General features: G+C 50.9%; 45 protein-coding genes and 2 pseudogenes (1 of these 47 cut by a window edge). 19 read left to right on the top strand and 28 right to left on the bottom strand.

What is annotated here, in order from left to right:
- The 3 genes from BS639_RS06205 to BS639_RS06195 form a co-directional block, all read right to left on the bottom strand.
- The coding region (locus tag BS639_RS06205) for a Slp family lipoprotein (RefSeq protein WP_084982553.1) at positions 1-557 on the bottom strand (557 nt) is incomplete at its 3' end.
- 62 nt (positions 558-619) lie between these two features.
- Positions 620-1336 (bottom strand): tRNA (adenosine(37)-N6)-threonylcarbamoyltransferase complex dimerization subunit type 1 TsaB, encoded by a 717-nt coding sequence (gene tsaB / locus BS639_RS06200; protein ID WP_055771185.1) that lies wholly within the window; start codon positions 1334-1336, stop codon positions 620-622.
- An 84-nt stretch (positions 1337-1420) separates the two neighbouring features.
- Complete coding sequence (locus BS639_RS06195) at positions 1421-3322, bottom strand: ATP-dependent DNA helicase (RefSeq protein WP_055771182.1); 1902 nt, start codon at positions 3320-3322, stop codon at positions 1421-1423.
- Positions 3323-3465: 143 nt separating this feature from the next.
- Here BS639_RS06195 and BS639_RS06190 point away from each other — a divergent pair, with 143 nt between their 5' ends.
- A complete protein-coding gene (locus BS639_RS06190; protein WP_055771180.1) occupies positions 3466-3810 on the top strand; it encodes a RidA family protein in 345 nt (114 codons plus the stop codon).
- A 107-nt stretch (positions 3811-3917) separates the two neighbouring features.
- Here the strand turns inward: BS639_RS06190 and BS639_RS06185 are convergent, their stop codons facing one another.
- The 3 genes from BS639_RS06185 to zwf are packed head-to-tail and all read right to left on the bottom strand — an operon-like array spanning position 3918 to position 6794.
- Entirely contained in the window at positions 3918-4559 is a 642-nt protein-coding gene (locus BS639_RS06185) for a bifunctional 4-hydroxy-2-oxoglutarate aldolase/2-dehydro-3-deoxy-phosphogluconate aldolase (RefSeq protein WP_084982551.1), read from the bottom strand.
- Between the two features lie 21 nt (positions 4560-4580).
- A complete protein-coding gene (gene pgl / locus BS639_RS06180) occupies positions 4581-5276 on the bottom strand; it encodes a 6-phosphogluconolactonase (protein ID WP_084982550.1) in 696 nt (231 codons plus the stop codon).
- A 42-nt stretch (positions 5277-5318) separates the two neighbouring features.
- Positions 5319-6794 carry a glucose-6-phosphate dehydrogenase gene (gene zwf / locus BS639_RS06175; RefSeq protein ID WP_084982548.1) on the bottom strand — a complete coding sequence of 492 codons (1476 nt, stop codon included), beginning with the start codon at positions 6792-6794 and terminating at the stop codon, positions 5319-5321.
- 427 nt (positions 6795-7221) lie between these two features.
- On the opposite strand from zwf, the gene BS639_RS06165 reads away from it, so the two are divergent.
- A complete protein-coding gene (locus BS639_RS06165) occupies positions 7222-8091 on the top strand; it encodes a MurR/RpiR family transcriptional regulator (protein ID WP_055771166.1) in 870 nt (289 codons plus the stop codon).
- 279 nt (positions 8092-8370) lie between these two features.
- The gene (gene pyk / locus BS639_RS06160) at positions 8371-9813 is read left to right on the top strand and encodes a pyruvate kinase (RefSeq protein ID WP_055771164.1); all 1443 of its coding nucleotides are present in this window, start codon (positions 8371-8373) and stop codon (positions 9811-9813) included.
- A gap of 83 nt (positions 9814-9896) precedes the next feature.
- On the opposite strand, the gene lpxM is transcribed toward pyk, so the two are convergent.
- From lpxM to znuA, 3 genes are all read right to left on the bottom strand, one after another.
- A complete protein-coding gene (gene lpxM, locus BS639_RS06155; RefSeq protein WP_084982547.1) occupies positions 9897-10871 on the bottom strand; it encodes a lauroyl-Kdo(2)-lipid IV(A) myristoyltransferase in 975 nt (324 codons plus the stop codon).
- A gap of 129 nt (positions 10872-11000) precedes the next feature.
- The gene (gene mepM / locus BS639_RS06150) at positions 11001-12335 is read right to left on the bottom strand and encodes a murein DD-endopeptidase MepM (RefSeq protein ID WP_055771156.1); all 1335 of its coding nucleotides are present in this window, start codon (positions 12333-12335) and stop codon (positions 11001-11003) included.
- Positions 12336-12355: 20 nt separating this feature from the next.
- Entirely contained in the window at positions 12356-13312 is a 957-nt protein-coding gene (gene znuA, locus BS639_RS06145) for a zinc ABC transporter substrate-binding protein ZnuA (protein ID WP_084982559.1), read from the bottom strand.
- 255 nt (positions 13313-13567) lie between these two features.
- Here znuA and znuC point away from each other — a divergent pair, with 255 nt between their 5' ends.
- Both znuC and znuB read left to right on the top strand, forming a co-directional pair.
- On the top strand, positions 13568-14326 hold the full coding sequence (znuC, locus tag BS639_RS06140) for a zinc ABC transporter ATP-binding protein ZnuC (protein ID WP_084982545.1): 759 nt from the start codon (positions 13568-13570) through the stop codon (positions 14324-14326).
- Positions 14323-15108: a zinc ABC transporter permease subunit ZnuB gene (znuB, locus tag BS639_RS06135; RefSeq protein ID WP_084982544.1), complete on the top strand. Its 786-nt coding sequence runs from the start codon at positions 14323-14325 to the stop codon at positions 15106-15108. The genes znuC and znuB overlap by 4 nt, the downstream gene beginning before the upstream one ends.
- Before the next feature lie 74 nt (positions 15109-15182).
- Here the strand turns inward: znuB and ruvB are convergent, their stop codons facing one another.
- From ruvB to aspS, 6 genes are all read right to left on the bottom strand, one after another.
- Positions 15183-16187 (bottom strand): Holliday junction branch migration DNA helicase RuvB, encoded by a 1005-nt coding sequence (gene ruvB, locus BS639_RS06130; RefSeq protein ID WP_055771148.1) that lies wholly within the window; start codon positions 16185-16187, stop codon positions 15183-15185.
- A gap of 8 nt (positions 16188-16195) precedes the next feature.
- Positions 16196-16810 (bottom strand): Holliday junction branch migration protein RuvA, encoded by a 615-nt coding sequence (gene ruvA, locus BS639_RS06125; protein WP_055771145.1) that lies wholly within the window; start codon positions 16808-16810, stop codon positions 16196-16198.
- A gap of 104 nt (positions 16811-16914) precedes the next feature.
- Positions 16915-17436, bottom strand: coding sequence for a crossover junction endodeoxyribonuclease RuvC (gene ruvC, locus BS639_RS06120; protein ID WP_084982542.1), 522 nt, complete (start codon positions 17434-17436; stop codon positions 16915-16917).
- A gap of 197 nt (positions 17437-17633) precedes the next feature.
- Positions 17634-18377 (bottom strand): YebC/PmpR family DNA-binding transcriptional regulator, encoded by a 744-nt coding sequence (locus BS639_RS06115; protein WP_055771139.1) that lies wholly within the window; start codon positions 18375-18377, stop codon positions 17634-17636.
- An 89-nt stretch (positions 18378-18466) separates the two neighbouring features.
- Positions 18467-18904: a dihydroneopterin triphosphate diphosphatase gene (gene nudB / locus BS639_RS06110; RefSeq protein ID WP_055771136.1), complete on the bottom strand. Its 438-nt coding sequence runs from the start codon at positions 18902-18904 to the stop codon at positions 18467-18469.
- Entirely contained in the window at positions 18904-20697 is a 1794-nt protein-coding gene (gene aspS / locus BS639_RS06105; RefSeq protein ID WP_084982541.1) for an aspartate--tRNA ligase, read from the bottom strand. The genes nudB and aspS overlap by 1 nt, the downstream gene beginning before the upstream one ends.
- Positions 20698-20987: 290 nt before the next feature.
- Here aspS and BS639_RS06100 point away from each other — a divergent pair, with 290 nt between their 5' ends.
- From BS639_RS06100 to BS639_RS06070, 7 genes are all read left to right on the top strand, one after another.
- Complete coding sequence (locus BS639_RS06100; protein ID WP_173882070.1) at positions 20988-21563, top strand: hydrolase; 576 nt, start codon at positions 20988-20990, stop codon at positions 21561-21563.
- A gap of 94 nt (positions 21564-21657) precedes the next feature.
- A complete protein-coding gene (locus tag BS639_RS06095) occupies positions 21658-22476 on the top strand; it encodes a DUF72 domain-containing protein (protein WP_084982539.1) in 819 nt (272 codons plus the stop codon).
- A gap of 137 nt (positions 22477-22613) precedes the next feature.
- Positions 22614-23357 carry a carboxy-S-adenosyl-L-methionine synthase CmoA gene (cmoA, locus tag BS639_RS06090; RefSeq protein WP_084982538.1) on the top strand — a complete coding sequence of 248 codons (744 nt, stop codon included), beginning with the start codon at positions 22614-22616 and terminating at the stop codon, positions 23355-23357.
- Complete coding sequence (cmoB, locus tag BS639_RS06085) at positions 23354-24325, top strand: tRNA 5-methoxyuridine(34)/uridine 5-oxyacetic acid(34) synthase CmoB (RefSeq protein WP_055771122.1); 972 nt, start codon at positions 23354-23356, stop codon at positions 24323-24325. The genes cmoA and cmoB overlap by 4 nt, the downstream gene beginning before the upstream one ends.
- A gap of 122 nt (positions 24326-24447) precedes the next feature.
- On the top strand, positions 24448-25872 hold the full coding sequence (locus tag BS639_RS06080) for a PhoPQ-activated protein PqaA family protein (protein WP_084982536.1): 1425 nt from the start codon (positions 24448-24450) through the stop codon (positions 25870-25872).
- Positions 25873-25998: 126 nt separating this feature from the next.
- On the top strand, positions 25999-26247 hold the full coding sequence (locus BS639_RS06075) for a CsbD family protein (RefSeq protein ID WP_055771116.1): 249 nt from the start codon (positions 25999-26001) through the stop codon (positions 26245-26247).
- 298 nt (positions 26248-26545) lie between these two features.
- Positions 26546-27070: a hypothetical protein gene (locus BS639_RS06070; protein WP_084982535.1), complete on the top strand. Its 525-nt coding sequence runs from the start codon at positions 26546-26548 to the stop codon at positions 27068-27070.
- Positions 27071-27154: 84 nt separating this feature from the next.
- Here BS639_RS06070 and BS639_RS06065 read toward each other — a convergent pair whose 3' ends face one another.
- The 4 genes from BS639_RS06065 to BS639_RS06050 form a co-directional block, all read right to left on the bottom strand.
- Positions 27155-28552: an alpha,alpha-trehalose-phosphate synthase (UDP-forming) gene (locus tag BS639_RS06065; RefSeq protein WP_084982556.1), complete on the bottom strand. Its 1398-nt coding sequence runs from the start codon at positions 28550-28552 to the stop codon at positions 27155-27157.
- A gap of 25 nt (positions 28553-28577) precedes the next feature.
- Positions 28578-29042, bottom strand: a complete 465-nt coding sequence (locus BS639_RS06060; RefSeq protein ID WP_158086921.1) for a GNAT family N-acetyltransferase — start codon at positions 29040-29042, stop codon at positions 28578-28580.
- Positions 29043-29185: 143 nt separating this feature from the next.
- Positions 29186-29755 carry a YceI family protein gene (locus tag BS639_RS06055; protein WP_084982531.1) on the bottom strand — a complete coding sequence of 190 codons (570 nt, stop codon included), beginning with the start codon at positions 29753-29755 and terminating at the stop codon, positions 29186-29188.
- 64 nt (positions 29756-29819) lie between these two features.
- Positions 29820-30350, bottom strand: coding sequence for a hypothetical protein (locus BS639_RS06050; protein ID WP_055771106.1), 531 nt, complete (start codon positions 30348-30350; stop codon positions 29820-29822).
- A 190-nt stretch (positions 30351-30540) separates the two neighbouring features.
- Here BS639_RS06050 and BS639_RS06045 point away from each other — a divergent pair, with 190 nt between their 5' ends.
- Positions 30541-31155 (top strand): TetR family transcriptional regulator C-terminal domain-containing protein, encoded by a 615-nt coding sequence (locus BS639_RS06045; protein WP_055771104.1) that lies wholly within the window; start codon positions 30541-30543, stop codon positions 31153-31155.
- An 80-nt stretch (positions 31156-31235) separates the two neighbouring features.
- Here BS639_RS06045 and BS639_RS06040 read toward each other — a convergent pair whose 3' ends face one another.
- On the bottom strand, positions 31236-32207 hold the full coding sequence (locus BS639_RS06040) for an oxidoreductase (protein WP_084982530.1): 972 nt from the start codon (positions 32205-32207) through the stop codon (positions 31236-31238).
- Between the two features lie 242 nt (positions 32208-32449).
- On the opposite strand from BS639_RS06040, the gene BS639_RS06035 reads away from it, so the two are divergent.
- Both BS639_RS06035 and BS639_RS06030 read left to right on the top strand, forming a co-directional pair.
- Positions 32450-33376, top strand: a complete 927-nt coding sequence (locus BS639_RS06035) for an AraC family transcriptional regulator (protein WP_084982528.1) — start codon at positions 32450-32452, stop codon at positions 33374-33376.
- Positions 33377-33398: 22 nt separating this feature from the next.
- A complete protein-coding gene (locus tag BS639_RS06030; RefSeq protein WP_084982527.1) occupies positions 33399-34283 on the top strand; it encodes an MBL fold metallo-hydrolase in 885 nt (294 codons plus the stop codon).
- 155 nt (positions 34284-34438) lie between these two features.
- Here the strand turns inward: BS639_RS06030 and BS639_RS06025 are convergent, their stop codons facing one another.
- The gene (locus tag BS639_RS06025; RefSeq protein WP_084982525.1) at positions 34439-35188 is read right to left on the bottom strand and encodes a DeoR/GlpR family DNA-binding transcription regulator; all 750 of its coding nucleotides are present in this window, start codon (positions 35186-35188) and stop codon (positions 34439-34441) included.
- Between the two features lie 83 nt (positions 35189-35271).
- Between BS639_RS06025 and BS639_RS06020 the strand changes: the two genes are divergently transcribed.
- Positions 35272-35868 carry an NUDIX domain-containing protein gene (locus BS639_RS06020; protein WP_084982523.1) on the top strand — a complete coding sequence of 199 codons (597 nt, stop codon included), beginning with the start codon at positions 35272-35274 and terminating at the stop codon, positions 35866-35868.
- Positions 35865-36234: pseudogene (locus tag BS639_RS06015) on the top strand (NUDIX hydrolase). The gene BS639_RS06020 and the pseudogene BS639_RS06015 overlap by 4 nt, the downstream one beginning before the upstream one ends.
- 330 nt (positions 36235-36564) lie before the next feature.
- On the opposite strand, the gene BS639_RS06010 reads toward BS639_RS06015, so the two are convergent.
- The 3 genes and pseudogenes from BS639_RS06010 to cutC form a co-directional block, all read right to left on the bottom strand.
- Positions 36565-36858 carry an MFS transporter gene (locus BS639_RS06010; RefSeq protein ID WP_084982522.1) on the bottom strand — a complete coding sequence of 98 codons (294 nt, stop codon included), beginning with the start codon at positions 36856-36858 and terminating at the stop codon, positions 36565-36567.
- Positions 36859-36946: 88 nt separating this feature from the next.
- Positions 36947-37855: pseudogene (locus tag BS639_RS06005) on the bottom strand (integrase core domain-containing protein).
- A gap of 187 nt (positions 37856-38042) precedes the next feature.
- On the bottom strand, positions 38043-38801 hold the full coding sequence (gene cutC, locus BS639_RS06000) for a copper homeostasis protein CutC (protein WP_055771079.1): 759 nt from the start codon (positions 38799-38801) through the stop codon (positions 38043-38045).
- Positions 38802-38912: 111 nt separating this feature from the next.
- Between cutC and BS639_RS05995 the strand changes: the two genes are divergently transcribed.
- Positions 38913-40061, top strand: a complete 1149-nt coding sequence (locus tag BS639_RS05995) for a MalY/PatB family protein (RefSeq protein WP_084982520.1) — start codon at positions 38913-38915, stop codon at positions 40059-40061.
- On the opposite strand, the gene BS639_RS05990 is transcribed toward BS639_RS05995, so the two are convergent.
- A complete protein-coding gene (locus tag BS639_RS05990; RefSeq protein WP_055771074.1) occupies positions 40058-40621 on the bottom strand; it encodes a VOC family protein in 564 nt (187 codons plus the stop codon). The genes BS639_RS05995 and BS639_RS05990 overlap by 4 nt on opposite strands.
- 274 nt (positions 40622-40895) lie before the next feature.
- Between BS639_RS05990 and argS the strand changes: the two genes are divergently transcribed.
- Positions 40896-42626, top strand: a complete 1731-nt coding sequence (argS, locus tag BS639_RS05985; RefSeq protein ID WP_084982518.1) for an arginine--tRNA ligase — start codon at positions 40896-40898, stop codon at positions 42624-42626.
- Positions 42627-42696: 70 nt separating this feature from the next.
- Here argS and murJ read toward each other — a convergent pair whose 3' ends face one another.
- From murJ to BS639_RS05970, 3 genes are all read right to left on the bottom strand, one after another.
- Positions 42697-44226 (bottom strand): murein biosynthesis integral membrane protein MurJ, encoded by a 1530-nt coding sequence (gene murJ, locus BS639_RS05980; RefSeq protein WP_084982517.1) that lies wholly within the window; start codon positions 44224-44226, stop codon positions 42697-42699.
- Between the two features lie 129 nt (positions 44227-44355).
- Positions 44356-45291 (bottom strand): Gfo/Idh/MocA family protein, encoded by a 936-nt coding sequence (locus BS639_RS05975; protein ID WP_055771064.1) that lies wholly within the window; start codon positions 45289-45291, stop codon positions 44356-44358.
- Positions 45292-45300: 9 nt separating this feature from the next.
- Positions 45301-45483, bottom strand: partial view of a DUF480 domain-containing protein gene (locus BS639_RS05970; RefSeq protein ID WP_055771061.1) — the 3' end only. The gene runs 480 nt beyond the window's last position; 183 of the gene's 663 nt are visible here — the last part of the coding sequence; its start codon lies beyond the right edge, outside the window; it ends in the stop codon at positions 45301-45303.

Here is a 45483-nt window from a genome sequence, read left to right as displayed (position 1 = left end):
CCCCACGCCGGGCCAAACCCTCGCCCCCACCGTGGATCATAAGGGCCTCCGTATCCCCAACCCCAAGGTCCCATCGGCTGAGGTGGCATCACTACTTCTTTCACTTCTCTCCAGCGTTTATAACCGTTTACGTTGAGCGTGACAAACCGATAAGGGGCATTGCCAATGGTGCCATTTTCAGCACCCGTAATCGGCCCCACTACCGTTACCAATTGATTGCGGAAATCGACTGGGTCGAGGAAACCGTTGTAGTAAGCCACAATACGTCCAATTGAAGGCTCACCCAACACAGGCGCTGCACTTGAATCCAGTGGTACCGCGGCGATTTCGAGTCGCGTACGATTTTTATCATTAGCCACTGAGACAACACGGCCACCAAAACGCGCTTCCTGGCCAACATAAATTTGCGGTGCGCCCTGCACGGCCACCAGGTTCATCTGCGGCGTTTCAGTGGTGCCGCGAATTGAATCCGGCACCGTAACACAGCCGGAAAGCAGCAAAACGCTGAGGCCAACCGCCAAGGCGAGACTTTTTTTGCTTGCGAACATCTTACGCATGGTAAATACCCCTGGGTACATTATCTATTTTGACCACGATTTCATGCACAAGTTGCCGATACTTATCGACCAGGAAGCTTTTTCCACGTCACCTCATTACGCAGGTAAGTCGGCTCAGCCTCTGCGGCATTGACCCTCACTCCCCTTTCCCACGCAGCCAGCGCGAGAGGTAACATATCTTCCGCCTGTGGCAGCAACATATTACCGTTAACAAGTTCAACGGCTGTTGAACCTATTAGCTGAGGATAGGTTTGCCATCCAGTACCTGCTGTCGCCCAGCGGCCCTGTAGCAAGGCCTCGTGCTCAAGCAACTGTTCCGGTTTTAATACCGCTTCAGTGGTTTCACCCTCCCAAACACCGGATGATTGACGGGTATATTTGCCCCAGTAAACCTCACCCATGCGTGCATCAATAGCCGTCAACACTTGCTCTGCACCGGTTTGGCGGTATGCGCCCTGCGCCATTGTTTGAAGGGTGGAGATGGGCAGCAGAGGCAATTCGGCGCCAAACGCCAGCCCCTGAGCGATGCCAATGCCGATGCGCACGCCGGTGAAGCTGCCCGGACCGCGTCCGAAGGCCAGCGCATCCAGCTGATTAAGCGTCAGCCCAGCCTCTGCCAGAATCTGTTGAACCATGGGAAGAATACGTTGAGTATGCTCTCGGGCGCAGAGTTCAAAATAAGCCAGCGTTTCGCCATTTTCGGCTGACGTTGCCGTGTTGTACAACGCAACAGAACAGGCTTCGGTTGCCGTATCAATTGCTAAAATTCGCGTGGACATGCCAAACCTCAGGCGGGAAATAAAAAAATAACATTGAGATACCCAAAGATTTCAACGCAGTGAGTATCGCGCAATCATAGCATATCAGCTCTTCTGCAAAAAACTGATTGCCTGCTCAAGAGAGCGGGTTCGCGGCGTCGGCGGCAGGCTATTAAGGAAAACTTCGCCATAGGGGCGCATCACTAACCGGTTGTCACAAATGACCATTACGCCGCGGTCATCGGTGTCGCGTATTAAACGCCCTACGCCCTGTTTGAGCGTAATGACCGCGTCGGGAAGCTGCACCTCGTTGAAAGGATCGCCGCCGCGTAACCGGCAGTCCTCAATGCGCGCTTTAAGCAAAGGATCATCGGGTGAGGTGAAGGGTAATTTATCGATAATCACCAGCGACAGTGTTTCTCCACGCACGTCGACGCCCTCCCAGAAACTGCTGGTTGCCACCAAGAGTGCGTTTCCAGCCTCGACAAACTGCGCTAAAAGCTGCCCTTTGCTGGTTTCTCCCTGAACCAGCACCGGCAGCGTCATACTGGCGCGAAACTCTTCGGCCAACTCACGCATCATGAGATGTGAGGTGCAGAGGAAGAAACAACGGCCTTCATTGGCCTCGATCAAGGGGCGCAGCATTCTCGCCAGCTGGCGTGATCCCCCCCGCTCGTTGGGCGAAGGCAGATAACGCGGCACGCACAGCAACGCCTGATTGGCAAAGTCGAACGGGCTGGCCAGCAGCAATGTCTCTGCGCCTTCTAGGCCCAGCCGCTGGGTGAAATGCTCAAGCTTTTCATTCACCGACAGCGTTGCCGAGGTAAACACCCAAGCTCCGGGCTTGTCGTCCATCAGCTCGCGAAATTTGTCGGTAACCGAAAGTGGCGTCAGAGCGAGGGTAAAATGACGCGAGTTGCACTCGTACCAATAGCTGTAGCCAGGCACGTTGACATCTTTAAGGCGTTTTAGACGATTGCGGTAGAGCGTGGCGCGCTCGAAGGCGGCATCGAGTAGCGCAGAGCGGCCAAGTGAAAGTTTCATCACGTCATAGCAAAGTTCGAGGGCATCGTCGAGCAGCAGCAGCGCGCGCTGAATACCTTGGTCGGCCAACACGTCTCGCAGGTTGCCGCGAAAACCAGGTTCGCCTAGCGCCAATCGGAAATCTTGAGCACTTTGTGCCAACCTATCGGCACTTTTCTGCAACTGCGCAGAGTCGCGCACTTCAGTTCGGTAGGCAATAGTGATGTCTTTGGACAGGTCGAGCAGTTGACGGCTTGAAAGCTGCTGTCCGAAATATTGGCTAGCAATGTCAGGTATTTGGTGTGCTTCGTCGAAGATCATCACATCTGCGGTGGGAATGAGTTCGCCAAAGCCGCTCTCTTTAACCACCATGTCGGCCATAAAGAGGTGATGATTGACCACCACCACGTCGGCGTCCATTGCCTTGCGCCGTGCCTTTACCACGAAACACTCTTTGTACATCGGGCAGTCGCTGCCGAGGCAGTTGTCGTTGGTGCTGGTAACCAGCGGCCAGACGTAGCTGTCTTCAGCCACCACGTTACAGGTGCTGATATCACCCTCTTCCGTCTTCGCCGACCAGCTGCGCAAATGTGCCAAATCGCTGAGTGACTGACTGGCCAATTCCCCTCCGGTCATTGACTGTTGGTCGAGGCGTTCAAGACAGAGATAGTTAGAGCGGCCTTTTAGCAGCGCCAACTTACCTTTAAATTTCAGCGCGCTGGCCACTTTGGGCAGGTCGCGGGAATAGAGCTGATCCTGTAACGCTTTCGAGCCAGTCGAGATAATGACCTTTTTACCCGAACGCAGTGCAGGTGCCAAATAGGCGTAAGTTTTGCCGGTCCCAGTGCCTGCTTCGACCACCAGTCCCTGCTTGTTTTTTATCGCCAGAGCAACGGCATTCGCCATCAGACGCTGTGGTTCACGGGGTTTAAAGCCCTCAATTTTCTGCGCCAGGGCGCCGTCTGTTGCGAAATCGTCTATCACGCTAAACCCACAGTAGTAGAATCAGCGCTGATTATGCCAATCCTTGCCCTCGCGTACCACCACCATCTGTCAGTCCATTGTCGGCCATTGATGTGATACCCTGTTGCCCATCATTAAAACAGCGACTTTCAGGAGCACTCTTTATGTCAATTCAACGCATTAGACCCGAGCCACGTATGTCAGACATCGTTGTCCACAATGGCACGGTTTATTACACTAGCGTGCCGGAAAATCTGGATGCCAACGCCAAAGATCAAACTGCGGAAACGCTGGCAATCATCGACGCCGCGCTGGTAGAAGTGGGGTCTCACAAGAGCAAAATTCTCGACGCGACTATTTTTCTGGTCGACGGCGCTGATTTCGCGGCGATGAACGAAGCCTGGGACGCATGGGTTTCACCGGGCAATGCACCTGTGCGCTGCACCGTGCAGGCCAATCTGATGAATCCGAAGTACAAAGTTGAAATCAAAGTGATTGCCGCGCTTTAATAAATCGGCTAACGATTCACTGCCTACGGGTTAAAAAAAGCCTCCACAACGTCGTTGGGAGGCTTTTTCAATTATTGTCACGAATGATGTGCGAGCATTAAAACACGTTAGGCTTTTGCACCCGCAACGGCTTCACGCGCCAGTTCAGTAATACGCGCGTAGTCGCCACTTTCCAGCGCATCAGCAGGCACTAACCACGAACCACCGATACACAGCACGCTTTTAAGCGCCAGATAGTCGCGATAGTTGCCCGGCGTAATGCCGCCGGTTGGGCAGAAACGAACCTGTGGGAATGGACCGGCGATAGCTTGCAGCGCCTTAACGCCACCGTTGGCCTCAGCCGGGAAGAATTTAAACTCACGCAGGCCAGCATCTAGGCCTAACATCAGCTCCGAAACAGTGCTTATTCCAGGAATAAGCGGGATCGGACCGGCGTTGGCCGCTTTCAATAAAGGCTCGGTCAAGCCCGGGCTGATGGCAAATTGCGCACCCGCTGCTGTCACTTCGGCCAGTTGCTCAGGATTAAGTACGGTTCCCGCACCAATAATGGCCTCAGGAACCTCTTTGGCAATCGCCCTAATCGCATCAATGGCGCAGGCCGTGCGCAACGTCACCTCAAGCACGCGAACGCCTCCGGCCACCAGTGCTTTTGCCAGCGGTACCGCATGCTCCAGCTTGTTGATAACGATGACCGGAACAACCGGACCTGAGGTCAGGATCTGTTCTGCGCTTGTTTTCCAACTCTTCATCTTTGTCTCCATTCGTGCCCGCTATGCGGTCCAGTAAACCTCGACCGGCGTCTGTTGTTGATTTAATACTGCCCTCACAGGCATCTCATTCTGATCGGTGCCTTTTGCCGCACGTTCGTAAACGTCACGTTTGGCCTCACCGGCCAACAATACATAGATTCGCCGACTGTCGAGCAATACTGGCAACGTCAGCGTCATGCGCTCGAGCGGTGCCGTAAGCGGCGTGATAGCCACGCAGCGTCGGGTAGAATGCAGGTCCAGCGCCTGAACAAGATTGGCGCTGCCTGGAAAAAGAGAAGCGGTATGGCCGTCATCGCCCATACCCAAAAGCGTAATATCCGCAGGCAATACCAAAGCGGCTAGCGCTTTTTCAGCCTGAATCTCACCTTCTGCTGCCGTAACGGCGTCATTTTTAAGCGCAATAAAGGTGGCCTTCGCCACCTCGCCCTGCAGCAAACTGTTGCGTACCAGCTTTTCGTTGCTCGACCCATTGTCGGTAGCGACCCAGCGCTCATCGGCAAGCGTTATCACCACCCGACTCCAGTCCAGCTCCTGCCTTGCAAGCTGCCTGAACAGCTCGAGCGGCGTTCTGCCGCCCGAGATAATCAGACTTGCCTGACCGCGGTCCGCAATGCCCTGGCGCAATGCATCTGCAATTTTGCCGGATAAGTTTTGGTTTAGCGCCGCCGCACCGGAAAACTCGACGAAATTGGCCATGTGTTGCCCCTTAATACAGACGTACCGTTAAAAGACGGTGGATTAGCCGAACTCGTTCCATGAACGGCCATCACGGGTAATCATTGCCACCGAGGCAACGGGTCCCCACGTTCCCGCCTGATAAGGCTTAGGCGCTTCGTTTTCTGCAGACCAGGCATCCATGATGCCATCAACCCATTTCCAGGCTTCTTCGACTTCGTCACGACGTACGAACAGCGCCTGGATACCACGCATGGTTTCCAGCAGCAGACGCTCGTAAGCATCGGCAATGTGTTGCTCGTTGAAGGTTTCAGAGAAGCTCAGGTCAAGCTTGGTCGTTTGCAGACGGTGTTTGTGCTCGAGACCCGGCACTTTGTTCAGTACTTCAATCTCGATACCTTCGTCCGGTTGCAGGCGAATGGTCAATTTGTTTTGCGGCAGCTGCTGGTAAGAGTCGCTAAACAGGTTCAGAGCCGGGCTCTTGAAGTAAACCACGACTTCTGAACACTTAGTCGGCAAACGCTTACCCGTGCGCAGGTAGAATGGCACGCCCGCCCACTGCCAGTTGTCGATGTCTACGCGAATAGAGACGAAACTTTCCGTGTTGCTGTTTTTATTTGCGCCCTCTTCTTCGAGGTAGCCTGGCACTTTTTTGCCCTGAACAAAACCTGCGGTATATTGACCACGCACGGTCGTTTCGCGCACGTTGGACTGGTCAATACGACGCAGCGAACGCAGCACTTTAACTTTTTCATCGCGAATACGATCGGTAGACAAATCAGCCGGCGGCGACATGGCAATCATGGTCAGAATCTGCAACAGGTGGTTCTGGATCATGTCGCGCATCTGGCCCGCTTTGTCGAAATAGCCCCAACGGCCTTCGATGCCCACTTCTTCGGCCACGGTAATCTGCACGTGGTCAATGGTGCGGTTGTCCCAGTTAGTGGCAAACAGGTTGTTGGCAAAACGCAGCGCCAACAGGTTCAACACCGTCTCTTTACCTAAGTAGTGGTCGATACGGTAAACCTGAGTTTCGTTGAAATACTCTGCCACGCCGTCGTTAATTTCCTGAGATGATTTCAGGTCAGTACCGAGCGGTTTTTCCATCACAACGCGCGCAGGCTCTTTGTTTAGCCCAGCCTCACCCAAACCTTTACAGATCGCGGAAAAAGTACTCGGCGGCATCGCAAAGTAGTTAATGGTGGTGCGCTTACTGGTGTCGAGCATTTTGCCCAGACGGGTGAAATGCTTGAGATCGTTAACATCGAGATTACAAAATTCCAGGCGAGCACTGAGTTTTTCCCACAGTTCCGGGTCCAGCTTCTCTTTCATAAAGGTGGTCAATGCTTCTTTTACCACTTCGGTATAAGCAGCTTTGTCCCACTCGGCGCGGCCAACGCCAATGATTTTTGTGTCGTCGTGAATGTGTCCAGCTTTTTCGAGCTGATACAGGGAAGGCAACAGCTTACGGCGTGCAAGGTCGCCTTTAGCACCGAAAATTACCAGGTCACACGCCTGGGCTGGTTGGTTTACCGCCATGTTCTTCTCCTTAGAGCAGGATAACCTTATCTTTCAAAATGCAGCATCAACGCTGCCTGCATCCCGAATGCGATGGGTTAGATTGTAATTTTATTTCAACAGATATCGCGTTTCAGCAACAATGTACTCTGATCGGGCAAGGGCAGTAAACCAAGATCTAAGGCATTAATAAATGATTAAAAAACCACATAATTTGTCATGTTTGTTAAATCGGCTAACCTGTAAGCAGGAGTCGCTGTAATTTTATGACAAATTTGAACATTAATTACCATATTGAAACTTAGACCTGGCTCATATTCTGGATAAAAAAGCTTGGTTTTCACCAGATTGTCTCTGCCACCTCGTTCAGCGTCGTAGTATATTTTCATCAAACTGACATGATTTCTCCTTTTCGTTGAAATCGATGAAACCTATTGAGTGGTCACCCATGAATACGCTGGAAAAAATCCTCAGCTTTTTGGATATCCTCAGCAAATCAGAAAGAAAAGTTGCTGAAGTCATCCTTGCTTCGCCCCAGACTGCCATCCATTCCAGTATCGCAACGCTGGCAAAAATGGCTGATGTGAGTGAACCCACGGTCAATCGCTTTTGTCGTCGCCTTGAAACCAAGGGCTTTCCAGACTTCAAACTGCAGCTTGCCCAAAGTCTGGCTAACGGAACACCTTACGTAAACCGCAACGTTGAAGAAACCGACAGCGTTGAGGCCTATAGCACGAAAATTTTTGAATCCACGATGGCCAGCCTGGAGCAGGTTAAAAATACGCTTGATATCACCGCAGTGAATCGCGCGGTCGATTTGCTCACCCAGGCAAAAAAAATCTCGTTCTTCGGCCTTGGAGCCTCTGCGGCCGTCGCCCACGACGCGATGAACAAGTTTTTTCGCTTTAACATCCCGGTCATCTATTTCGATGATATCGTAATGCAGCGAATGAGCTGTATGAATTCGGGCGAAGGTGACGTTGTTGTGCTGATTTCTCACACCGGCCGCACGAAAAACTTAGTCGAACTGGCTCATCTTGCCCGCGATAACGACGCAACGGTCATTGCCATTACCTCAAAAGACACACCGCTGGCACAGGAGGCAACGCTTTCTATTCTGTTGGACGTGCCTGAAGACACAGACGTTTATATGCCGATGATCTCTCGTTTGGCACAGTTAACGCTGATTGACGTGCTTGCCACCGGATTTACACTGCGTCGCGGTGCGAAATTTAGAGATAACCTGAAGCGCGTCAAAGAATCATTGAGAGATTCACGGTTTGATAAAGGGGTTTATGCACCTCCGAGATTTGAATAAATCCCTGCGGTAACGGATTTTTTTATCTCGCCATATTTGTTACGATGTTGTTAATTTTAGGGATCTGGCCGCCGTAGGATCGCGTTTTATTACCCCCCAGCGCGCAGCCAGATAAAATTGCCGGGATAACAGTCGGTCGGCCCCAAGGCTGCCGTGATAACGACAGGTCGTGTCACCAACGGGTGAAACAATTTTGTATTAAAATTACAATCATCACCCTTTATCGTGTTGTCCAGGTTTTTAGCAGCAACAATGCTTCACAAGTCAACGGAGTAATGCATGTCCAGACGGCTCAGAAGAACCAAAATTGTCACCACTCTCGGCCCTGCAACGGATCGCGATAATAATTTGGAAAAGATTATTGCCGCCGGTGCCAACGTTGTTCGCCTTAACTTCTCTCATGGTACCGCTGAAGACCACCAGCTCCGCGCAGACAAAGTGCGTGAAATCGCGGCAAAACTGGGGCGCCACGTGGCCATCCTCGGTGATTTGCAAGGTCCAAAAATTCGCGTTTCCACCTTTAAAGAAGGCAAGGTCTTCCTCAACATTGGCGATAAGTTCCTGCTTGACGCCAACATGAGCAAAGGTGAAGGCGACAAAGAAAAAGTCGGCATCGATTACAAAGGCCTTCCTGACGATGTGGTACCCGGCGATATTCTACTGTTGGACGACGGACGGGTACAGCTCAAGGTCATTGAAGTTCAAGGCTCTAAAATTTTCACCGAAGTGACGATTGGCGGCCCTCTTTCCAATAATAAAGGCATTAACAAGCTCGGCGGCGGACTCTCTGCCGAAGCCCTGACTGAAAAAGACAAAGCCGATATTCTTATTGCCGCAAAAATTGGTGTCGACTTTTTGGCCGTGTCCTTCCCACGCACCGGCGAAGACCTTAACTATGCGCGCCGTCTGGCACGTGACGCAGGCTGCCATGCCAAAATTGTCTCGAAGGTCGAACGTGCCGAAGCCGTGGCCTCTGACGCCGCGATGGACGATATCATTCTGGCCTCTGACGTGGTGATGGTGGCGCGTGGTGATTTGGGCGTTGAAATCGGCGACCCGGAATTGGTGGGTATTCAGAAAAAACTGATCCGCCGCGCACGCACGCTTAACCGCGCAGTGATCACCGCAACCCAGATGATGGAGTCGATGATCACTAACCCGATGCCGACCCGCGCCGAAGTGATGGACGTGGCGAACGCCGTGCTCGATGGTACCGACGCCGTGATGCTCTCGGCAGAAACTGCCGCAGGCCAATATCCGGCTGAAACTGTGGCGGCGATGGCGCGCGTTTGCGTAGGTGCAGAAAAAATCCCAAGCATTAACGTCTCCAAGCACCGCCTCGACGTTGAATTCGATAATATTGAAGATACCATTGCGATGTCATCAATGTACGCGGCAAACCATCTTAAAGGGGTTACCGCAATAATCTCTATGACAGAATCAGGCAGAACGCCACTGGTGATGTCTCGAATTAGCTCAGGACTGCCTATTTTCGCGATGTCTCGCCATGAGCACACGTTGAATCTTACAGCACTTTATCGCGGCGTGACGCCGGTGTTCTTCGACAGCAACAACGACGGCGTCGCTGCCGCGGTGGATGCGGTTAACCTGCTGCGTGACAAGGGATACCTGCTTTCAGGTGACCTGGTTATCGTCACTCAGGGTGACGTGATGAGCACGACCGGCACCACCAACACCAGCCGCGTACTGACGGTAGAATAACCCCACGCGTCCTCAGTAACGAAAAAACCGGCCTTGGCCGGTTTTTTTATTGAAGCAACGGGTCACGCGTATTCACATCACCTCTACTTGGGATAAAGCTCGTCGCGCGTGTACGGCTCTTGTTCGCCAGGCTTGCGGGTTTTAAGCAGCTTGAGTATCCAAGTATATTGCTCAGGGTTTGGCGCGACCAAATGCTCGACCTCTTCATTCATGCGTCGCGCTATGGTGACATCATCGCCGGTATCCAAGCCTGCCATCGGGGCGCGAACGTGAATGTTCAGGCAGTGATTTTTTGCGTCATATGCGGGGAAAAGCGGCACGATTTCAGCGCGGCAGACCTTCATCAGGCGTCCTAATGCCGGCAGCGTCGCCTTATAGGTCGCAAAGAAGTCAACGAATTCGCTGTGTTCGGCACCGTGATCCTGATCTGGCAAATAGTAGCCCCAATACCCGTTTCGCACTGAGCTCACAAAGGGTTTGATGCCTTTGCTGCGCGCGTGCAGGCGTCCACCAAAACGGCGGCGCACTGAATTCCAGAAATAATCCGTTAACGCATTTTTCTGATGATGGAACATCGCTGCCATAGGATGCCCGTCCGCTGCCATCAGCATCGCAGGAATGTCTACCGCCCAACCGTGCGGCACCAGGAAAATAATATTTCTCCCCTCACCCGCAAGTTGGTCAACAATCTCTTTATTATGCCATTTAACACGCTTGTGAATCTGCGGATTATCCCCACGCAGCGCCAGCTCTGCCATCATCACCATAGACTGAGGGGCAGCGGCAAACATGTCGTCGATAATCTTTTCACGGCGGGCTTCAGGAAGTTCAGGCATGCAATAAAGCAAATTAATTTGCGCACGACGACGAGCCCCTTTTGCCAGCTTACCGGCCAGACGCCCAAGGCCACCGAGTATCGGGTCACGCACAGGTGCTGGAACGTAAGCCATTGCCGCCATTGCGCCCACACCCAGCCACACGCCCCAGTAGCGTGGAAGGTAGAAGGATTTTTGAAACTGCGGGATAAACTCGTCGTTCGTTTTTGTTTCTGGTTGCATGCGTTAACTCGTAAACTTTTATACTAATTATATAATCCAATCGCCCAATGATAGGTGCAGTGAATTATTTTGCAATGAATAGTGTCGCCCGGCTTACGCAGGCGACACTCTTTAAGCAGAAGAAAACCTCTAGATTTTCAGCTGAGGCATAACCTCACGCACAGTCGCTAAATAGTCTCTGAGGTCTTTACCACTCAGACCTTCTGAACGTGGCAGCTTGGCGGTTAGCGGATTGACAGCAATGTTGTTAATCCATACTTCGAAATGCAGATGCGGACCGGTTGAACGTCCGGTGTTGCCCGACAACGCTATTCGGTCACCGCGCTTAATCTTTTGCCCAGGCTTAACCAACGCTTTACGCAGGTGCATATAGCGCGTCATATACTGCCTACCGTGGCGGATAGCAACATAGTTACCCGCAGCGCCGCCGCCGTTAACCACCACAACCTCGCCATCGCCGACGGCCAGAACCGGCGTTCCGATGGGTACGGCAAAATCTACCCCTCGATGCGGCGCTATACGACCGGTAACGGGATTCATACGACGCGGATTAAAGTTGGATGAAACTCGATACTGCTTAAGGGTCGGAAAGCGCAGGAACCCACGCGCCAGTCCGCTGCCCGACCGGTCATAAAACTTACCGTCATCGGCGCGAATAGCATAATAATCTTTACCGCCGCTGCGCAAGTGCACGCCTGACAGTTCACTCTGCTGGCTTTTTCCGTCGAGCATTTCGCGCGACATCAGTACCGAAAACTGGTCCCCTTTACGTAACTTTTTGAAGTCCATCTGCCACTGTAGGGCTTTGACCACCGCACCAATTTCAGCATTACTCAAGCCCGCATCTTTTGCGCTGCTGACAAAACTGCCGTCTAGCGTGCCTTTTAATACTTTGTCCTGCCATTCCCCTTTCAGAGTTTGGGTCGAGGCTTTAAAACCGCTGCCGCTTTTGTCGTAAGTCACTGTTTCTCGCCGCGATTTTTCCCACGTTACACGCTGTAATTCGCCGTCATCATTGACTGTCCACGACAGCTGCTGACCAATTTTCAAATTACGCAGTTCGGTATTTTGCGCGGCCAACGCAGAGATATCCGACATATCAATGCCGTACTGATTTAGAATACTGCTGAGTGTATCACCGGTTGAAACGACGTACTCATGTACGCCCGTTTCATTTTCGGTTTTATCATCCAATTCGTCTTTGGGAATGTCCGTGGCGGGAGGGGAATCGTTATCATCTATGGGTTCACTCGCCTCAGGCAGCAAAGAGCGCACCTGTTGCGTGTCGAGCAGAACTTGCTTTGAGATAGGTTTACTCTGGTAAGAGTCTTGATCTGTATGATATACAAATGGTTTCCAGACGGCAACGGCGAGGGTTACGACAGTCAATGACCCCAGCATAACGCGATGAGGTCGTGGAAGATTGTTATATGCCAGAGCAATAGATCGGGCCAATAGCTGCACTTAATACGGTCCTTATAGGCTTACTTCAGGCAGCTCACGTACTGAGAAGTCAGATGTGACAGAAAGTCCACATAACTGTCCTTGGTCAGTGCGATGCCGCTCCCCAACGGATCCAATGTGCCCATACGCACTTTTGTTCCTTGGGCAACGGCATTAATTACGGCCGGCCTGAATTGTGGCTCAGCAAAAACGCATACCGCTTTTTGCTCAACCAACTGTGTTCGAATTTGATGTAATCGCTGTGCTCCAGGTTGGATTTCGGGATTAACGGTAAAATAGCCTAACGGCGACAGTCCGTAATGTTTTTCAAAGTAGCCATATGCGTCGTGAAAAACAAAATATCCCTTACCCTGAACAGGTTGCAGCATCTTACCAAGCTTTACGTCAGTTTTTGTCAATTCATCCTCAAACTGACGCAAGTTGGCGTCTAGTTGGTCCTTCTTTTGCGGCATTAGTTCCAATAATTTTGCGTGAATTGCGATTGCGGTCAATTTTGCAATCTCCGGTGAGAGCCAGAGGTGCATGTTGTACTGCTCATCTTTATGGTTGTCGCCAGACTCATTAGTGTCGCGAATGCCGTGTTCGTGAGATTTTTCGTCCTGACGGGTTAAAAGCAGCGCTTTAACCTCGGGTATCGCCGACACGTCTACCACCCGATTAGGGGGCAATTGTGCGACCGACTTGCTCATAAATGTTTCCAGGCCTGGCCCAATCCACACCACTAAATCTGCGCTGCGTATTTGCTGAAGGCCTGAGGGGCGAAGTGCATAATCATGGGGTGACACACCGTCAGGTAATAAAACTTCTGTCGGGGTTATTCCCTCGGCAATCGCTGCAGAGATAAAGCCCAATGGACGCAAAGAGGTTAATACGGCAGCCTGGGCAGTGGTTACCAGACTCGCGCTCAGGAGCACGGCGGCAAAGGCGGCGTGAGCCAGTAGGGATTTTGCAGAACGCGGTGATGATTTAATTTTCATGGTGTTGTTAACCGCCGCTGATTTTGTCAGTTTCATTAATTCCTCTGGTTTAAGATGGTCTGTTGTAGGCCTGTTTATTTTTATCGTTAGTCGGCCCGGTTTATTGCTCGGTTTGCCCTGTTCGCTAAAGGCGAGCAAGCAGATTATCGGCAAATAAAGTGTCAGACAATACGCAGTTTTTCGACGACATACATGGTTATTTTCTAAAAAACGCAATATTATAACATTCGAATTGTTCTGCAAGACGTAACTGAAATGTCCACTCTCGCTTCGCTACAAAATATTTCTGTCACATTCGGTACTCGCCGCGTGCTCTCTGATGTCTCACTTTCGCTACAGGCAGGCAAGATTCTGACCCTAATTGGGCCGAACGGCGCGGGTAAATCTACGCTGGTACGCGTCGTGTTGGGATTGGTTGCACCCACCAGCGGCACTCGCTTTCAGATACCGGGCTTGAAAATCGGCTATGTACCGCAAAAAATCCATCTAGATGCCACGCTTCCGCTGACCGTTGCGCGCTTTATGCGCCTCAAGCCTGGCGTAAAACGTGAAGATATTTTACCCGCGCTTAAACGCGTGCAGGCAGCCCACCTGATTGATCAACCGATGCAAGGGCTGTCGGGGGGTGAAAATCAGCGCGTGCTTTTAGCCCGCGCGCTGCTCAATTCACCGCAGCTGCTGGTGCTTGATGAGCCGACGCAGGGCGTTGACGTCAATGGCCAGGTTGCGCTTTACGATTTAATCGACCGCCTACGCCATGAATTGGGTTGTGCAGTGATGATGGTCTCACACGACTTGCATCTGGTGATGGCAAAAACCGACGAGGTGCTTTGTCTTAATCAGCACATTTGCTGCTCCGGCTCCCCGGAAGTGGTCTCGTCGCATCCTGAATTTATTGCCATGTTCGGCAATCGTGGCGCAGAGCAGTTGGCAATTTATCGCCATCATCACAACCATCGACATGATTTACAGGGAAAAATAGTTTTGCGCAATACTGGAGGTCGCGATCAATGATTGAGCTGTTACTGCCGGGATGGCTGGCAGGTATTTTGTTGGCGGGCGCGGCGGGTCCACTTGGATCGTTCGTGGTCTGGCGGAGAATGTCTTATTTTGGCGATACACTGGCGCATGCCTCACTGCTGGGTGTGGCTTTCGGCCTGCTGCTAAACGTGAACCCTTTCTATGCGGTTATTGTCGTCACCCTGCTTCTGGCACTGCTGTTGGTCGTGCTGGAGCGCAAACCACACCTGGCGGTCGATACCCTGCTGGGCATCATGGCACACAGCGCGCTGTCGCTAGGATTGGTGGTGGTCAGTTTGATGTCGGGCGTGCGGGTAGATTTGATGGCCTATCTTTTTGGCGACCTGCTTTCCGTCACGCTGAGCGATATCTGGCTCATTGGGGCGGGTGTTGCGCTGGTGGTTGCCGTGCTGTGCTGGCAATGGCGTAATCTGCTTTCAATGACCATTAGTCCGGAGCTGGCGCACGTTGACGGCGTAAATCTCCAGCGCTCACGCATTATTCTTATGCTGGTCACTGCGCTCACGATTGGTCTGGCCATGAAGTTTGTCGGCGCGTTAATCATCACGTCGTTGCTTATCATTCCGGCCGCAACGGCACGTCGCTTTGCCAAAACGCCAGAGCAGATGGCCTATGTCGCGATATGGGTAGGAATGATTGCGGTAACAGGCGGACTGGGGCTGTCGGCATTTTACGACACTCCGGCAGGACCTTCGGTGGTGCTTTGTGCAGCGGTGATGTTTATGGGAAGTTTATTTAAAAAGCAAATTGCCTAAAGTCGTGTCAACGTTCCCCACTCTACGCCTCCCCCAATTAGGGAGGCGATCAAAGTCGAGCTGGCGTGCTGTTGCTACTCTGGTCTCGACATTCCAAAATGTTTATAGGCGTGATGAGTCGCCATTCTTCCGCGCGGGGTACGCTGAATGAAGCCTTGCTGGATAAGGAAGGGTTCAATCACATCTTCGATGGTTTCGCGCTCTTCGCCAATTGCAGCCGCGAGATTGTCTAGCCCGACGGGTCCCCCCATAAACTTGTCGATAATCGCCAGCAGCAGCTTTCGGTCCATGTAGTCAAAACCTTCGGCATCGACGTCGAGCATATCCAGCGCGCCGTTGGCCGTGTCACCGTTAATCGTACCGTCGCCTTTAACCTCGGCAAAATCACGCACCCGTCGCAGCAAACGGTTGGCAATGCGCGGTGTGCCACGGGAACGGCGGGCAATTTGATGCGCGCCCTCTTCTGACAGCTCTAGCCCCAGACACGTCGCACTCCGGCCAACGATGTGCTGCAAATCGGCAACCTGATAAAACTCAAGGCGCTGCACGATGCCAAAACGGTCACGCAGTGGCGAAGTCAATGAGCCCGCGCGCGTTGTTGCCCCCACCAGCGTGAACGGCGGCAAATCGAGTTTGATAGAACGCGCCGCAGGACCTTCTCCGATCATAATATCCAGCTGATAGTCTTCCATCGCCGGATACAGTACCTCTTCTACTACTGGAGACAGGCGGTGAATTTCATCGATAAAAAGGACATCGTGCGGTTCAAGATTGGTTAGCATCGCCGCAAGATCACCGGCTTTTTCAAGCACGGGTCCAGAAGTCGTGCGTAGATTTACGCCCATTTCGTTAGCGACAATATTGGCCAGCGTGGTTTTACCGAGCCCGGGAGGGCCAAAAATCAGCAGGTGATCCAGCGCGTCTCCGCGCTGTTTAGCCGCCTGAATGAAGATCTCCATTTGCGAACGCACGTGAGGCTGCCCGACATATTCGGACAACCTTTTAGGGCGTATCGCTCTGTCGATAACTTCTTCTTCACTAATAACGCCAGAAGAAATAAGACGGTCAGCTTCTATCATCTGTTACCTCACAGAGCCGCGCGCAGCGCTTCTCTAATCAATGTTTCGCACTCTGCACCCGGTTTCGCCACTTTACTGATCATCCGGCTGGCTTCAGGCGGCTTATAGCCCAGCGAGATAAGTGCAGCAACGGCTTCACCTTCTGCATCAGACTCCTTCGCCTTGGATGCGGCAGCCGGCAGGCTAATATCCGTTGGGCTGTTGAACAGGTCACCGTTGAGGCCTTTAAAACGGTCCTTCATTTCTACTACCAGGCGCTCAGCGGTCTTTTTACCGACGCCTGGCAGTTTAATTAGACTGGTGATTTCTTCTTTCTCTACCGCACTCACAAACTGCTGAGCGGACATACCCGAAAGAATGGCCAGCGCCAGCTTGGGCCCTACGCCGTTAACTTTAATCAACTCGCGAAACAGCGCACGCTCCTGCTTGTCATTAAAACCGTACAGCAGCTGCGCGTCCTCACGAACGATAAACTGAGTGAAAACAATCGCTTCCTGACCAAGTTCAGGCAGTTCATAAAAACAGGTCATCGGCATATGTACTTCATAACCCACGCCGTTGGTTTCCAACAGCACCAGCGGTGGCTGTTTTTCCAGAATAACGCCTCTGAGACGACCTATCACTTTTACCTTCCTTTGCCGATTAGCCCGCGAGCAACGCCCGCAGAGTGACTGAAATTTTTATCGTTTATATCATAGAAAAGAGCTGGATAGATATCCAGTCTTAATTATCGCATTCTGCCACGCGCCATCTGGAGTTTATCGGTACTCAGACGAAGCGCATTTTGGCTCATGTGACAATGTGTAATGGCAATGGCCAACGCATCGGCGGCATCAGATTGAGGATTGGCCGGCAGCTTGAGCAGTGAGCGCACCATGTGCTGCACCTGACTTTTTTCGGCGGCTCCGGTACCGACCACCGTTTGTTTAACCTGGCGTGCAGCGTACTCAAATACCGGCAAATCCAGATTGACCGCCGCCACAATCGCCGCGCCGCGCGCCTGACCCAGCTTGAGTGCCGAGTCCGGGTTTTTAGCCATAAACACGGACTCAATGGCAAAAAAGTCCGGTTGAAATTGAGTGATGATTTCGGTCACACCCGCATAAATAAGCTTTAAGCGCCCCGGCATATCGGTCACTACCGTGCGAATGCATCCGCTGCCCAAATAGCTGAGCTGCCTGCCCTCTTGGCGAATAATGCCATAGCCTGTTACGCGTGAACCGGGGTCAATCCCCAGAATTATAGCCATAGCTTATTGATACCTTCTCTTGGGATAACCCTTAACCCGTCGACTGTCTTTTGTAAAAACACAGTTTCCTGCGTCATAAAAGGGGTGTTCTGCTGGCAAGTTTGTCTGGAATTGAGATAAAAAACAAACCGGACTGAGGATGTCCGTCAAGCCAGCCGGAAAACGCGAGCCTGTCGCGCCTCCGGCTGAGGAGTAGATTACAGTGTTTCCGCAATCTCGTCGGAGATTTCACCGTTGTGGTAAACCTCCTGTACATCATCACAGTCTTCAAGCATGTCGATAAGACGCAACAGCTTAGGCGCGGTGTCGGCATCCATGTCGGTTTTGGTTGCCGGGATCATGGTCACTTCGGCCTGATCGGCTACAAAACCAGCTGCGGCCAGTGCATCTTTCACATCACCCATGCTTTCCCAAGCGGTGTACACGTCGATAGCGCCGTCGTCAAAGGTCTGAACGTCGTCGGCACCGGCTTCCAGCGCCGCTTCCATAATAACGTCTTCATCCTGACCCGGTGCAAAGGTGATCACGCCGGTTTTAGTAAACAGGTAAGCCACCGAGCCGTCGGTACCGAGGTTGCCGCCGGTTTTGTTAAAGGCGTGACGAACTTCAGCAACGGTACGGTTGCGGTTATCACTCAGGCATTCAACCATAACGGCAGTGCCGCCTGGGCCGTAGCCTTCATAGATGATGGTTTCCATGTTGCTGTCATCATCACCGCCCACGCCGCGTGCAATCGCACGGTTCAGGGTGTCGCGCGTCATGTTGTTGGACAGCGCTTTGTCGATAGCCGCACGAAGACGTGGGTTGGCACCCGGATCGCCACCGCCCAGCTTCGCCGCTGTTACCAGCTCACGAATAATTTTGGTGAAAATTTTACCGCGTTTTGAGTCTTGTGCTGCTTTGCGGTGTTTGGTGTTGGCCCACTTACTGTGACCTGCCATAAAAAATCTCCATAAGCCTTAACCAGGCTGAACTCATTTAGATAATCGACAGTCTTGTACGCTGAATCTTGAACGTTTCGTGTAAAGACCTAATAAATAACAAATTCTTCAATCGCCTGCTGGTTGCTCGGTGACTTGGTAAACGCGGCCGCTGCCGCCTTGTCGAGCCATCGATAGGCATGATGCTCAGTCAGAACAATGTCACGCTCTTCGGGCAATGCCAGGCAGAACCAGTGCTCTTTATTCCAGGTCACGCCCGGAGCATAGCGATGGCGCAGGTGCGCAAACAGTTCAAACTCAACGCAGCGCTCGCAGTTCTGCAAGACCAGATTTTCGCCGGCAATATCGATGCCAACCTCCTCCAGAACCTCACGCTGCGCGGTTTGTGCGGGGGATTCACCGTCTTCCAGACTGCCGGTAACTGACTGCCAGAATTCGGTGTCATCACGCCGCTGGAGCATCAGCACCCGGCCGTTGTTGCTGGCATAGATGACAACCAGTATCGACTCAGGACGCTTATAGCTCATTACTCATTCTCTAGATTTGCGTCAGGTGCCGTTTTTTTAGCAATGACGCTAATGCCCAGCTCAATCAGTGATGCAGGGTTGGCAAAGTTTGGTGCTTCCGTCATCAGACACGCCGCTGCCGTGGTTTTCGGGAAGGCAATAACGTCGCGAATGTTGTCGGTACCGGTCAACAGCATGACCAGACGGTCAAGACCAAACGCCAAGCCTGCGTGCGGTGGAGCACCGTATTTCAAGGCATCGAGCAGGAAGCCGAACTTCTCGCGCTGCTCTTGCTCGGTAATGCCCAAGATGCTGAATACTGCCTGCTGCATTTCACCACGGTGAATACGCACCGAACCGCCGCCCACTTCATAACCGTTAATCACCATGTCGTAAGCATTGGCAATCGCCGACGTCGGGTTAGACGCCAACTCCTGCGCATTCATCTCTTTAGGCGCAGTAAACGGATGGTGCATGGCAGTCAGGCCGCCTTCATCGGTATCTTCAAACATCGGGAAGTCGACAACCCACAGCGGGGCCCACGCGGATTCATCAGTAATTTTCAAATCACGGCCGATTTTCAGACGCAGCGCGCCAATCGCATCGGTAACAATTTTAGCACTGGCCGCGCCGAAGAAGATCATGTCGCCGTCCTGTGCCTGAGTACGCTCAATCAGCGCGCTCAGCAGTTCGGCGTTCAGGAATTTAGCCACTGGGCTTTGAATACCGTCGAGACCTTTTTCCACTTCATTAACTTTGATGTAAGCCAGACCTTTCGCGCCATAAATCTCGATGAACTTGGCGTATTCGTCGATTTGCTTACGGCTCAGTTGGGCGGCGCCAGGAACGCGCAGTGCGGCAACGCGGCCTTTAGGGTCATTGGCCGGATCGGCAAAGACTTTGAACTCGATAGTTTTGAACAGGTCAGCAACGTCGACCAGTTCCATCGGATTACGCAGATCCGGTTTATCGGAACCATAGCGACGCATGGCTTCTGCAAAGGTCATAATCGGGAAATCGCCCAGATCCACACCTTTAACCTCAAGCCACAGCTCACGTGCCAGCTTCTCCATAATTTCACGCACCTGTTCGGCGGTCATGAAAGAGGTTTCAACGTCGATCTGGGTGAATTCAGGCTGACGGTCTGCACGCAAGTCCTCATCACGGAAGCACTTAACGATTTGATAGTAGCGATCGAAGCCCGACATCATTAACAGTTGTTTAAACAGCTGTGGGGACTGCGGCAGCGCATAGAACTTGCCTTTGTGTACGCGGCTCGGCACTAAATAGTCACGTGCGCCTTCTGGCGTAGCCTTAGTCAGCATCGGCGTTTCGATGTCGAGGAAGTCGTGGCTGTCCATGAAGCGGCGCACCAGGCTGGTGATGCGTGCGCGAGTTTTCAGGCGGTTAGCCATGTCGGGACGACGCAGGTCAAGATAGCGGTATTTCAGACGCGCTTCTTCGGTATTGGTCTGGTTGGAGTCCAGCGGCAGTGGCTCAGAACGGTTAATGATGTTCAACTGGCTGGCAAACACTTCCACTTCACCGGTGGCCATGTCTTTATTAAACTGGCTTTCAGGACGCGCGCGAACGGTACCGGTCAACTGCACGCAAAACTCATTACGCAGTTCTGATGCCAATTCGTACGCCGTGCTTTGATCGGGATCGAAAAATACCTGCACGATGCCTTCACGGTCGCGCAAATCGATGAAGATCAAACCACCCAGATCGCGACGGCGGTTAACCCAACCGCACAAAGTCACTTCCTGGCCAACGTTGGACGAATTTAGCTTGCCACAATATTCAGTACGCATAACGGTATCCCTTTGATCTCACGGCCTGTGAGAATCGGAGTAATATGGGTCGAAAAAAGGCGGTCATTATAAAGGAATTTCGCGCAGACGATAAGAGCGAACACGCAGTAGATGCAGCCGAAATTCGCTCAGGCGCCTTCTCACACATAATTTAACAAATTTCCTAACATCTCCCCTAGCTGGTTGACATAAACTCTCAAGGAATTCTTAGTACCCTAAGTAACTGCCATCGCCAGGACGCAGTGCAGGTACGTGGGTTTCTCCTTCTATAAATTTGCGAGTCTCTTCTTATGTCTTTGAAACTTGATCCTAAAACAACCGCTCTGGTCGTCATCGATTTGCAAAAAGGCATTTTGCCGTATGCCGGTGGCCCACACTCCGCACAGCAAGTATTGGACAAAGCCACGGAGCTAAAAACTCGCTTTAACACCCTGGGTGCACCAGTGTTCATGGTACGCGTGGGTTGGTCAGCCACCTTCGATGAAGCGCTGAAACAGCCGGTTGATGCTTCTGCTCCGGCTGCTAGCCTGCCTGATAACTGGTGGGAATTCCCTGAGCAACTTAACGTAACTGACAAAGACCTCCAGGTTGTTAAACGCCAATGGGGCGCATTCTACGGCACCGATTTGGAGCTGCAACTGCGTCGTCGCGGCATCAAAACCGTTGTGCTGTGCGGTATCTCCACTAATATCGGTGTTGAGTCTACCGCACGTAATGCCTGGGAACTGGGCTTTGAATTAGTGATTGCTGAAGACGCGTGCAGCGCGCACAACAACGATCATCATCAGTCAAGCGTGCAGTTTATTTTCCCGCGCATCAGTCGCGTTCGCTCCACTGAAGAGGTACTTGCTGCCATCGCCGAGTAAGGTTACCCTGCTTGATGTCAGCCAACGCCGCCTCCGGGCGGCGTTTTATTTTGTTAGTTTCCGTTAAAAGGACAGTCAACAGGACGGTATCCGCATGTATATTGGGCTTCCTCAGTGGCATCACAGCGCATGGAACAGTATTGGCCTGCACGATCTCGCCGACTATGCGCGCTATTTTAACTGTGTTGAAGGCAATACGACGTTTTACGCGCTGCCAAAGCCTGAAATCGTGATGCGCTGGCGCGATATGACCCACGATGACTTCCGCTTTTGTTTTAAATTTCCCTCGACCATCAGCCACAAAGCCGCACTGCAGAACTGCCAGCAGGAGCTCGACGCTTTTTATCAATGTCTCACGCCGCTTGAAAATCGCATTGGCCAACTTTGGCTACAGCTGCCTGCCACCTTTGCTCCCCGTGACCTCGACCGTCTGTGGCAGTTTCTTGATGCGTTACCCAAAGGCTTTGACTACGGTGTTGAAGTACGCAACCCGCTGTTTTTCAACAAAGGCGAAGAGGAGCGCGCGCTGAATCATGGCCTGCATCAGCGCGGCATAAACCGCACACTGCTCGACAGCCGTCCGGTACATCACGCTACCAGCGTTACTGAAGCGGTGCTTGAGGCGAAAAGAAAAAAACCTCAGTTGCCAGTGCATGCGGTGGTGACCGCTACGCGGCCGATTGTGCGTTTTATCGGCGGCGATAATTTAGCGGTTAATCAGCAGTGGTTTACGCAATGGATTAAAAAACTGGTCGACTGGCAGCAGCAGGGTCACGCCCCCTATCTGTTTATTCACTCTCCAGACTGTAGCGATGCCCCGCAGCAGGCTCAGGCGCTGTGGCGAACGCTGCGCCAACATTTACCCGCGCTAGGGCCTGAACCCGATTGGCCAGAGCAGGACTCCTTATTTTAACCGCCCCACCGTAACCTGCGCTGAGGGGCATTTTTTTCGGGTATCCGCGGGACGGAATCTGATAAACTCCGCCCCCATAACAGCAAATCCGGTTTTTTTGCTCCCCTTTTTACTTTTTTTTGGTCTGACTCGGCACTATGACTAACCAAGATAAACTTTTTTCTGCTCCGATAGATAAACTCGGCGACTGGACCTTTGACGAACGCGTCGCGGAAGTCTTCCCTGATATGATCCAGCGTTCAGTGCCGGGCTATTCAAATATTATTTCGATGATTGGCATGCTGGCAGAGCGTTTTGTTAAGCCAAACAGCAAGGTCTACGATCTCGGCTGTTCGCTGGGTGCCGCTACGCTTTCAATGCGTCGCAACATTACCGTGCCGGGCTGTGAAATCATCGCGGTGGATAATTCTCCAGCCATGGTCGAACGCTGCCGCCGTCATATTGACGCCTTTCGCGCCGACACACCGGTTAGCGTGATTGAGGCCGATATTCTCGACGTTGAGTTAAAAGATGCTTCGATGGTGGTGCTCAACTTTACGCTACAATTCTTGCAACCTGCCGACCGCCAGCGCTTGTTAAATCAGGTTTATCAGGGTATGCGTCCGGGTGCCGCCTTGGTGCTGTCTGAAAAGTTCAGCTTTAGCGACGCCGACGTGGGCGAACTGCTGTTCAGCATGCACCATGATTTTAAGCGTGCCAACGGTTACAGCGAGCTCGAAATCAGTCAAAAGCGCAGCATGCTGGAGAACGTCATGCTGACCGACTCCGTGGATACACACAAAACCCGTCTGCATCAGGCCGGATTTGAACACGCGGAAGTGTGGTTCCAATGCTTCAACTTCGGCTCTTTGATTGCCATTAAAGCGGGAGAATCGGCGTGATCGAGTTTGGTGATTTTTATCGCGCTATTGCCAAAGGGCCACTCAGCCCGTGGTTGAATACCCTGCCCTCACAGCTTACCGCTTGGCAAAAAGAGTCGCTTCACGGCAAGTTCAAAATGTGGTTCAACGCCGTAGACCGCCTGCCGTTGCTAAAGCCGGAGCGCCTGGATCTGCTGCACAGCGTGACCGCCAATACGCTGTCGCCGCTGCCGAAAGGCCAGCGTGAAGGCATGGAAAATCTGCTGCGCAATTTAATGCCGTGGCGTAAAGGCCCGTTTTCCCTGTATGACATTGAAATAGAAACCGAATGGCGTTCAGACTGGAAGTGGGATCGCGTTCTGCCGCACATCTCCTCTCTGGCTGGACGCACTGTGCTGGACGTCGGATGCGGAAGCGGATACCACATGTGGCGCATGATTGGTGCAGGCGCGCATTTTGCCGTCGGCATTGACCCTATGCAGCTTTTTTTATGCCAGTTTGAGGCGGTGCGTAAACTGCTGGGCGGCGATCAGCGTGCGCATTTACTGCCGCTGGGTATAGAACAGCTTCCTGAGCTCAATGCGTTTGACACACTATTTTCAATGGGCGTGCTGTATCACCGGCGCTCACCGCTAGACCATCTGCTGCAGTTAAAAAATCAGCTGGTTAGCGGCGGCGAGCTGGTGCTAGAAACCATTGTAATTGAAGGCGACAGTCATCAAGTGTTGGTACCGGGCGATCGCTATGCCCAAATGAATAATATCTACTTTATTCCCTCCGCCGAGGCGTTGAAGGGCTGGCTCATCAAGTGCGGTTTCGTCAATGTACGTATTGCCGACGTGAGCCTCACCACCACAGAGGAACAGCATCGCACTTCCTGGATGACCAGCGAGTCGCTTGCCGAATTCCTCGACCCGAATGACAGCACTAAAACAGTGGAAGGTTATCCTGCGCCACGTCGAGCCTTGCTGATTGCAAATAAGCCCTAACCTCTCCCGCTCCTTTACGTCGACGATGCCCTCGTGTTAAGGGAGCGGAAAATAAAACGTCAGCTTTGCCATTCATCGCAATTCGATAAATAAAATCCTATTCATTTAATTGAGGATGAATAATGAAAACGCTAAATCTGTTGCTGGCTTTCACCGCGCTTACGGCGGGTCAGGTTTATGCCCAGCAGGCTCCCGTCGCAGCGGGCTGTAATCGGGATAACAGCAATGCAGCTTCGCAGGTCATTTCATGCTACCGCCAGCAGCTGGCGGCAATGCCTTTAAACTACGCCTTGGTCAGCACCGAGATGTTTGAGAATGTCGAAATCAGGAAATATCAGATGATTTCACAGTCCTGGTCGCCAGATAGTTTAGTCAGTCCTGCTCAGTGGAAAGAGGATGTGACGATAGGTATTCCCCGCTCTCCCAAGTCACCCAAGGCGCTGATTGCCGTCGATATAAGCGACGATAGCCTGTTAAAAGTGGTACAGCAAACGAATACCATTGTCATTTCATTGAAAACCATCCCAACCCGTGATTTAGTTTATCAACAAGATAATAAACCGCTGGAAGAAGACGACAGCATCGCGCGAACTTGGAAATTATATGCCGAGCATCCGGCTAAAAGACAACAGCTTCCACTGCAGATTCCGATGACGGCGACCATTTCTCAAACCATTAGGCTGGCTAAAAAAGAGCTCGTGAGATGGCATATTGACGAGTTTATCGTGGCTGGGGCCTCTAAACGCGGATGGGCAACTTGGTTAACGGCAATTTCCGACCCGAACGTTGTCGCTGTCGTGCCTTTTGTGATTGACGTCCTTAATACAAAGTCGGCAATCTTGAACATGTATAAAACCTACGGTGGGAACTGGCCGATTGCTTTCGCGCCCTATTATAATCAAGGCATAGACCGCTTAGTTAACAATCCTGACTTTCTGAAAATGCTAAACATTATCGATCCGATGCAATATGTCGGAACGCAGGCGCAATCAGGATTAGCGATCCCCAAATATATTGTTAATGCCAGCGGCGATGATTTTTTCCCACCGGATAATTCCCGTTTCTATTATGAAAAATTGCCTGGTATCAAGTCGCTGCGCATCGCACCAAATACCGGTCATATCGGGATCCAGGATTATATTCAGCAGTCACTGATTGCCTTTATCAATCGCCTGCAGGACGGCAGACCGTTGCCCGTTATTACCACTGCGCCTTACAGACAGAGTAATAGTCAGAACCTCACAGTACACTTCTCGGAAAAGCCGCAAAAAGTACTGCGCTGGACGGCGACTAATTCTTCAGCGAGAGATTTTCGCTTCGCCTGCGGTATAACCTACGCGCCCACGCCACTCACCGTTAAAGCCGGCAATAACGTCAGTACCTCCTTGAATTATAACGGCCCCGGATGGCAGGCAACGTTTGTCGAAGCCACTTTTACGGACGGCTATGTTGCGACCACTCAGGTCTATATTACGCCGGACAGCCAATATCCGAAGGTGGCACCGCCATCAAATGACGCCGGTTGCCAGACGTTGCCAGGTCGTTGATTTTTTGTCCACTTTTCATAGGATTTTGCTTAAAAAGGCGCAATTAGAGACTTTATTGGCAAGAAAAAAACTAAGTGGATTTTTGTCTGCTAACCTTATTTAACGACCAATAAGGAGAGTTCAAATATGTTTAATCAAACTGAAGATAAAGTAAAACAAGTAGCCGGTGCAGCGCAGGAAGCCTTTGGTGATGTTACTGACTCCCCTGAGCATCAGGCAAAAGGCGCAGCGCGTAAATATGCTTCTCAAGCCAGCTATGCCGCTAAAGATGCAGTGTCGACCGCAGTCGATCAGGTAAAAGAAAATCCATTTGCCGGTGTTGCGGTTGCAGGTGCTGTCGGTATTGTGATTGGTTACCTGTTAGGCCGGAAGTAAAGTGGTATAAATCTCTGGACGGCTGTGTGAAATTTATTCACCTGTATTGATCTACTGCAAATTAAGGTTATTATGCCAACCGCATAATATTTACACACAGCCGTTCTAAAAAAGATAACTAACAGCACCACTCTTATTGAGCCATCAGCGCAAGTTGATGGCTCTTTTACTACATATGCAGCAATAATTTGTTCCAGTCGTCTTGATCCTCTTAACAGCCTGACAAACTTCGTCTGTTGCGAAATGCACCGCCGATTGAGTATGCTATTTACGATAGGGATTAAGACAGGGGTTTGAAATGACACATGAAATAGCAGCATTACGCGTGGCAGCCTCTAACATTTTACATACTGTTGAGTCAGCCAACGGCATTCCCTCTTTGGAACAAGTCGCACAAGAAGTCATCGGCTTTGTTGCCAACGGTCATCTTCGTGCTCTGATAGACAAGTCGGAAAAACTCAGCGTAATGAACGCCGCATTAACCGCTGAACGTGATCGTTGGGCCGAGGTGTGTAAACGCGCTGAAGCCGCAGAGGCAGAACTGGCGCTGTTAAAAAGCACCCCCACACCTGTCGCATGGACCGACGAGGAAGAGTTGGTAGAAATGCGTTCCGGCACCTGTGGAACCATGTTTAATGGCGATCACATTGACAGGTCCCACGGTCAATGGTTTCCACTCTACCTGCATACTCAGGCAAAGCCCGTTGTCATTTTACCCCAAAGACATTCCCACGATGAAATCCACAGTGATAGAAAGTGCTTTGATTGCGATGAAATCATTGCCGCGGTAATGGCGTCTGGCTGTGTCGTAAAAGACAACTGAGATTATCTTTATCAATTTGCCCTTATACTGAAAGCCCCGCAGCATGTGGCTGGGGGCTTTCTATGACTTAAGGATTAACCTGCTTTAATACCGAATACGCCCGCTGAACCCCGCCGTTAACACGACACTGCCTCTTATTTGCATCGCATCTTCTGTCTCGGGGTTATCCAGTCGAGTCAGTAAACTGTCAGCCCACCACTGATTATCGTGCCTGTTTATTTCAGCGAGCAGATGGGCATGGCGTTTTTTCCTTTCGGCAAGCGGCAGTTTCAGCGCCGAATTTAACGCATCGGCAATTGCATTAGGATCGTAAGGGTTTACGATAATGGCGCCTTTCATCGATTCAGTACCGCCTGCGAACTGTGACAAAATCAGCACGCCGGGGTTATCAGAGTCTTGAGACGCGACGTACATTCGCGCCATTAAACTCATGCCCGCCATCAACGGCGTCACTAACGCCACGCGTGATGCTCGATAAATCCCGCATAATTCTTCCTGGCTAAAATCCTGGCTGATAAAGCTGACTGCGTGAGTGTCTGTAAGCCCTTTCAGCTCATCTTTCAAAGCACTTTCCAGCGATTGCGTTGTCATTGAAGGCGTAGTCAGTTGAAGCAACGTGGTGGATTTTGCATATTCGGGATGCATCTTTAGTAAAATATCCATTCCGCGGATTCGATTGGGAAATCCTGTAATATCATCAAGATGTCCTCCGCTGAGAATAATATTTACTGGAAGTGTCTCCTTGCACTGCCTTTCCATAAAGCGACAGCTATTGCTTTCTTTCAGGCAGACCGACACGCTGGTATCAATCCCGACGGGGAAAACACCGGTGGAAATTATCCTGCCATGAATGCGGAAAGTGGTTTGGCTAAGGTGCTCAATCCTGAACTCTGTTTCCACCCACAACAGGAAATTATTCATGTCCTGCACCGTTTGAAAACCTATCAGGTCACAGCAAAGCAGTGAGCCAATCAGACTATGCCAATCAGGTATAGCCTCGAAGGATTGCCCAGCCGGAAAGGATTGGTGAAAACAGAAACCAATGCGATTGGTCAGGCCAGTATCGCGAATAAACTTGATGCTGGGGATGAGGTGGTAATCCTGTATCCAGATAGCATCGTCAGGCATGGCGTATTCAGTTACGGCTCTTGCATAGGTCTCGTTAAGTTTAAGATACTGTTTGAAACCTTCAGCAGTAAAACGCGCAAGATCTGGGCGCTGGTGAAAAACGGGCCATAATCCCTGATAAACGTACCCGTGATAACCCTCTTCGCACTCTTCTTGAGTGAGAGGAAATGTTAGCGTGTCATATTTGTTGCCGACGCGAAATGACAGTGGGTGCAGCGCATCTGGGTCATCCTCAACCACATCGCCATTCCAACTCACCCAAATCCCGCCACGCTGGGACATAATCCCGTCGTAGATTGAAGAAAGTACTGAATGCTGATGCAAATTATGAGAAACCAGAATTAAACCTGACATAGTTTTTACCTGATAAGGGTTGCTTTCAATGGGAGTCAACATTCGCCTGCGGCACCTGTAAACAACAGAGCACGGTAGTGCATTCATGCGTAGCGGGATGGGCAAGACAGCAGTCTACCAGCCAAGAGCCGAGGCCGATGTAGCGGTATTCAGGCGCTACATAAACGTCGCTAATGACGGCGATATCGGCCAAATCTGTGATTATTCGCGCAAATCCAATCTGCCTGTCGTTTCTGTATAAACCGAAACAAAGACTGTTGTGCACTCTTATCTCAACGTTACGAACGTCACTAGAGACTGTGCCTTGAGTACAAGGCAACGCCTTCTGGATGAAACTGATATTCAGCAGTTTTTTATCGGTATTGACACAAAATGCACCTCGATACCATCTACGAGGAGAGAGCATTTTTATACGCTGCTGTTCAATCAATGCCTTGGGTGTGCCGCTGTGTGTAACAGACTCAGTGTCGATAAAGCGATGATTTTTCATTGCCATATTCTCTGGTTTATAAGCCGATATCCTTAACTCAGCTAATTAAACCGACTGGCATGTTAAAAAAGCGTAAAAATCGCGGGGAGTTATATAAAAATTGTGCAGGTGCGGAGTCATTCAGCGCGTCCGATAACGCACTATCAGCCCATACTGGCTTCAATATTAATATCAATCTTAATCGGGTCTGCCACCAGCAATAAATAACTGTCCATACCAAATGCTGAGCGAGAAATAGTGGTGTTGGCATGCAGGGTCATATCCCCTCTTTGCGCATTTGGATGAACATCTGGAACGATCTCGGCCTCCAGTATCACCGCGCGCTGGATATTTTTAATCTGTAGAGAACCCAAAACCCGATAGTGACCGCCGCCGATGTCAATGACTCTGGTGCTGCTAAAGTGGGCGAGAGGAAAGTGTGCTTCATCGAAAAAAGTGCCACTTTTGAGTTCGTTGGTCAGCAAAATATTCTGGGCATTTAGTGAATAGATGGGGATATTAACGACGATCTTGTCTTCAAAATCCTTATGACTATCAAGGGTAATGGCACCGGTGATGTGTGTAATCTGCGCATGAGAAATAGCACTCCCGGCGAGTGTCCAGAAAACCTCGACGGAGGTTTTCTGGGTATTAATCGCATACTGAACTGGGTTGGCAAATGCCATAGCGGAATAGGCGATAGATAAGGCTAAAAAGGTCGATACACGCAGCATACGAGACTCCCCAAGCGGATGTCTGATGTTAACGTTTGAGTCGACGATTTTATTCGAGGATTTTTTAGCTATGCGCTACTTTGGCCGGCGTTGGCGGCACAGGCAGAATAATTTCAGAGGCTATTTTCCACTCTTTACCTACCCTGAGCCAGTTATGTATCAGTAAAAAAGGCTTAGGCGTGCCGTCTTGGCCAGCATATGACACGGTGATCGTCACAGGGTCGTATGATTGCGCCACGTTTCTGGTTATGCCCACCACCCGAAATTTATGTAAGTCTGGCGTCAATACCACGGGACCGGAATGTGCAATAGCAGACAGTTTTTTATCGATGGCCTCATTGCCCCAAACGGCAGCCCAATTTCCCTCGGCGGGATCGGCGCTTTTTGCCACTAGCATGGCCGATGGCGACTGCCAGAACATCTCGTGAATTGCTTTAATATCGTGCTTATTGGCCAAGTCTGACAAATGGATAAAGTTATTCCTTATCTCCTCTCTGGTGTGATCGGATAAGGTATCGCGCTCTGCTGCTGTAGCATTATGGGTTGTTATCATCGTGGTGAGCATCACAATTAAACCAGCAACTAACTTTTTCATGCTTATGATCCTGATTAGAATGCAAAGTAATAAAGAGTGTCTTAATCAATTTACAGACGCTGTTCATCCCCCTGCCAAGACTTGACAGCTTCAGGCTACGGGGAATATCTTATTTATGACCGATCGTCTTACATTGGTCAACGAAATTATGACCGATCGTTCAATGTTTCTGGGTAAAGGATAACTAAGCATGACAACGCACATCGCCTCGCGGCGAGGACCAAAACCTAACCCATTGATTAAAGAAACGTTGATTAAGGCTGGACTCAATATACTCCACACAGAGGGCTACGCCGCAGCGGGTGTCCAGAGCATTGTCGAAAATGCAGGAGTGCCGAAAGGGACTTTCTATAATCATTTCTCTAGCAAAGAGCTGTTCAGCGCAGACGTCATAGATGAATACTTCGCCCTCAGCGAAAAGCGGCTTATCTCTTTTCTAAATAAAACGGATCAACCCGCGCGGGCTCGTTTGGCGTCATACTTCGACGATCGCATTCAAGCGTTGGCGGCAGGTGGTTTACTACGAGGTTGCCTGATAGGTAATCTCACGGCAGAAGTTGCCGATCACAGCGAATTAATACGTGAAAAACTCGCCGAGCATATGAACAGCTGGAGCCAATACTTTGCTGATTGTATTCGTGCGGCGCAGTCGGCAGGTGAAATGCGAAATACCACTGACGCACAGGTGTTGGGTCGTTTTATTCTCAACGGCTGGGAAGGCGCACTGCTGCGTATGCGGGCAGATAAAAGTATTGAACCGCTGCTTGAATTCAAAATGATAATTTTTGGGTCGCTGTTGGTTTAATTCTCCAGGTCATGACTCAGCATGTGTATCACCCTGCTGAGTCATGTTTTATTAAGGCTAATAGTATCAGCAGCAACTCACTACCAGACGTAGCGCACGCCGGTTAATTTCTCGCTCAATTCCCACAAACCTTTCGCAGCAGCAGGGTCTGCCGCCCAAGAGCTGACACCGACTTCAGCCCCGTCCTCAGCGGCGAATGCGGCAATGTTAACATCCTCGCAGTAGACGCCGCCCTTGCCGGCCAGGATGGGATCTATCGCGCACCATACCGACGTCGCTGCGCCCTGCTCGACCGTTTTGAAACCTGCCTCTTCGGTGGTTTTTAGTTCACCGTTTTCTTTGATTGCGCCAACGCGTTCGAAGTCACTCCTGTCCAAGTGCCGAGTCAGTCCGGTAAAGATAGCGCCCGGATGCAGTGAGAAAGCGCGAATGTTGTGCTTCTCGCCGAGTGTATCGAGTTCCAGTGCAAACAGGGCGTTGGCCGTTTTAGATTGACCGTAGGCCAACCATTTGTCATACGGGCGCTGATTAAAATTAGGATCGACTCTATCAACAACGCTGAAGCGGTGACCCCGCGAAGAGACTGAGACCACCCGTGCACCGTTAGCTTTCTTCAACGCAGGGAGTAAGCGTGCGGTCAGTTGATAATGCCCCAGATGGTTGGTGGAAAATTGCCCTTCATTGCCTCGCGCATCACGTTTCAGCGGGGAAGCCATCACGCCTGCGCTGTTAATCAAAATATGCAGCGCTCGCCCGGTCTGTACAAAGCGATCGGCAAAGGCATCAATCGAAGCGGGGTCCATAAGATCTAAAAAGTCAGTCTCAACGTTGGGGATCCCCTTTAGAGCATGCTGCGCTTTTTCCATATCACGAGTAGGTACTCTCACCTGCGCACCGGCTTCGGCCAGAACGCGCACCGTTTCCAATCCTATACCTGAATAACCCCCGGTTACGATGATATTAATTCCCGCCAGGTTGCGCTGGCCCAACACGTCGCTGGCCGTTGAATGTTTGTCGAATCCAGAATGAAGGGGTTGTTGTTGAGTGGTCATAAAGTCAGTTCCAATGTGGTTAAATCGTAAGATAACCCCGGGGTCATCGGGTAGCCGACAACCCATAATGAGGGATATTTATCAGACTTTGAATGCACTAACGTCCGTAGTATTGTCGAGATCGTCTGATTTCTTTGATAATCGCCACATCAGACAGACTTTATGATGTTATTCTTGCAGTAAGAATATCGGGTAGACTCTGCGCATGATGGCGAGATACCAGAACACTACGGAGCCGTGAAATGGACCCACTTTCAGACGTACTCTCCCAGCTTAATGCTGATAAAGCCTATGTTGTAGGGTTGCGCACCGGTGGAGATTGGGGCATGCATTTTCCACCGCCGGCAAACATCAAATTTAACGCCGTAGTGGAAGGCAGTTGCTGGTTGACGGTCGAAGGCGAGCCTGCACCGATTTATTTGCGGCCGGGCGACTGTTTTATTTTGACTCGCCCACGGGCTTTTATCCTGGCGAGCTCATTGGATAGGATCACTGAAAATGCGGTAGAGTTGTTTCGAAACGCGGTGAAAGGTGTATTGCAATACGGATCTGAGCAGGATTTCTTTATGATTGGCGGACGATTTAACTATGGGCAGGAGGCGCGTTTGTTGCTTGATAGCCTCCCCGCAGTAGCAGTGGTCAATGCTCATACTGATTCTGCGCCGATTTTGCGTTGGGCATTGGCATTGCTGGTGCAAGAATTGTCCAACGCTTCGCCCGGCGGTGCAATGATGGCGCAGCAGTTGGGGAATATTATGCTCATTCAAGTCCTGCGGCAGTATCTGGGGGTTGAACAAGACAGCCCCGCAGGATGGCTATTTGCGCTTTCAGACCCGAGGGTTAATAGCGCATTGGAAGCTATGCATGCCGAACCGGCTAAACGCTGGAGCGTTCAGCAACTGGCGGATATCGCAGGGGTATCGCGCTCGACTTTTGCCTTAAGTTTCAAGCAAAAGGTCGGCTTTGGGCCATTAGAATATTTACTGCGCTGGCGTATGCAGCTCGCTAGCCGACGTTTAGCACTAGGAAACGTAACAGTTTCAGCCGTGGCGCAATCCTTAGGCTATGATTCAGACAGCGCTTTTAGCAATGCCTTTAAGCGAATAATGCATTGCTCACCGCGACAGTATCGGGAACGTCAGCGCGAACACGCCCCTTCACGCAGTTAAACTCATGCAGAGAACACTCACTATGATGAAAACCCTGATTTTTTCAGCCATGTTAGCCGCATGCTATACGTCGAATGCATTGGCCGATACCACAGTCACTGACGCCCCCGCGTTTAAGACGTTTCACATCGGCAAGATTGAGGTGACGGCGCTGCACGACAAATCATCCCTCTTGCCTAATGATGGAAAAATTCTCGGTGTTGACGTGGGTGAAAAGCCAGTGGCGGACGTTTTGGCAGCTGCGGGAGCTCCTACGGGTAAAATTAAGCTGGATGTTGACGCCTTGTTTGTTAAAGACGGCAATAAAAATATTCTCATTGATACGGGGCTGGGACCCAGTGCACAAGGCCTGCTGGTGCAAAGTCTCATCAAATCTGGCCATACGCCAGAACAGATAACCGATGTGTTAATAACCCACGTCCATCGCGATCATATCGGTGGTCTGGTGACCGCAGACGGCAAACAGACTTTCCCTAACGCGGTGGTGAAAATCTCTTCACCTGACTGGGCATGGCTACAAACCATGCCCAAAATGGCCGCGTTGGTCAACGTTATCAAACCTCAGGTCAAGACCTTTACACCGGGCGATACCGTCATGCCCGATATTCAGTCCGTTCCTTTACAGGGCCATACACCCGGCCATGTTGGCTACCAAATTACCTCTGGTAAGGCGCGTATTTTCAATATTGCCGACTCTGCCCACAGCGCTATTATTTCGCTCGCCAAACCTGAATGGGCGATAAGCTTTGACAACGACCGGGCAGAAGGTATTGCAAACCGCAAAACTGTGCTGAAAGAAGTCGCGGCGGATCGTGAATTGATTTTTGCCCCCCACTTTCCGTTCCCTGGCATTGGCTATATCGTGCCTAAAGACGCGCATTACGTCTTTCAACCTGCTGTAGATTAAGGTGGTTTATAGCCATTTAACAGACAATTAGCAGCATATAATTTGGGAAGGAACAAACGAGTTTGTTAAGACTACAGAACTGATACAAACTGATGACTGTAACAACGGCTTATGCTTGGTAACGGTTTATTTATCCAGGCAGAACCGCTACCCGTCTACAGTACGGTAATTTGCATGCTTTCAAGTAACCTGCTCATGTCTTCATCCAGGCTGCCGTCAATCAATAAAGTGCTGGCCATATTCAGGTCACCAATAGCAAACGCAGAGGCTGAATTAATTTTTTCAGGTGAAGCCATTACCACTGTTTCAGCGGCTCTTTCAGAAAGTGCTTTTTTCACGCAGGCCTCTTCATAATGACCTGTCGTAAATCCGGCTCGCTTGTGTACACCTGTTACGCCCATAAAAAAGAGATCGGCATTGATTCTGCGGATGGATTCAATCATTGCTGCACCCGTGGTGACCACGGAGTGCTTATATAATTGACCGCCGATAACTATCACATCAACCAGAGGAAAATCTATCAGTCCGACTGCGATTGTAGGACTGTGGGTGACTACGGTAAAAGCCAAGTCTTTAGGTAACAGCTTGATCAATTCCTCAGAGGTTGTGCCTCCGTCAACAATAACAATATATCCTGGTTGAATAAGCGTTATCGCCTTCTGCGCAATAATTTTCTTTGACGGTATCTGCACACTTTTTCTTACTTGAAACGGTGCAATCGCAGCAGAGACGGTTAAGGCCCCACCGTGAACTCGCTGAAGAAGTCCCTCAGCCGCTAACTCCCTCAAATCACGACGAATTGAGTCTTCTGATATAGCAAATCTCTGACTCAACTCCCGGGATAAAACCTGTTTCTCGCGCGCTAAAATTTCCAAAATAAGCTGCTTTCTCTGGCTCGATAACATTTCTGACACCTTTCACGATTAATCTTGATATTGCACGATTGTGCATGATAGCGTGTTTATTGTCATCCTAAAGGAGCAAAAACATGCACAAAGAACAGCAAAAAGTCCGACATATCAGAGAACAACTATTGTCGGATAGCTGGTATACGCTCAAAAAATACACCTTTGAACTTTTACGCCGAGACGGCAGCTGGCAGGAACAGAGCCGAGAAGCATACGATCGCGGAAATGGCGCAGTCATCCTGCTATATAACAAAGCCAAGCAAACCGTCGTGCTGACCCGACAATTCCGCCTTCCCGTTTATATCAATGGCCACAGCGGTTTCCTGATAGAGGCAGCTGCCGGTTTATTGGATAACGCTTCTCCCGAGAAACGAATTATTGCAGAAGCGCAAGAAGAGACGGGCTTAAAAGTCACCGCCGTCGAAAAAGTATTTGAAGCTTATATGAGCCCAGGATCGGTCACGGAAAAGCTGTTCTTTTTTATTGCTGAGTACGCAGAGCACAATCGCAGCGGTACCGGTGGAGGACTGGCTGACGAAGGCGAAGATATTGAAGTATTGGAATGGTCTTTTGAGCAGGCACTGTCCGCAGTCAGGAATGGCGAAATTCAGGATGCAAAAACAATTATGTTGCTACAGCATTTGGCTATAAACCAAATTTTACAGGTGAATTCATGAAAAGAATGCTCATATTGATAGCCGGTCCAGTCAGAAGCGGTACGCAAGGTGATGAGGTATTAATCAAAAAAAAATCTTCTTAAAATGGAACAAATTGCGCTCGACGTTTATGAAAAAGGCCATACCCCGATAATAGGTGAATGGCTGGCATTGCCTCTAGCCGGCGTTGCCGGTTCACAGAAAATAGGTGACGAAATCAGCGAGGCATTTTTATATCCCGTTGCTCATCGTTTACTTCAGCACTGTGATGCAATCTTGCGTATTCCCGGCCCATCACAGGGCGCCGATAATGATGTTCGCATAGGAAAAGAGCAAGGGCTGAGGTTTTACACTGAGCTTCAACAGATCCCCTCAATAAATAATTAAACCGCACAGGCATTTTGAAAATTAGTCTGCTTTTATATTAATGAATGAACTCATTTATATGCCAGTACAAGCTTCCTGCACTGGCGATGTTAGATATAAAGGCAATATAGGTCTACCGGCTTACCGCCTCCACGTTTAACGTCTCCGATATGCGAATTTTTTTAAGCAATGAGTACAAAAATAGCGGTTGAATATTGCAGCCAAGTTGCAAGATTAGGCACAATCAAGAAAGTGCTAAAGATGGCAAGTCCCATACTCATAAAGGCATAAATGACCCGCGGATTTCCAAGGAGGTTAAGCAATGAGACGCCCGTCTGTGGCCGTTGATTTTTATCGTCGAGAGGGTGGGTCATATTGGGTAATAACGCCCATACGGCAATGAGTGTTATCACGCCACACAAACTCACGACAAAGAAGGGGGGTGCTCCAGCTGTACCAGAGTGCCAGCTTCAACCCAAAGGGTACACCGCCAATGGCAGTGACTGAGAAAGCGCCCATAACAATAGCCATTGCTCGCCCTCGCTGTGCAGTAGGTACCTGATCAGTCACGATTGCCAGCGCAATGGACGTTGCAGGCCCTGCAAATAGGCCAGCAAACAGGCGAGCGATGAAGAGACTTTGCATATCCCAGGCAAATCAACATAATAACGTCGATAACGTCGATAACGTCAGTCCAAGCAGAGCGACAATCGTGACGTGTTTACAATCAAAGTTATGACCTGTCCTGATATAGGTTGACACTTTTTAGCCTAGTAACGCCTGATCAACTTCATCGGGCGTTTTGGATTTTAGCGACTGGTGAGGTCGCTCTCTGTTGTAAATCTCTATCGATTCTTTCACCCTCTTTCTTGCCTGCTCCAGATCTGCACGACGTGACAGTAAAAACTCCGTTTTCAGTATCCCGTTGACCCTTTCGGCTAAGGCATTCTGATAACAATCATAGCCATCTGTCATAGAACAGATTAGCCCATGTCTTGCATGGACTGATTGGTAACTGGCTGAACAATATTGTATTCCACGGTCTGAATAATGGATCAAGGGCTCAGTCGTTTTTCTCGTCTTTAAGGCTTGTTCCAAGGCCTGCACAACATTCTCAGTACGCAGATCGCTGTGCACGAGTAACCTGCATTTCTTTAGCAGCGAGAACAGTCGGTCTCGTCCAATATATAAACCACTCTCTCCTTGTTTATTAATCAGATAAAGAAGCTTCCGTGTCCCAATACGCGCTTGACGCATTCTTATTGTTTTAACAAAATCAACAATCTGTGCTTCACGCACCCGCTGTTTACTGGCCCGTGTTTTGTGCTGATACCAGGCCTGTCGGCTATGCCCCAGGAACAAGCAAACCCGGATAATCGTTATTTTTTTGGCTTGGTTTTGCGCGAGGACTTGTCGAGCCGCTTTTTTATAACGCTGATCCCATAGTCATTTTTCAGCACGTTAACAACAGCATCAAGGAACTCAGCTTTCTAGGCAACCAGGTCAGAACGGTAGAACGTCCCTGAATACCATAGCGCAATCGGGCCTGTTTGTAGGTAATTTCGCCTTTTTCCACCTGCTCAACCACGGCAATTTTAAAAGACAAAGGATAGTCACGTTGTGTGCGTTTAAACTCAGCCATTATCACGTTCTCCGCATTTAAGTCGAAAACGTGTCAACGCTATTCAGGATGGGTCATATTTTAAATAAAAAAAGCCCCGCCAAAATGACGGGGCCTGGTACTTGCGCAGGGCGACGCAAAAGGGTCCTGGGACCCGGTAAATCTTTATCGATTTGACCCGGTCAGCACTACAGGGAACCTTGTCCCCCTACGCCGTACGGCTGACCGAATCGTCAAATTCCAACGCATTTTTCATTGCTGCCACGATATCGCCATCTACGCAATAACGACTGAACTCATCAAAATCGGTATCGGAACTCATCGACACACCCGCTTTACGATAGCGCATGGACGAAAAGACCTGACGTCCCGCCGAGCTGTGCAGCTCTTTCAAACCAATATCAACAAACTTTTGCAGATTGGTTAAACGCACGCCCGCGCCTGCCATAATAATTGGACCACGCGTCAGGCTGTTTAGTTCACGCAGCATTGAAATGCCGACTTCGGCATTTTGCTGTTGCCCTGATGTCAGAATGCGCGCCACGCCAAGCTGAGTCAATTGCTCAAGCGCAACCTTAGGGTTTAGACACATATCAAACGCGCGGTGGAAAGTTACCGCCATATCACCGCAAAGCGCCATCACTTCCCACATGCGCGGCATATCAATATGCCCTTCGGCGTCGAGCATGCCGACCACTACCCCAGGGAACCCGAGGTCACGGATGCAGGCAATATCACTTTTAAGAACGTCAAATTCGCTTTGGCTGTAGCAAAAATCACCGCCTCGCGGACGAACAATAGGATGAACGGGAATATTCACCTTTTCTCTGGCCAGCTTTAATGTTCCATAGCTTGGCGTAATGCCGCCGTCGGCCTGACTCGCGCAAAGTTCGACGCGATCGGCTCCGGCAAGCTCTGCCGTTAACGCACAGTCCACGCTATAACAACACACTTCTAACTTAGTCATGTGGTCTCTCCTGATTACGGCCCTATGCTACAACACTTGTTTGTAGGGGGCTATGTCGCGTAGGCTCAAGCATGAGCATCCTGCCCAACTGCCTGCTTAGGAAAGCTAACTATGACATTCAATTTTGATCAATGGGTCGACCGCAGTCACAGCGATAGCCTTAAGTGGAACAAATTTCGTGATGCTGACGTTATCCCGCTTTGGGTCGCTGATACGGATTTTGTGTCGCCCCCCAGCGTGATTGAGGCCCTGCAAAAGCGCGTGGCCGAAGGCGTTTTTGGCTATGGTGAACCGCCGGAAGAACTTATAGGGCTTTTAGTTCAGCGCCTAAGTGATAAATATGACTGGGCTATCCGACCTGAGTGGATAGTTTGGCTGCCGGGATTGGTGTGTGGGCTCAACCTCGCGGTGCGCGCATTTACTACGCGGGAACAAAGCAGCATCATGCCGTCCCCTATTTATCCCCCTTTTATGCAGGCGGCCGAGTCGCAAGGCAGACGTTATAAAACGGTAAAAGTTACACAACAACAACAGCGCTGGGTGGCGGACTTCTCTCAACTTCAGGCGAGTCTGGACGGCAGTGAGAAGTTAATGATGATCTGCAATCCTTATAATCCTGGCGGTACTGTTTATCGGCGTAAAGAACTGCTGGCCCAGCAGGCTTTTGCCCTGCGTAATGACCTTATTGTTTGCTCGGACGAAATCCACTGTGATTTGTTGCTCGAACCAGGGCTGAAGCATGTTCCTTTTGCCTCACTTAATGAAGACGCGGCGAATCGAAGCATCACGCTGCTAGCTCCTTCAAAAACATTCAATCTTGCGGGCCTAGGGGCCTCATTGGCAATTATTCCCAATGAACGACTGCGCAAAAAGTTCGCACAAACTGGCCAAGGAATAGTGCCTCAGGTGAATATTCTTGCCTACGTCGCAGCCACGGCGGCCTATCGTGACGGAGATGAGTGGCTAGCTGAACAGCTGGCGTATTTACGTGGCAACCGCGAGCTGGTAACGGCACGGATTAACGCGATGCCCGGCCTGAAAATGCTGCCGATTGAAGGCACCTATCTGGGCTGGATTGATGCCACTCAGGCGCAGCTCGACTCCCCGTATCGCTTCTTTTTAAGCGCCGGCGTGGGTTTTTCTGATGGTAAGGATTTTGGTAACCCGAACTTTGTCAGGATAAATCTGGGCTGCCAGCGAGCTTTGCTTGAAAAAGCACTGGATCGCATGGAAAACGCGCTGGCAAACCGCTTGCGCTAGTCTCGCTCGCTGGCCACTATTTCGCGCAGACTGTGCGGATGAAACTTGATAGTAAGAGTGCCGTCGGTAATCGCCAACGTCGGGTTTGCCAGTCTTTCATGCTCGCCCTTGGGTGAGCTTTGTTTCAGTTTGATCCCCGGAGCCACCAGCGCTTCATCGGCCAACTGAGCAAGCGCACGCGCATAAAAGCCTTCCACTCCGCCGCTTAACACCAGCTCGACGTGTTCCCAGCCTTCATGCGGGTAACGTTTATCCCCCGGATAAGGCAGCTCTATCAGGTCTATTTGCCAAGGGCCGACGCGTAATGGCTGCGGCAGGTCAAACAGGCAAATGGGGCGGCCGTTGATTTCAGTTTCATTAAGCAAAGAACCACACTGGCTAAACCCTTTGCGCCATCGGTCGGCGGTAGTGTTTTGGTGACAGCGAACTGAAATATGATCGGCGTGAAAATCTGCCAGATTAAGCTGTAACTTTTCGGCAAAGGTGGCCAAAAGTTGATTAAAACGCGGCAAATCTGCCACCAGGTCTTCCAACTCCGGCACGTTGTTTATTGTTGTCATGTTTTTTCCTCTCTCGGTGGCCTGGGGCGCTTAATTTACACAACCAACGCGCCTGTTGCCAGTTTCGCCCCCCCTAAAATTCCATGAATAGCGTGAAAGAAGGAGGGGATATTCCCACGCACAATACTGACTCAAGTTGGCGAATATGTTATAAATGCGCATCATTAAAGTCAGGAGTAGTCGATGGGACAATAAGTGCTCAACGTCTGCTCATGCCAGTCAATCAAGATGGCACCGTTACGGTGTTATATGTTTAGTCATTTAAGGTAATCCGGTGAATATACAGGCCCTTCTTTCAGAAAAAATTTGCCAGGCACTCGTTGCCGCTGGTGCCCCGACGGACAGCGAAGCACAGGTTCGCCAGTCTGCAAAAGCACAGTTTGGTGACTATCAGGCCAATGGCGTGATGTCCGTTGCTAAAAAATTAGCAATGCCGCCACGACAACTGGCAGAAAAAGTAGTGGCGCTGTTGGACCTGGCCGGTATCGCTTGCAAAGTTGAAATCGCAGGCCCGGGTTTTATTAATATTTTTCTCGACAGCGGCTTCGTTGCCGCCAACGCCGATGCCGCGCTGGCCGATGCTAAGCTGGGTATTTCGCCGGTTGAGCAGCAGACGATCGTTATCGACTATTCTGCGCCGAACGTCGCCAAAGAGATGCACGTGGGCCACATTCGCTCGACCATTATTGGTGACGCGGCCGCGCGTACCAATGAACTGTTGGGCCATAAAGTTATTCGCGCTAACCACGTCGGCGACTGGGGCACGCAGTTTGGTATGCTGATTGCCTACCTCGAAAAAGTGCAAAACGAAAACGCCGGGGAGATGAAGCTTTCTGACCTCGAAGAGTTCTATCGCGCCGCCAAGAAAAACTATGACGAAGACGAAGAGTTTGCCCTTCGCGCGCGTGCCTACGTGGTCAAACTTCAGGGCGGTGACGAATACCTGCTGCAGATGTGGCGCAAGCTGGTTGACGTGACTATGGCACAAAATCAGATTACCTACGATCGCATGAACGTTACGCTCAGCCGTGATGACGTGATGGGTGAAAGCCTGTACAACAGCATGCTGCCAGGCATTGTTTCCGACCTACAGGATAAAGGTCTGGCGGTCGACAGCGATGGCGCGGTGGTTGTTTATCTGGACGAATATAAAAATAAAGACGGCGACCCGATGGGCGTCATCATACGTAAAAAGGACGGGGGTTACCTTTACACCACCACCGATATTGCCTGCGCAAAATATCGCTATGAAACGCTCGGCGCGGACCGCGTGCTTTACTACATCGACTCTCGTCAGCACCAGCATCTGATGCAAGCCTGGACCATCGTGCGTAAAGCGGGCTATGTGCCAGACTCCGTGACCCTTGAACACCATGCGTTTGGTATGATGCTGGGCAAAGACGGCAAACCGTTTAAAACCCGTGCAGGCGGAACCATCAAACTTTCTGATTTGCTGGACGAAGCCATCGTTCGCGCCCGTGAGCTTATTTTGGTCAAGAATCCCGATATGCCGCACGACGAACTTGAAAGCCTGGTTAACGCGGTCGGTATTGGTGCAATTAAATACGCCGACCTGTCAAAGAGCCGCACCACTGACTACATCTTTGACTGGGACAACATGCTGGCGTTTGAAGGCAACACGGCTCCGTATATGCAATATGCCTATACCCGGGTGGCATCAATCTTTAAACGTGCAGAAATCGACGTAAACACTCTGACTCAACCAATGGTACTCACGGAAGATCGTGAAACCGCGCTGGCAACACGCCTGCTACAGTTTGAAGAAGTGTTAACCAGCGTCGCCCGTGAAGGCACGCCGCACACAATGTGTGCCTACCTTTACGACGTTGCCGGTCTGTTCTCCGGTTTCTACGAAGACTGCCCTATCCTCAACGCCGAAGATGAAAGCGTGCGTAACAGCCGTCTGAAGCTAGCGCTGCTGACTCAAAGAACCCTGAAAACCGGCCTTGATACCTTGGGTATTGAAACCGTAGAGCGCATGTAACCTCGGCGTTATGAAGTAAAGAAAAGGCCGCGAAAGCGGCCTTTTTTATGCGTTTGACGTAAGCGGAAAGCTAACTTCGCGCGTAATCTTTAATTTTGAAGCCCAGCAGCCCCAGCACGCCGAAATAGACCACCACGCCCACCACCACTACCGCAGCAAGACGCAACAGTCGCATGGTCATGCCGCCTACCGACCAGTCGGGCATCACATACATCATGCCCACCAACGCTGCGGCCATAGCGATAACGGCAATAATCAATCGGATTAAGAAACTTCTCCAGCCCGGCTGCGGTTGGAAAATATCCTGCTTGCGCAGTTGCCAGTAAAGCAGTGAGGCATTCAGACAGGCGGCGAGGCCGATTGAAAGCGAGAGGCCAGCATGTTTAAGCGGGCCAATAAAGGCCAGATTCATTACCTGCGTCATAATCAGGGTGATGATAGCGATTTTTACCGGCGTTTTAATGTCCTGACGCGAGTAGAAGCCCGGTGCCAACACTTTCACGACAATAAGCCCCATCAATCCAACCGAATAAGCCACCAGCGCGCGCTGGGTCATCGAGGCATCGAAAGCGCTAAACTTGCCGTACTGGAACAGCGCAACGGTCAATGGCTTAGCCAGAATTCCTAACGCCACCGAGCTCGGCAGCGCCAGCAGGAAGCACAGACGCAGACCCCAGTCCATCAGGCGATTATATTCTTTGTGGTTACCGCTGGAGAAACTGCGCGCCAGCGAAGGCAATAAAATGGTGCCCAAGGCGACGCCCAGTACGCCGGAAGGAAACTCCATCAAGCGATCAGCGTAGTACATCCACGACACGGAGCCGGAAACCAGAAACGAGGCAAAAATCGTGTTAATGATCAGTGAAATCTGGCTTACCGATACGCCAAGGATAGCCGGTCCCATCTGGCGCATCACCCGCCATACGCCCGCATCTTTGAGATTCAAACGCGGCAACACCAGCATGCCAATTTTTTTCAGGTGCGGTAGTTGATAGCCAAGCTGCAACACGCCACCCGCGACCACCGCCCACGCCAGCGCCATCACTGGCGGATGGAAATACGGTGCGGCAAAGAGTGCAAATAGGATCATGCTGACGTTAAGGAAGGTGGGCGCAAAGGCTGGAATAGAGAAACGGTTCCAGGTATTGAGAATAGCCCCCGCCAGCGACGCGAGTGAAATCAGCAAAATATAGGGAAACGTTACGCGCAGCAGTGAGGTCGTGAGCGCAAATTTGTCTGGCGTGTCGGCAAAACCGGGGGCGGTGATGTAAATAACCCAGGGCGCGGCCAGCATGCCGGCAATCGTCACCAGTGCCAGCACCAGAGTGAGTAGACCGGACACAAAGGCTATAAAGGTGCGGGTCGCCTCTTCGCCCTGCTGACTTTTATACTCGGCTAAAATAGGGACAAAGGCCTGAGAAAAAGCACCTTCGGCAAAAATACGGCGCAGTAGGTTAGGTAATTTAAAGGCAACGAAAAAGGCATCGGTTACCATTCCTGCCCCAAATACTCGGGCAACTATCGCATCACGGGCAAAACCCAGCACGCGTGAAAACATCGTCATTGAACTGACGGCAGCTAGAGACTTCAGTAGATTCATGTGACTTATTCTTGTGGCCGGCAAACCCGTCAACGAGGCACCGGCAAGGTTCGGAAGTGCGTATAGTCTACGTATCAAAAATACAATAGCTACAGGCAGTTGTTATAACTTGTTTCCCCTGCACAATTATCAGACTAATCGTTGTTCCTGCAGTAATTGTTCGATAATTCTTTGTGCAACAATCGCCTGCTCGCCGCTGGTTTCAGGGGACGTTTGATGGGTAACACAATCGATAAAGTGCCGCACCGCGCCTTCGAAACCGCGCTGTGCCAGCGTAGTCTGCCATCCGGCGATCGGTTGCTCACTGATGCCGTTCGCCTGCTCCTGCTGCCACTGGCGCATCTCGTTTACCTGATACCATCCCCCGTCGCTCACAGCCTGAACCGACTCGCGCTGAGTTCCGGCGCGGCGGTGCATTGAGGTGGTAATTCGCCAATCGCCGCCGCTAAACTGGTGTTCGGCGTAAATCAGCTGATTGTCGGTATTACAGTTAATTTGTCCACCCAACCGCTTAACATTATCGCCAGCCAGCCATAGTGCGGTATCCACCACGTGCAGATAATCGTCCAACAGCGTAAACGCCAGGTCATTCGGCCCTACGCTATCAGCACGGTGTTTATCGAGGCGTATCGATACAGGTGCGTTCGCATGCTGAGTCAGTTGCTGCTTTAGCTGTACGTAGAGGGGAGCAAAGCGGCGATTAAAGCCCACCATCAGCGCCTTACCGCGACGATGAGCCAGCTCGATAAGCTGTTCGGCCTGCGACAACGTGGCGGCCAGAGGCTTATCAACGTAAACGTGAACGCCAGCATTAAGCAACTGACTCACTACGTTAAAATGCGACTCGGTGCTGCTGTGAACAAATACCGCGTCACTGTCTCCCGCCAAGGCATCGAGCTGTGAATAACATCTGAAACGATAACTGTCGCACACCGCCTGGGCTTTAGCCTGATTGGGGGAAAAGCCCCCCGCCAGCGTCCAGCCGTTAGCCTGGGCCAAGATCGGCAGATAGGCTTTTTGTGCAATACCGCCGAGCCCGACGACGCCAATACGAAGTTTACTCATAGTCTCTCCCTAGTCAGCGAGCCTTTCAAGCAGATCGGCGAGGCGCTGCTTCAGCACGTTGACCTCGGTTTCAAGCACGGCAACCCGTTCGGCCAATGCGTCACGCGCCGCACTGGCAGACGAGCCGGCAGGAATAAACGGTTCGTCATCGGGGGCGGCATCGCTGACGTCACCGCTAAACAGATGCATGTA

The sequence above is a fragment of the Rouxiella silvae genome (genome assembly GCF_002093625.1).
In the GTDB taxonomy this organism is placed as follows: Bacteria; Pseudomonadota; Gammaproteobacteria; order Enterobacterales; family Enterobacteriaceae; genus Rouxiella; species Rouxiella silvae.
This window is presented reverse-complemented; position numbering and strand designations above follow the sequence as displayed.

Bases quoted from the DNA above. Each gene is read 5' to 3' on its own strand.
- BS639_RS06050 (WP_055771106.1), bottom strand. From the start codon at position 30,350: ATGAAAAAGTTAGTTGCTGGTTTAATTGTGATGCTCACCACGATGATA.
- BS639_RS05975 (WP_055771064.1), bottom strand. From the start codon at position 45,291: ATGAGTAAACTTCGTATTGGCGTCGTCGGGCTCGGCGGTATTGCACAA.
- ruvC (WP_084982542.1), bottom strand. From the start codon at position 17,436: ATGGCTATAATTCTGGGGATTGACCCCGGTTCACGCGTAACAGGCTAT.
- nudB (WP_055771136.1), bottom strand. From the start codon at position 18,904: ATGAGCTATAAGCGTCCTGAGTCGATACTGGTTGTCATCTATGCCAGC.
- BS639_RS06010 (WP_084982522.1), bottom strand. From the start codon at position 36,858: ATGCAAAGTCTCTTCATCGCTCGCCTGTTTGCTGGCCTATTTGCAGGG.
- cutC (WP_055771079.1), bottom strand. From the start codon at position 38,801: ATGACTAAGTTAGAAGTGTGTTGTTATAGCGTGGACTGTGCGTTAACG.
- BS639_RS05995 (WP_084982520.1), top strand. From the start codon at position 38,913: ATGACATTCAATTTTGATCAATGGGTCGACCGCAGTCACAGCGATAGC.
- BS639_RS06165 (WP_055771166.1), top strand. From the start codon at position 7,222: ATGAATACGCTGGAAAAAATCCTCAGCTTTTTGGATATCCTCAGCAAA.
- BS639_RS06070 (WP_084982535.1), top strand. From the start codon at position 26,546: ATGACACATGAAATAGCAGCATTACGCGTGGCAGCCTCTAACATTTTA.
- BS639_RS06095 (WP_084982539.1), top strand. From the start codon at position 21,658: ATGTATATTGGGCTTCCTCAGTGGCATCACAGCGCATGGAACAGTATT.
- BS639_RS06045 (WP_055771104.1), top strand. From the start codon at position 30,541: ATGACAACGCACATCGCCTCGCGGCGAGGACCAAAACCTAACCCATTG.
- lpxM (WP_084982547.1), bottom strand. From the start codon at position 10,871: ATGCAACCAGAAACAAAAACGAACGACGAGTTTATCCCGCAGTTTCAA.
- BS639_RS06185 (WP_084982551.1), bottom strand. From the start codon at position 4,559: ATGAAGAGTTGGAAAACAAGCGCAGAACAGATCCTGACCTCAGGTCCG.
- BS639_RS06060 (WP_158086921.1), bottom strand. From the start codon at position 29,042: ATGAAAAATCATCGCTTTATCGACACTGAGTCTGTTACACACAGCGGC.
- znuA (WP_084982559.1), bottom strand. From the start codon at position 13,312: ATGAAAATTAAATCATCACCGCGTTCTGCAAAATCCCTACTGGCTCAC.
- BS639_RS06115 (WP_055771139.1), bottom strand. From the start codon at position 18,377: ATGGCAGGTCACAGTAAGTGGGCCAACACCAAACACCGCAAAGCAGCA.
- aspS (WP_084982541.1), bottom strand. From the start codon at position 20,697: ATGCGTACTGAATATTGTGGCAAGCTAAATTCGTCCAACGTTGGCCAG.
- BS639_RS06065 (WP_084982556.1), bottom strand. From the start codon at position 28,552: ATGTCAGGTTTAATTCTGGTTTCTCATAATTTGCATCAGCATTCAGTA.
- tsaB (WP_055771185.1), bottom strand. From the start codon at position 1,336: ATGTCCACGCGAATTTTAGCAATTGATACGGCAACCGAAGCCTGTTCT.
- zwf (WP_084982548.1), bottom strand. From the start codon at position 6,794: ATGGCGGTAAACCAACCAGCCCAGGCGTGTGACCTGGTAATTTTCGGT.
- BS639_RS06100 (WP_173882070.1), top strand. From the start codon at position 20,988: ATGTCTTTGAAACTTGATCCTAAAACAACCGCTCTGGTCGTCATCGAT.
- pgl (WP_084982550.1), bottom strand. From the start codon at position 5,276: ATGGCCAATTTCGTCGAGTTTTCCGGTGCGGCGGCGCTAAACCAAAAC.
- BS639_RS05990 (WP_055771074.1), bottom strand. From the start codon at position 40,621: ATGACAACAATAAACAACGTGCCGGAGTTGGAAGACCTGGTGGCAGAT.
- ruvB (WP_055771148.1), bottom strand. From the start codon at position 16,187: ATGATAGAAGCTGACCGTCTTATTTCTTCTGGCGTTATTAGTGAAGAA.
- BS639_RS06035 (WP_084982528.1), top strand. From the start codon at position 32,450: ATGGACCCACTTTCAGACGTACTCTCCCAGCTTAATGCTGATAAAGCC.
- pyk (WP_055771164.1), top strand. From the start codon at position 8,371: ATGTCCAGACGGCTCAGAAGAACCAAAATTGTCACCACTCTCGGCCCT.
- BS639_RS06055 (WP_084982531.1), bottom strand. From the start codon at position 29,755: ATGCTGCGTGTATCGACCTTTTTAGCCTTATCTATCGCCTATTCCGCT.
- znuB (WP_084982544.1), top strand. From the start codon at position 14,323: ATGATTGAGCTGTTACTGCCGGGATGGCTGGCAGGTATTTTGTTGGCG.
- BS639_RS06075 (WP_055771116.1), top strand. From the start codon at position 25,999: ATGTTTAATCAAACTGAAGATAAAGTAAAACAAGTAGCCGGTGCAGCG.
- BS639_RS06080 (WP_084982536.1), top strand. From the start codon at position 24,448: ATGAAAACGCTAAATCTGTTGCTGGCTTTCACCGCGCTTACGGCGGGT.
- BS639_RS06040 (WP_084982530.1), bottom strand. From the start codon at position 32,207: ATGACCACTCAACAACAACCCCTTCATTCTGGATTCGACAAACATTCA.
- znuC (WP_084982545.1), top strand. From the start codon at position 13,568: ATGTCCACTCTCGCTTCGCTACAAAATATTTCTGTCACATTCGGTACT.
- murJ (WP_084982517.1), bottom strand. From the start codon at position 44,226: ATGAATCTACTGAAGTCTCTAGCTGCCGTCAGTTCAATGACGATGTTT.
- BS639_RS06025 (WP_084982525.1), bottom strand. From the start codon at position 35,188: ATGTTATCGAGCCAGAGAAAGCAGCTTATTTTGGAAATTTTAGCGCGC.
- BS639_RS06190 (WP_055771180.1), top strand. From the start codon at position 3,466: ATGTCAATTCAACGCATTAGACCCGAGCCACGTATGTCAGACATCGTT.
- BS639_RS06030 (WP_084982527.1), top strand. From the start codon at position 33,399: ATGATGAAAACCCTGATTTTTTCAGCCATGTTAGCCGCATGCTATACG.
- BS639_RS06020 (WP_084982523.1), top strand. From the start codon at position 35,272: ATGCACAAAGAACAGCAAAAAGTCCGACATATCAGAGAACAACTATTG.
- cmoA (WP_084982538.1), top strand. From the start codon at position 22,614: ATGACTAACCAAGATAAACTTTTTTCTGCTCCGATAGATAAACTCGGC.